This is a genomic window from Streptomyces kanamyceticus, from assembly GCF_008704495.1.
GTDB lineage: Bacteria > Actinomycetota > Actinomycetes > Streptomycetales > Streptomycetaceae > Streptomyces > Streptomyces kanamyceticus.
The window spans coordinates 1780399-1838069 of sequence record NZ_CP023699.1 but is presented as its reverse complement, the minus strand read 5'-3'; the positions used below and the strand labels follow the sequence as shown (position 1 = coordinate 1838069).

General features: G+C 71.8%; 48 protein-coding genes (2 of these 48 only partly in view). 31 read left to right on the top strand and 17 right to left on the bottom strand.

Annotation, left to right across the window (positions count from 1 at the left end; all coding sequences use genetic code 11):
- From CP970_RS07105 to CP970_RS07095, 3 genes are all read right to left on the bottom strand, one after another.
- On the bottom strand, positions 1–1438 hold the 5' portion of the coding sequence (locus CP970_RS07105; protein WP_055544253.1) for an alpha/beta fold hydrolase. 179 nt of this gene lie to the left of the window's left edge; only the first 1438 of its 1617 coding nucleotides appear in the window; the start codon lies at positions 1436–1438; the stop codon falls past the left edge of the window.
- Between the two features lie 116 nt (positions 1439–1554).
- Complete coding sequence (locus CP970_RS07100; RefSeq protein WP_224058301.1) at positions 1555–2691, bottom strand: L,D-transpeptidase; 1137 nt, start codon at positions 2689–2691, stop codon at positions 1555–1557.
- Positions 2692–2876: 185 nt separating this feature from the next.
- Positions 2877–3632, bottom strand: coding sequence for a hypothetical protein (locus CP970_RS07095; RefSeq protein WP_079043192.1), 756 nt, complete (start codon positions 3630–3632; stop codon positions 2877–2879).
- Between the two features lie 104 nt (positions 3633–3736).
- On the opposite strand from CP970_RS07095, the gene ggt reads away from it, so the two are divergent.
- Positions 3737–5566 (top strand): gamma-glutamyltransferase, encoded by a 1830-nt coding sequence (gene ggt, locus CP970_RS07090; RefSeq protein WP_055544250.1) that lies wholly within the window; start codon positions 3737–3739, stop codon positions 5564–5566.
- A 13-nt stretch (positions 5567–5579) separates the two neighbouring features.
- Here the strand turns inward: ggt and CP970_RS07085 are convergent, their stop codons facing one another.
- The gene (locus tag CP970_RS07085; protein WP_055544249.1) at positions 5580–6047 is read right to left on the bottom strand and encodes a hypothetical protein; all 468 of its coding nucleotides are present in this window, start codon (positions 6045–6047) and stop codon (positions 5580–5582) included.
- A 160-nt stretch (positions 6048–6207) separates the two neighbouring features.
- Here CP970_RS07085 and CP970_RS07080 point away from each other — a divergent pair, with 160 nt between their 5' ends.
- Complete coding sequence (locus tag CP970_RS07080; protein WP_055544248.1) at positions 6208–7434, top strand: RNA-guided endonuclease InsQ/TnpB family protein; 1227 nt, start codon at positions 6208–6210, stop codon at positions 7432–7434.
- Between the two features lie 34 nt (positions 7435–7468).
- Here CP970_RS07080 and map read toward each other — a convergent pair whose 3' ends face one another.
- Entirely contained in the window at positions 7469–8236 is a 768-nt protein-coding gene (gene map / locus CP970_RS07075) for a type I methionyl aminopeptidase (RefSeq protein ID WP_055544247.1), read from the bottom strand.
- Positions 8237–8284: 48 nt separating this feature from the next.
- On the opposite strand from map, the gene CP970_RS07070 reads away from it, so the two are divergent.
- The 5 genes from CP970_RS07070 to hydA all read left to right on the top strand — a co-directional run bounded on the left by CP970_RS07070 (position 8285) and on the right by hydA (position 13860).
- The gene (locus CP970_RS07070) at positions 8285–8536 is read left to right on the top strand and encodes a helix-turn-helix domain-containing protein (RefSeq protein ID WP_055544300.1); all 252 of its coding nucleotides are present in this window, start codon (positions 8285–8287) and stop codon (positions 8534–8536) included.
- A gap of 104 nt (positions 8537–8640) precedes the next feature.
- Complete coding sequence (locus tag CP970_RS07065; RefSeq protein WP_055544246.1) at positions 8641–10104, top strand: hypothetical protein; 1464 nt, start codon at positions 8641–8643, stop codon at positions 10102–10104.
- A 192-nt stretch (positions 10105–10296) separates the two neighbouring features.
- On the top strand, positions 10297–11139 hold the full coding sequence (locus CP970_RS07060) for a nitrilase-related carbon-nitrogen hydrolase (RefSeq protein ID WP_055544245.1): 843 nt from the start codon (positions 10297–10299) through the stop codon (positions 11137–11139).
- Complete coding sequence (locus CP970_RS07055) at positions 11136–12419, top strand: aspartate aminotransferase family protein (RefSeq protein ID WP_055544244.1); 1284 nt, start codon at positions 11136–11138, stop codon at positions 12417–12419. Before CP970_RS07060 ends, CP970_RS07055 begins: the two co-directional genes overlap by 4 nt.
- 46 nt (positions 12420–12465) lie before the next feature.
- On the top strand, positions 12466–13860 hold the full coding sequence (gene hydA / locus CP970_RS07050) for a dihydropyrimidinase (RefSeq protein WP_055544243.1): 1395 nt from the start codon (positions 12466–12468) through the stop codon (positions 13858–13860).
- A 72-nt stretch (positions 13861–13932) separates the two neighbouring features.
- Here the strand turns inward: hydA and CP970_RS07045 are convergent, their stop codons facing one another.
- The 9 genes from CP970_RS07045 to CP970_RS07005 all read right to left on the bottom strand — a co-directional run bounded on the left by CP970_RS07045 (position 13933) and on the right by CP970_RS07005 (position 21299).
- On the bottom strand, positions 13933–15447 hold the full coding sequence (locus tag CP970_RS07045) for an AMP-binding protein (RefSeq protein WP_055544242.1): 1515 nt from the start codon (positions 15445–15447) through the stop codon (positions 13933–13935).
- Positions 15444–15869 carry an acyl-CoA thioesterase gene (locus tag CP970_RS07040; RefSeq protein ID WP_055544241.1) on the bottom strand — a complete coding sequence of 142 codons (426 nt, stop codon included), beginning with the start codon at positions 15867–15869 and terminating at the stop codon, positions 15444–15446. Before CP970_RS07040 ends, CP970_RS07045 begins: the two co-directional genes overlap by 4 nt.
- The gene (locus tag CP970_RS07035) at positions 15866–16243 is read right to left on the bottom strand and encodes a holo-ACP synthase (protein WP_240507292.1); all 378 of its coding nucleotides are present in this window, start codon (positions 16241–16243) and stop codon (positions 15866–15868) included. The genes CP970_RS07040 and CP970_RS07035 overlap by 4 nt, the downstream gene beginning before the upstream one ends.
- Entirely contained in the window at positions 16233–17207 is a 975-nt protein-coding gene (locus CP970_RS07030) for a ferritin family protein (RefSeq protein ID WP_055544239.1), read from the bottom strand. The genes CP970_RS07035 and CP970_RS07030 overlap by 11 nt, the downstream gene beginning before the upstream one ends.
- Positions 17208–17237: 30 nt before the next feature.
- Positions 17238–17498: a hypothetical protein gene (locus CP970_RS07025; protein WP_055544238.1), complete on the bottom strand. Its 261-nt coding sequence runs from the start codon at positions 17496–17498 to the stop codon at positions 17238–17240.
- 29 nt (positions 17499–17527) lie between these two features.
- The gene (locus CP970_RS07020; RefSeq protein WP_055544237.1) at positions 17528–18148 is read right to left on the bottom strand and encodes a TIGR03086 family metal-binding protein; all 621 of its coding nucleotides are present in this window, start codon (positions 18146–18148) and stop codon (positions 17528–17530) included.
- 159 nt (positions 18149–18307) lie between these two features.
- Positions 18308–19654 carry an aminotransferase-like domain-containing protein gene (locus CP970_RS07015; protein ID WP_055544236.1) on the bottom strand — a complete coding sequence of 449 codons (1347 nt, stop codon included), beginning with the start codon at positions 19652–19654 and terminating at the stop codon, positions 18308–18310.
- Between the two features lie 4 nt (positions 19655–19658).
- Positions 19659–20609: an alpha/beta hydrolase gene (locus CP970_RS07010; RefSeq protein WP_055544235.1), complete on the bottom strand. Its 951-nt coding sequence runs from the start codon at positions 20607–20609 to the stop codon at positions 19659–19661.
- A 45-nt stretch (positions 20610–20654) separates the two neighbouring features.
- Positions 20655–21299, bottom strand: a complete 645-nt coding sequence (locus tag CP970_RS07005; protein WP_224058300.1) for a TetR/AcrR family transcriptional regulator — start codon at positions 21297–21299, stop codon at positions 20655–20657.
- 165 nt (positions 21300–21464) lie between these two features.
- On the opposite strand from CP970_RS07005, the gene CP970_RS07000 reads away from it, so the two are divergent.
- The gene (locus tag CP970_RS07000) at positions 21465–22544 is read left to right on the top strand and encodes an alpha-hydroxy acid oxidase (protein WP_055544233.1); all 1080 of its coding nucleotides are present in this window, start codon (positions 21465–21467) and stop codon (positions 22542–22544) included.
- A gap of 291 nt (positions 22545–22835) precedes the next feature.
- Positions 22836–24257: an AMP-binding protein gene (locus tag CP970_RS06995; protein ID WP_079043188.1), complete on the top strand. Its 1422-nt coding sequence runs from the start codon at positions 22836–22838 to the stop codon at positions 24255–24257.
- A gap of 15 nt (positions 24258–24272) precedes the next feature.
- On the opposite strand, the gene CP970_RS06990 is transcribed toward CP970_RS06995, so the two are convergent.
- Positions 24273–24941: a 4'-phosphopantetheinyl transferase family protein gene (locus tag CP970_RS06990; RefSeq protein WP_150493075.1), complete on the bottom strand. Its 669-nt coding sequence runs from the start codon at positions 24939–24941 to the stop codon at positions 24273–24275.
- A gap of 18 nt (positions 24942–24959) precedes the next feature.
- On the opposite strand from CP970_RS06990, the gene CP970_RS06985 reads away from it, so the two are divergent.
- The 22 genes from CP970_RS06985 (at position 24960) to CP970_RS06880 (ending at position 54736) form a co-directional block, all read left to right on the top strand.
- Entirely contained in the window at positions 24960–25223 is a 264-nt protein-coding gene (locus CP970_RS06985; RefSeq protein ID WP_055544230.1) for an acyl carrier protein, read from the top strand.
- Positions 25224–25412: 189 nt separating this feature from the next.
- Positions 25413–27059: a class I adenylate-forming enzyme family protein gene (locus CP970_RS06980; protein ID WP_055544229.1), complete on the top strand. Its 1647-nt coding sequence runs from the start codon at positions 25413–25415 to the stop codon at positions 27057–27059.
- Positions 27056–28324, top strand: a complete 1269-nt coding sequence (locus tag CP970_RS06975; protein ID WP_055544228.1) for a beta-ketoacyl-[acyl-carrier-protein] synthase family protein — start codon at positions 27056–27058, stop codon at positions 28322–28324. Before CP970_RS06980 ends, CP970_RS06975 begins: the two co-directional genes overlap by 4 nt.
- A 13-nt stretch (positions 28325–28337) precedes the next feature.
- Entirely contained in the window at positions 28338–29402 is a 1065-nt protein-coding gene (gene hppD, locus CP970_RS06970) for a 4-hydroxyphenylpyruvate dioxygenase (protein WP_055544227.1), read from the top strand.
- 141 nt (positions 29403–29543) lie between these two features.
- Complete coding sequence (locus CP970_RS06965; RefSeq protein WP_055544226.1) at positions 29544–30461, top strand: phytanoyl-CoA dioxygenase family protein; 918 nt, start codon at positions 29544–29546, stop codon at positions 30459–30461.
- A complete protein-coding gene (locus CP970_RS06960; RefSeq protein ID WP_055544299.1) occupies positions 30461–31369 on the top strand; it encodes a prephenate dehydrogenase in 909 nt (302 codons plus the stop codon). The genes CP970_RS06965 and CP970_RS06960 overlap by 1 nt, the downstream gene beginning before the upstream one ends.
- A 64-nt stretch (positions 31370–31433) precedes the next feature.
- Positions 31434–33431, top strand: coding sequence for an FAD/NAD(P)-binding protein (locus tag CP970_RS06955; protein WP_055544225.1), 1998 nt, complete (start codon positions 31434–31436; stop codon positions 33429–33431).
- A complete protein-coding gene (locus tag CP970_RS06950; RefSeq protein WP_055544224.1) occupies positions 33428–34867 on the top strand; it encodes a class-II fumarase/aspartase family protein in 1440 nt (479 codons plus the stop codon). Before CP970_RS06955 ends, CP970_RS06950 begins: the two co-directional genes overlap by 4 nt.
- On the top strand, positions 34864–35709 hold the full coding sequence (locus tag CP970_RS06945; RefSeq protein WP_055544223.1) for an alpha/beta fold hydrolase: 846 nt from the start codon (positions 34864–34866) through the stop codon (positions 35707–35709). Before CP970_RS06950 ends, CP970_RS06945 begins: the two co-directional genes overlap by 4 nt.
- A gap of 167 nt (positions 35710–35876) precedes the next feature.
- A complete protein-coding gene (locus CP970_RS06940) occupies positions 35877–37265 on the top strand; it encodes a DHA2 family efflux MFS transporter permease subunit (protein ID WP_055544222.1) in 1389 nt (462 codons plus the stop codon).
- An 80-nt stretch (positions 37266–37345) separates the two neighbouring features.
- Positions 37346–38320, top strand: coding sequence for an acyl-ACP desaturase (locus CP970_RS06935; RefSeq protein ID WP_055544221.1), 975 nt, complete (start codon positions 37346–37348; stop codon positions 38318–38320).
- 95 nt (positions 38321–38415) lie between these two features.
- Complete coding sequence (locus tag CP970_RS06930) at positions 38416–45732, top strand: amino acid adenylation domain-containing protein (protein WP_079043186.1); 7317 nt, start codon at positions 38416–38418, stop codon at positions 45730–45732.
- Positions 45725–46897, top strand: a complete 1173-nt coding sequence (locus CP970_RS06925) for an FAD-dependent monooxygenase (protein WP_055544219.1) — start codon at positions 45725–45727, stop codon at positions 46895–46897. The genes CP970_RS06930 and CP970_RS06925 overlap by 8 nt, the downstream gene beginning before the upstream one ends.
- Before the next feature lie 32 nt (positions 46898–46929).
- Positions 46930–47352, top strand: a complete 423-nt coding sequence (locus CP970_RS06920) for a nuclear transport factor 2 family protein (protein ID WP_055544218.1) — start codon at positions 46930–46932, stop codon at positions 47350–47352.
- Between the two features lie 3 nt (positions 47353–47355).
- The gene (locus CP970_RS06915; RefSeq protein WP_263406791.1) at positions 47356–48189 is read left to right on the top strand and encodes a 2-amino-3,7-dideoxy-D-threo-hept-6-ulosonate synthase; all 834 of its coding nucleotides are present in this window, start codon (positions 47356–47358) and stop codon (positions 48187–48189) included.
- 85 nt (positions 48190–48274) lie between these two features.
- On the top strand, positions 48275–49393 hold the full coding sequence (locus CP970_RS06910; RefSeq protein WP_055544216.1) for a 3-dehydroquinate synthase II family protein: 1119 nt from the start codon (positions 48275–48277) through the stop codon (positions 49391–49393).
- Positions 49394–49402: 9 nt separating this feature from the next.
- The gene (locus CP970_RS06905; protein WP_055544215.1) at positions 49403–50836 is read left to right on the top strand and encodes a class I adenylate-forming enzyme family protein; all 1434 of its coding nucleotides are present in this window, start codon (positions 49403–49405) and stop codon (positions 50834–50836) included.
- Positions 50833–52131, top strand: a complete 1299-nt coding sequence (gene fabV / locus CP970_RS06900) for an enoyl-ACP reductase FabV (RefSeq protein ID WP_063805998.1) — start codon at positions 50833–50835, stop codon at positions 52129–52131. The genes CP970_RS06905 and fabV overlap by 4 nt, the downstream gene beginning before the upstream one ends.
- Positions 52128–52376 (top strand): hypothetical protein, encoded by a 249-nt coding sequence (locus CP970_RS06895; RefSeq protein WP_055544214.1) that lies wholly within the window; start codon positions 52128–52130, stop codon positions 52374–52376. The genes fabV and CP970_RS06895 overlap by 4 nt, the downstream gene beginning before the upstream one ends.
- Positions 52366–53577, top strand: a complete 1212-nt coding sequence (locus CP970_RS06890; RefSeq protein WP_055544213.1) for a beta-ketoacyl-[acyl-carrier-protein] synthase family protein — start codon at positions 52366–52368, stop codon at positions 53575–53577. The genes CP970_RS06895 and CP970_RS06890 overlap by 11 nt, the downstream gene beginning before the upstream one ends.
- A gap of 11 nt (positions 53578–53588) precedes the next feature.
- Positions 53589–54305: a beta-ketoacyl synthase N-terminal-like domain-containing protein gene (locus CP970_RS06885; RefSeq protein WP_107098823.1), complete on the top strand. Its 717-nt coding sequence runs from the start codon at positions 53589–53591 to the stop codon at positions 54303–54305.
- Complete coding sequence (locus CP970_RS06880; protein ID WP_055544211.1) at positions 54302–54736, top strand: PaaI family thioesterase; 435 nt, start codon at positions 54302–54304, stop codon at positions 54734–54736. The genes CP970_RS06885 and CP970_RS06880 overlap by 4 nt, the downstream gene beginning before the upstream one ends.
- 464 nt (positions 54737–55200) lie before the next feature.
- Here the strand turns inward: CP970_RS06880 and CP970_RS06875 are convergent, their stop codons facing one another.
- Entirely contained in the window at positions 55201–57618 is a 2418-nt protein-coding gene (locus tag CP970_RS06875; RefSeq protein WP_079043184.1) for an acyl-CoA dehydrogenase family protein, read from the bottom strand.
- On the bottom strand, positions 57615–57671 hold the end of the coding sequence (locus CP970_RS44780; protein WP_263406816.1) for an acyl carrier protein. Its footprint extends 168 nt past the window's final position; only the last 57 of its 225 coding nucleotides appear in the window; the start codon falls outside the window, past its right edge; it ends in the stop codon at positions 57615–57617. Before CP970_RS44780 ends, CP970_RS06875 begins: the two co-directional genes overlap by 4 nt.

The following is a 57671-nucleotide window of genomic DNA, read 5'->3' as shown; positions in this document are numbered from 1 at the left end:
CGAACGGCTTGCCGGGTGTCTTGCCGTGGAAGGTGTACGGCGCGTTGCTGACCAGCTTGCCGAGGCCGAGCGGGCCCACGTCGTAGAGGTACGCGACGAGGGTGCCGCTCTCCTTGGTGCTGGAGAGCGTGGTGTGCAGCTTCGCCGTCCCGCGGACCCGCTGGGCCGACGCGTACCTCTCGGACTGCCAGACGCCCGCGTAGCGGCGCGGGAGCAGCGGCACCGAGGCCATCGGCGGGATCTTGAAGAACTGGTCGAGGGCGTTGGAGAGGATGGCGATGCCGCCGTTGGCGCCCGAGTCGACGTTCGCGCGGATCGTGGTGTCGCCCGCCATCTCGATCTTCTTGTGGGTCGGTCCGACCGACTTCCAGTCCGGGTAGCCCTCGTAGCCGCCGGTGGACCGGGACTTGAGCTGGACCGGCTGCTCCTTGTCGATGCCGTTGTCCGCGCCCTTGAGGTAGTGGTCGAACCACCGCTGGGTCGAGGTCCAGGTGTCGTTGGGCAGGCCGAGCAGGCCTGTCGCCTCGGCCGTCGCGTGGTCGCCCGGGCGGAACTCCAGGCGCTTGGGTCCGGTGAGGCGCTCGTAGAACTTCGCGTACTGGTTGGGCGGGAAGAGCGTGTCGCCCCAGGCGTTGCCGAGCATGATGGCCGCGCCGTTCTTGTTGATCTGGTCGAGATAGGTCGCGGGGGAGCGCTTCTTGCCCCACGCGATCATCTCGTCCTCCTTGTCCAGGTTGGACCCGAGGAAGTCCTTGAGGGTCCGCTGGAGTTCGGGTCCTGGACGTCCGGTGAGCGCGCCCGCGCCGCCGAGCAGGGCCGCGGCCTGGAAGTGCTGGGTGCGGCCGCTGTAGATGGAGTCGATCAGGTCGCCCCAGCCGCTCATCGCGGCGACGGCCTTGACCCGCTTGTCGTGGCCCGCGGTCAGCAGGCTGATGCCCGCGCCGTACGAGACGCCCGCCATGCCGACCTTCGACGGGTCGGCGGGGGTGTTCTTCAGGGTCCAGTCGATGACCTTGGAGGCGTCGGCGATGTCCTTGGGGCCCGCGGTCTCGATCTCGCCGCCGGACTGCCAGAAGCCGCGGGAGTTGTAACTGACCACGACGTAGCCGGAGTCGGCGAGCTTCTGGGCCTGGGCGACGTATTCGATCTGGGGCATGGCCCAACTGGTGGGCAGCACGATCGAGGGGAACGTCGTGCCGGGCTTCGCGCCCTTCGGGGTGAAGACGTTGGCCTTGAGGACCGTGCCGCCGTCGCCGGGGATGTCGACGAAGCGTACGTCGGCCGAACGCGCGTCGGCGGCGCTCGCGGCCCGCGGCCCGGCGGCCGGTGCCGCCTGCGCCGCCGGGGCCAGGCCGAAGGCGGCCCCGGCGACGAGGGTGGCCGAGACGGCGCCCACGGTGGTCGTGCGCAGGACGCGGTGCGGGTGCGGGTGGCTCACGGGTCACTTCCTCACTCGTTGAAAGTGCAAAGTGACCCGACGGTAACCGCGAATCTTTACCAGGGGTAACCCGTCGGTAAGTTACGCCCCGGTAACGATCTTTGAGGTGGGTGTGCCTACTTCAGCGCGCTCTTCGCCTGCCAGTCCGACCAGGAGATGTTCCACTCGCCGTAGCCGTTGCCCGGGTCGGGGACGCCCTTCGAGCCGCTCCCGGTGACCTCGAAGGGGTCGCCTATCTGGGCCTGGCGGTAGAGCCAGCCCGCGTCGCCGTCGCTCATGCCCACGCAGCCGGAGCTGTGGTTGGTGTTGCCGAAGTACGAGGCGTTCCACGGGGCCGCGTGCGCGTACATGCCCGACCAGGTCAGGCGCATCGAGTAGTCGACCATCTTGTCGTAGGCGTCGCCGAGGCCCACGGTCTCGGAGCGCATGTTGATCGTGCCCTCCTTCGACATCAGGACCGAGGTGCCGCCCCAGGACGCCTTGTCGCCGCCCGGGGTGCCCGCCGACATCGGCAGCGACTTCAGGGTCTTGCCGTCGCGGGTGAGGGTCGCCGTCTTGCTGTCCAGGTTCACCTTGACGACCTGGCTCTTGCCGATGGTGAAGTTCGTCGCGTAGTCGCGGACGAACCAGTCGTTCCCGCCCGAGTCGATGCCGTTGAGGTCGGCGTCCAGCTTCACCTTCGTACCGGACTTCCAGTACTCCTTGGGGCGCCAGTCGACGCGGTCCTTGCCGTCGTAGTTCTTGATCCAGCCCCAGGACCCCTCGGTGTCGTTCGAGGTCGTCACCTTCAGGTGCTTCTCGACCTCGGCCTTGTTGCGCACCGGGTTGTCGAAGGTGATGGACAGCGGCTGGGCGATGCCGACGGTGGTGTTCTTGCCCGGGGCGAGCGTCACCTTGTTGACCTTGTCGGGCTTGGCCGTCCTGAAGGAGTGCTTCGCGCTGCCGCCCTGGTCGGTGGTCGCCTCGACCTGGTACGCGGTGCCGGGTGCGGCCTTGCGCTCCGAGGTCCAGCTGGTGCCGTTCGCCGAGAGCTTGCCGGGCAGCTTCGCGCCCTTGGCGTCGGCGACCGTGACGTTCTTCAGCTTGCCGTCGGCCAGCTTCACCTCGACCGGGCCGCCCGCCTTCGCCTGCTGTCCCGAGAGGTTCACCGAGATCTTCGGTTTCTCGGCGGCCTTGTCGGCGCCGGAGGAGCCGCTGCCGCCCGAGCAGGCGCTCAGGGCGGCGGCAAGGACAGCGACTCCCGCGGTCGCCACGTGGCGGGTGCGAAGGGGGCGTCGGCGGCTCGAAGAGCTCTGGGGGGTCAAGGAAACGTACCTCCGTGCGAATGTGGACTGCACGGAAAGAGTCCTGAAGCCGCCTTCAGGTTGCACGATGTCCGGAAATTGCCTGCTAGATCACAGAAGGCGCCGGATGGTGTCGGCGCACGGTGAGCGCGGCGTCACTTGGCGCGATGGGACGTGCGCGCAGAGGGGGCGGGCAGCGGGGTCTGCGCCGCGCGCGTCACGTCCGCCACGAGCTCGACGACGTCGGGACCGTACGCCTGGGAGTTGACGACCTTCAGGAGCAGCACGAAGGGGTTGTTGCCGTGCTTGCGGGCGAGCTTCTCGTGGTGGCGGGCCAGATAGCGGGTTGCCGCCTGGCTGGTGACCGCGCGCTGGCCGCAGAAGAGGAAGACCGGTCTCGCCTCCTGGCCCTGGTCGGCGGTGAGCCTGGCGAGGATGACGTACTCGGAAAGGCCCGACTCCAGGCGGTAGCGCTCGCTGCCGATCTGGAAGGCGCCGCGGTCCGGTATCGGCTCCGGCTCGGTGTTCACGCGGACGCCGGGCAGGAGCGAATGCATGTGCGCGGCCATCCGGCGATTCGCCACCGGGCTGCCCACGCAGAACTCGGTGCGCTCGCCGAAGCCCTGCTGCGCCGCGTCGTGGGCGACGATCTGCGCGTGCGACCCGCACTCCCTGATGACCCCGGCCAGCTCGATGAGCGCGAACACGTCGTGGCGCACCACGGTGAGCTCGGGCCCGCCCGCGTCGCGGTTGACCACGAGCAGCGACTCGGAGTTCTCGGGCAGCCCGAAGAAGGCCTGCTTGCGGCGGAGCTTGCGCTTCCACAGGTAGGAGCGGGCTAGCCAGCCAAGGACGGCACTGATGCCGACCGCGATCAGGCCGAGGACGATATTGCGCACGTCTTCAGTCATGGGGGCGCATGCTAGCGGGCTCCCGGACCGGTGTTCGAGGAGGTCCTGACGCGGCGGGGGACTCGAAGTTACGCTGCGCAGACGGCTGTTGACTGGAGGTACGGATGCGTCGCGCTGTCGTACGGAATCTGACGCTATTGGCGGTCGGAGGGGTATTGGTGTCGGTCGGTGCGGCCGCGCCCCCTTCGCCTACGCGCTCAGCGGAACCGGCTCTCGCGTCGGGACCGGCATCGGCACCGGAGAAGGTGCCGGTCGCGGTCGGCCACGGAGGCGCTGTCGCCAGCGTCGACGCGGACGCCTCCGCGGCGGGCATCGAGGTCCTGAGGAAGGGTGGCAACGCCGTGGACGCGGCCGTCGCCACCGCCGCCGCGCTCGGGGTGACCGAGCCCTACTCGGCGGGTGTCGGAGGCGGCGGCTACTTCGTCCACTACGACGCCAAGACCCACAAGGTCAGCACCATCGACGGGCGCGAGACCGCCCCGCGCACCGCCGACTCCGGGCTCTTCCTGGAGAACGGCAAGCCCATCCCGTTCGAGTCCGCGGTCACCAGCGGCCTCGGCGTCGGCACTCCCGGCACGCCCGCCACCTGGCAGTCGGCGCTCGACAAGTGGGGCAGCAAACGGCTCGGCACGCTCCTGAAGCCCGCCGAGCGCCTGGCCCGCGACGGCTTCACGGTCGATCCGACCTTCCGCTCGCAGACCGAGTCGAACCAGAAACGTTTCAAGGACTTCCCCGACACGGCCGAGCTGTTCCTGCCGGGCGGGCAGCTCCCGGTGGTCGGCTCGACGTTCAAGAACCCCGATCTCGCGCGTACGTACGAGGAGCTGGGCCGCAAGGGCGTCGGCGCGCTGTACCGGGGCGGCATCGGCAAGGACGTCGTCCGCACGGTGAACAAGCCCCCGGTCGACCCGGCGTCAGGGCGCGTGGCCCGTCCCGGCGACCTCTCCGCCAAGGACCTCGCGGCGTACGCGGTGAAGCGCCAGAAGCCCACGAAGGCCTCCTACCGGGGCCTCGACGTCTACTCCATGGCGCCCTCGTCCTCCGGCGGCACGACCGTCGGCGAGGCGCTCAACATCCTGGAGCGGACCGACCTCTCGAAGGCGTCCGAGGCCGCGTACCTGCACCGCTACATCGAGGCCAGCCGGATCGCGTTCGCCGACCGCGGGCGCTGGGTGGGCGACCCCGCCTTCGAGGACGTACCGACCAAGCAGCTCCTCTCGCAGCGGTTCGCGGACTCGCGGGAGTGCCTGATCAAGGACGACGCGGTGCTCAAGAGCCCGCTCGCGCCCGGCGACCCGCGCCACCCCAAGCCGTGCGCCGCGGGCGACAAGGCGGCCCCCACGACGTACGAGGGCGAGAACACCACCCATCTGACGGCCGCAGACAAGTGGGGCAACGTCGTCTCGTACACCCTCACCATCGAGTCGACGGGCGGCAGCGGCATCACCGTGCCCGGCCGTGGATTCCTGCTCAACAACGAGCTGACGGACTTCTCCTTCGCGCCCGCGGACCCGGCGGTGCACGACCCGAACCTGCCGGGTCCCGGCAAGCGGCCGCGCTCCTCGATCGCCCCGACGATCGTCCTCAAGCACGGCAAGCCGGTGGTGGCGCTCGGCTCGCCGGGCGGCGCGACCATCATCACCACCGTCCTGCAGACCCTCACGGGCTTGGTCGACCGGGGCCTGCCGCTGGTCGACGCGATCGCCGCGCCGCGCGCCAGCCAGCGCAACGCCGCACAGACCGAGCTCGAACCGGGCCTGTGGAACAGCCCGCTCAGGGGTTCGCTCGAATCCCTCGGGCACTCCTTCAAGCAGAACCCGGAGATCGGCGCCGCCACCGGCGTGCAGCGGCTGCCGAACGGCCAGTGGCTCGCGGCCGCGGAGAAGGTCCGCAGGGGCGGCGGCTCCGCGATGGTGGTGCACCCTGCCAAGTGACCCCGGACAGGCCCTAGGAGGCGGGTGACGTCGCGCAGTTCTGCTCCAGTTCGTTCGCGGCCCAGCGGATCGAGGACTCCGGGTCGTCGTGCAGGTACCGCAGCGCGGGCAGTGCCTCGCGGACCGCGGCGAGCTGGGCGTCGCCGCGGCCGCCGCGCGCCTGGCGGACGTCGGCGAGGTCCGCGATGAGCAGCAGGAGCGTGCTGCGGGACATGTTGTCCGGGTCCGTCATCAGCTCGACGAGGAAGGGGATCGCGGGGACCGCGGCGGTCGACGCCGCGTCCTTGGAGACGAGCAGCCGGTACAGGTCGTGGACCGCGTCCATGGCGGTCTTCTTGTCGTCGGACGTGACCTTGCCGATCAGCTCGGGGATCTGGTGTCCTGGCCCGCGGGCGGTCCACAGGGAGCCCCAGTCGACGCCGTCCAGGCGCAGTTGGGGCTTGCGGTACGGCCAGAGCCCGGCGAGGTCAAAGCGGAGCACACCGATGTGCCGTCCGCCTCGGTGACGCGCAAGGTGGCGTCAGGTCGGCCAATGTGTCCGAGCCCAGGTGTCAGACGCGGACAATCCGTCGCCCCAGCCAGGACGTGGGAGATCCACCGAACTGCCCCATAGGGCCCAACTATCCCGCTACCGTGCCTATATGGCGACACAGCAGCTGCTTACAGGTGATGCCGGGTATACCCGGTACACCTACCGGCTGCGCCTGTCGTCCACCGCGCGGGCAGCCCTGGAGGCGGAGTGGGGCCGTTGTCGATGGGTGTGGAACGAGTGCGTGGCCAGGTCGATGGCTGCCAACGCACACAACCGGGCCCATCCCGAAGCCGTGTTGACGTGTGGCCCGGCGCAGTTGGACCGGATGCTGACGGAGGCGCGGGCGCGCACGCCGTGGCCGGCATCCGGTTCTTCGGTGGCGCAGCAGCAGACCATCCGGGACTTCGGTAGATCCCGCGCGAAGGCGCTGAAGGACACTGAGGAACGTCTCCCGGTGCGACAGCGAGCCGGGATGCCTGCCTTCAGGACGAAGCGCCATGGCGAGCCGACACTCAATTACACGCGGCGTGGCTTTCGGCTCCAGGACAGCCGTCTGCATCTGGCGGGTGGCATCGTGCTGACGGTGGTCTGGTCGCGGGAGCTGCCCGCCGTGCCGTCTTCGGTGCGGATCTACCGGGACGGTCTAGGCCACTGGTACGCGTCGTTCGTCGTGCCCGCGCAGAGCGAACCGCTGCCTGAAACCGGGCGGGTGCTCGGCATTGACTGGGGGGTGCGTGAGACCGCGACCACCACCTCCGATGATCATGACCTGCCCCACCCCGGGCACGGGTGCAAGGTCCAGGCGAAGGTTTCGCGCTACGACCGAATGATGGCCCGCCGTAAACCCGCCAAGGACCAGGCTGCCTCGAAGGGGTACCGGGAGGCCAAGCGGCTGCGGGCCAGGGCCTATAAGCAGGTTGCCCGGCAGCGTCAGGACACCGCCCGCAAGTGGGCCAAGAAGGTCGTCAGGGACCATGACGCGGTCGCGGTGGAGGACTTCAAGCCGAAGTTCTTGGCCAGGTCGAGCATGGCCCGCAAGGCCGTGGACGCCGCCATCGGCGCCACCAAGCAGGCCCTGGTTCACATGGCCCGCAAGCACGGGCGGATCGTGCGTCTGGTTCATCCCGCGTACACCACGATGGACTGCGGACAGTGCGGAGCGAGAGCCAAGCACGCCCTGCCGCTGGGTGAACGCGTCTACACCTGCACCGCGTGCGGAGCTGCCTTTCCCAGGGATAAGAACTCCGCGCGCGTGATGCTCGTCAGGGCGCGTCTGGACCCTGCTGGTGCCGAGGGCATAAGTCCGTCCGGAACTCAGTTCCGGACGGCGGCCTGAGCCAGGAATCCCCTCCCGTCAGGGAGGGGAGCATTCAAAGTGCCGTGAGGATCCTGGGACCTTCCTCGGTGATCGCCACCGTGTGCTCGGCGTGGGCGGCGCGGCTGCCGTCGTTCGTGCACAGGGTCCAGCCGTCCGGCGCGGAGTGGTACCCGTCGCCGCCGCCCGCGATCAGCATCGGCTCGATGGCGAACACCATGCCGGGGCGCAGCGGCATGCCGCGGCCCGGGCGGCCCTCGTTCGGCACGGCGGGGTCCTCGTGCATGCTGCGGCCGACGCCGTGGCCCCCGTAGTCCTCCATGATGCCGAAGCCGCCCTTGCGGCAGACGGTGCCGATGGCGTGCGAGATGTCGCCGATGCGGTTGCCGACGACGGCCGCCTCGATGCCCGCCGCCAGGGACTGCTCCGCCGTCTCGACCAGGCGGACGTCCTCGGGGCGGGGGGTGCCCACGATGAAGCTCATCGCGGAGTCGCCGACCCAGCCGTCCAGCTTCGCGCCGAAGTCGATGGAGACCAGGTCGCCGTCGCGCAGCCGGTAGTCGGTCGGGATGCCGTGCACGATCGCGTCGTTCACCGAGACGCACAGGACGGCGGGGAAGGGCGTCGGGGCGAAGTGCGGCCGGTAGCCGAGGAAGGGGGAGGACGCGCCGGCCTTGCGGAGCACGGCGTGCGCGGCCTCGTCCAGGTCGAGCAGGGAGACGCCGACGGCGGCCGCCTCGCGCGCCGCGGTCAGTCCTTGCGCCACGATGCGGCCCGCTTCACGCATCGCGTCGATCGATTGTGCTGTCTTGAGTTCCACCATGCCAATTACTATACCGGTATTTGAATGGGGGTCCGCTACGATGGGTCCATGGTGCGAAATCCCTTGACCCCTGAGGAGCACGAGCGCGGTGAGCGGCTCGGGCTGCTGCTGCGGGACGCCCGGGGGGCGCGGAGCATGGTGTCGGTGGCGACGGAGGCCGGTGTCTCCGCCGAGACCCTCCGCAAGATCGAGACGGGCCGCGCGCCCACGCCCGCGCTCTTCACCGTGGCCGCGCTCGCGGCCGTGCTCGGACTCTCGCTCGACGAGATCGTCGTGCGGTGCGAGCTCGTGCCCGTGTGACTCTTGTGCGGACCCCGGAAAACTGCGTGTAGTCGTCCCGTAACACGACTGGTGTTATCTTCCGGACCGGAAGACTCCAGGCTCCACGGGGCGGTGCTGGTCGAATGGCAGTGGGACAACTCCCGGATCAGGTCAGGGAGTTCGCGAAATACCTGAGAGAGCTGCTGGCGCGGCTCGATCAGGGCGCGGGCTGGTGCGGCGTGTTCTGGCAACGGGACCCGGACGGCATGCGCGCCTGTCTGGACGGCGCCGAGGTGCCTCCCTGGGACGTGGTGCAGGCGCTGCTCCACGACCTCGCGGCGGACCGGGGCGTGCCCGAGGCCGAGCGCGAGACCGGGCATGCCCGCGTCCTGCACCGCGCGTCCCTCACCGCCTACGACGCACGGCCCGGCGGTCGCGAGCTGCTCGGCGAGCGGCTCGACATGATGCTCAGGGAGCAGCGCTACGCGACCGAACGCCAGGCCGAGCTCACCCGGCAGCTCACCGAGGCGACGGGACCCGACGAGGCGGACCGCGTCAACCTCGACCTGGCATGGGTCCGCGACGACCACGAACGGGCCACCGCGCGCTGCGTGGAGCTCCAGGAGCGCCTGGACCGCCTGGACGCGGCGCGGCGGCCGTCGTGGGTGGACCTGAGCAGGACGGACGGGGTCGGTTTCGGAGATCCGTCCGGCGCTTTCGGCGGGGCCGATGCCGAGGACGACTTCGGGAGCCCGTTCGCCCCGGCCGTCGCCCACGCGGACGTCGAGGAGGCCGGTGACGCGGAGCCCCGGGTGCCCGAGCAGGCGGCCGCGCCGGTGCCCGAGGGGCGCTCCCGCAGGCGCGCCAAGGGGGGTGCCCGGTTCGCGGGGTTCGGCGGCGGCGCGGACGCTGACCCCGAACCCGGCCCCGAGGGGGGTGCGGCGGGGCCGCCCGCGGCTCCCCGTGGTGCCCGGTTCGCGCACACGGGGCCCATCCCGGCGCCGGACCACGAGGGCGTGTTCGACCCCGGGCACGACGGGCGCGGTGGCCACGACGAGCCCGACGGCGGCTTCGCGGACGAGGACGAGCGGATCACGGTCACCACCGTGCGGGAGCTCGTGCGGCTGCGCGGCGAGGGCCGCAGCGGCGAGGCGCACGGCGTGCTCGTCGAGGCCGCGGGCTGGCCCGCGGCGCGGCTGCCCGAGCTCGCCGGTGAGCTGCACCGCGCGGGGCTCGGCGCCGACTGGGCCACCCTGCTCTGGGAGGTCGCGTCGCTGCCGCCGGACCGCCTGGTCGCCGTGGCCGACGCGCTGGCCGGGGCGGGCCGCGCCGACGACTGCAGGAAGCTGCTGCGGCAGGGCGTCGCGCGCCCCGCGCCCGAGATGGCGGAGGCGATGCTCGGGCTGATCGACGCGGGCCGCGAACGGGAGGCCCGCGCGCTCCTGGACTCGTACCTGCGCGTGCGGACGCCCGAGGACGCTGCGCGCTGCGCGCACACCGATCCGAACCGCCTCATACCCCTGCTCCTGGAGACGGCGAAGGCGGTCTCCGACGAACACCACTGGGACCTGGTGCACGCACTGCGCGTCGCGGGGTTCAGCGCCTGACCCGGTCCGTTTCCCCGCGGCCGCGGTCCGCTTCTCGCCCGCTCGGGTGCGAAACGTGATCGACTCAGCCGGTTCACGACGATGGTCTTGCTCAGCCCGTCGGCGGAGGCTTACGTTCTCCTATCTACGCATCAAGTCTACGTGCGTAGAAGCTCTCTGACGTCCTCTCAAGGGCATGTGAAGGAGCAGCTCATGGTCAACGTCGTACGCGCCGCACTGGTCCAGGCGACCTGGACGGGCGACACGGAATCGATGATCGCCAAGCACGAGGAGCACGCCCGCGAGGCGGCCCGTCAGGGTGCGCGGATCATCGGCTTCCAGGAAGTCTTCAACGCCCCCTACTTCTGCCAGGTCCAGGAACCCGAGCACTACCGCTGGGCCGAGCCCGTGCCGGACGGGCCCACCGTGACCAGGATGCGGGAACTCGCCCGCGAGACCGGCATGGTGATCGTCGTCCCCGTCTTCGAGGTCGAGCAGTCCGGCTTCTACTACAACACCGCGGCCGTGATCGACGCCGACGGCTCCTATCTCGGCAAGTACCGCAAGCACCACATCCCGCAGGTCAAGGGCTTCTGGGAGAAGTACTACTTCAAGCCGGGGAACGCGGGCTGGCCGGTCTTCGACACGGCGGTCGGCAAGGTCGGCGTCTACATCTGCTACGACCGCCACTTCCCGGAAGGCTGGCGGCAGTTGGGCCTGAACGGCGCCCAGATCGTCTACAACCCCTCCGCCACCTCGCGCGGCCTCTCCGCCTACCTCTGGCAGCTGGAACAGCCCGCGGCGGCTGTCGCCAACGAGTACTTCATCGCCGCGATCAACCGCGTCGGCCAGGAGGAGTACGGCGACAACGACTTCTACGGAACGTCGTACTTCGTCGACCCGCGCGGCCAGTTCGTCGGCGAGCCCGCCGGAGACAAGGCCGAGGAACTCCTCGTCAGGGACCTCGACTTCGGCCTCATCGAGGAAGTACGACAGCAGTGGGCGTTCTACCGGGACCGCCGACCCGACGCCTACCAGGGGCTGGTGGAGCCGTGACCGATCTGTACGACCGCCACCGGGCGGTGCTGCCCGACTGGCTCGCGCTGTACTACGGCCGTCCGCTCGAACTCACCCACGGCGAGGGCCGCCACGTGTGGGACGCCGAGGGCAACAAGTACCTCGACTTCTTCGGCGGCATCCTCTCCACCATCACCGCGCACGCCCTGCCCGAGGTCACCAAGGCCGTCGCGGACCAGGCGGGGCGGATCATCCACACCTCGACGCTGTACCTCAACCGCCCGATGGTGGACCTGGCCGAACGGATCGCCGCCCTGTCGGGGATCCCCGACGCCCGGGTCTTCTTCACCACCTCGGGTACGGAGGCCAACGACACCGCCCTGATGCTCGCCACCGCGTACCGGGGCTCCAACCAGATCCTGGCGATGCGCAACAGCTACCACGGCCGCTCCTTCACGGCCGTCGGCATCACCGGAAACCGCGCCTGGTCACCGACCAGCCTCTCGCCGCTCCAGACGCTGTACGTGCACGGCGGCGTGCGCGGCCGGGGCCCGTACGCCGCCCTGAGCGACGCCGAGTTCACCGAGGCGTGCGTCGCCGATCTGCGGGACGTGCTCGGGCAGGCGCGCGGGGGAGTCGCGGCCCTGATCGCCGAGCCCATCCAGGGCGTCGGCGGCTTCACCTCGCCGCCCGACGGTCTGTACGCCGCGTTCCGCGAAGTCCTCGACGAGCAGGGCATCCTGTGGATCTCCGACGAGGTGCAGACCGGACTCGGCCGCACCGGCGACCACTTCTGGGGCTGGCAGGCACACGCACAGAACGGCCCGCCGGACATCCTCACCTTCGCCAAGGGCATCGGCAACGGCATGTCGATCGGCGGCGTCGTGGCCCGCGCCGAGCTCATGAACTGCCTCGACGCCAACTCCATCTCGACGTTCGGCGGTTCGCCGGTCACCATGGCGGCGGGCCTCGCCAACCTCACGCACCTCCTGGAACACGACCTCCAGGGCAACGCGCGCCGCGTCGGCGGACTGCTCATCGAGCGGCTGCGGGCGATCTGCGCCCAGCTGCCCGGCGTGCGCGAGGTGCGCGGGCGCGGCCTGATGATCGGCATCGAGCTGGTGCGGCCAGGGACGGACGAGCCGGACCAGGCGGCGGCCGCCGCCGTCCTCGAAGCGGCCCGCGATGGCGGACTGCTCATCGGCAAGGGAGGCGGGCACAACACCAGCGTGCTGCGCGTGGCGCCGCCGCTCTCGCTGACCGTCGCGGAGGCGGAGGAAGGCGCATCCATTCTTGAACAGGCCCTGCGCAGCGCCTAGTTCACCCAGTAGCGCCTGGTTCACACAGAGGAGAGGGAGTGCCCGCATGAGCACCCGCACGCTGATCACCGGCGGTCTCGTCATCACGGCCGCCGAGGAGGTCCACGCCGACGTCCTGATCGAGGACGGCCGCATCGCGGCGCTCGCCTCGGCGGGCACCCAGGAGTGGAGCGCGGACCGGGTCCTGGACGCCACGGGGAAGTACGTGATCCCGGGCGGCGTCGACGCCCACACGCACATGGAATTCCCGTTCGGCGGCACGTTCTCGTCGGACACCTTCGAGACCGGCACCCGGGCGGCGGCCTGGGGCGGCACCACCACGATCATCGACTTCGCGGTGCAGTCGGTGGGGCACTCCCTGCGCGAGGGGCTCGACGCCTATTACGCGAAGGCGGCGGGCAAGTGCGCGATCGACTACGGCTTCCACATGATCGTCTCGGACGTCGACGAGTCGTCGCTCAAGGAGATGGACGGACTCGTGGGGGAGGGCGTGACCTCGTTCAAGCTCTTCACCGCGTACCCCGGGGTCTTCTACAGCGACGACGGGCAGATCCTGCGCGCGATGCAGAAGGGCGCCACCAACGGCGCCCTGATCATGATGCACGCGGAGAACGGCATCGCCATCGACGTCCTGGTGCGGCAGGCGCTCGCGCGCGGCGAGACGGATCCGCGCCACCACGGCGAGGTGCGCAGGGCCCTCCTGGAGGCGGAGGCGACACACCGGGTGATCCAGCTCGCCCGGGTCGCCGAGGCGCCGCTCTACGTCGTGCACGTCTCGGCCGAAGAGGCGCTCGCGGAGCTGGTGGCCGCGCGGGACAAGGGACTTCCGGTCTTCGGCGAGACCTGTCCGCAGTACCTGTTCCTGTCCACGGACAACCTCGCGGAGCCGGACTTCGAGGGCGCCAAGTACGTCTGCTCGACCCCGCTGCGCCCCCGGGAGCACCAGGCGGCGCTCTGGCGCGGGCTGCGCACCAACGACCTCCAGGTGGTCTCCACGGACCACTGCCCGTTCTGCTTCACGGGCCAGAAGGAGCTGGGCCGTGGCGACTTCTCGAAGATCCCGAACGGCATGCCGGGCGTCGAGAACCGCATGGACCTGCTCCACCAGGCCGTGGTGGACGGCCACATCACGCGCCGCCGCTGGATCGAGATCGCCTGCGCGGCCCCGGCCAGGATGTTCGGCATGTACGGCAAGAAGGGCACGATCGCACCGGGCGCGGACGCGGACGTGGTCATCTACGACCCGGCGGCCGAGCAGGTGATGTCCGCCGCGACGCACCACATGAACGTGGACTACTCGGCGTACGAGGGGAGGCGGGTCACCGGGCGGGTCGAGACGGTCCTCTCGCGGGGCGAACTGGTCATCGATCAGCGGGAGTTCACCGGGCGGGCCGGGCACGGGGCGTACGTCTCTCGCGGTATGACTCAGTACCTCGGCTAGGCGCTTGTTCGTAAGCCGCGGGTATTTCGTGGCTGGTCGCGCGGTTCCCCGCGCCCCTTGCGGGGCCCGGAGTCAGACCAGCAGCCCCTGCTCCAGCCGCGCCGCCATGTGATTGCGGGCGGGCTTCCCGCTCGCGGTCCTGGCGATCGCGCTGCGCGGCACCTCGACGACGGATCGCGGGGCGAGTCCGAAGTCGGCCGCCACCCGGTTGGCGATCTCGGTGGTGTCGATCTGCCGGGACCGCTCGGCCACGACGACGAGGGCGAACGACTCGTCGTACGGCAGGGCCACGCACTCGGCGACGCCCGGCACCTGTGTCGCCACCTGCTCGACGTCGGCGGCGAAGACGTTCACGCCGCTGACGCTGATGCGGTCGCTCCTGCGGCCGCTCAGATAGAGCCTGCCGGCGCGCAGGCAGCCCACGTCGCCCGTGTCGAACCACGTGGTGCGGTGGTCGGTGGTCCCGTCGTACCCGTTGAACAGCGTGGCGCCGCGCAGCTGTACGGCGCCGACCCGCTCCTGCGGGCACTCCCTGCCCGACTCGTCGACGATCCGCAGGTCGAGCTCGGGCATGGTGGTGCCCAGGCACGCGGTGGTGACGGGCCCTTCGGTGCGAAAGCTCGTCCCCGGGTCCGTGTAGCGGTGCGAGGTGGCCATCAACGCGGCCTCGGCCAGGCCGTAGCAGAACACCAGTGCCGTCGGGTCGAAGCCCCAGCGGCGGGTCGCGCCCACGAAGGTGTCGACGGACGGCTTGCGGATGGGTTCGGCCCCGCAGAAGACCGTGCGCCAGGCGCCGAAGAGGCTCGGGTCGAGCGCGTCCTGCCCGGCGGCCTCGCCGATCCGCGCCGCCAGATAGCGCAGCATGAAGTCGGGGAAGGCGCTGTGCACCGACTCCGCGTCACGGACCAGGCGCAGGGCGGCGAGCGGCCTGCGCAGGAACGTGCCGGGCTCCTCGACGACCAGGTCGATGCCCTGGACCAGCGAGGTGAGCACCCCGATGAGCCCCATGTCGTGATGGAGCGGCAGGGCGATGAGACCGGCGTGGCCCGGCTTCATGCCCGCGACGTCGCGGATCGCCGCGATGTTGCCGAGGACGGCCCGGTGGCTGAGCGGGATGGGCCGCGGCATGCCGGTGGAGCCGCTCGTGTACTGGATGAAGGCGAGGTCCTCCGGGCCGCCGGGGGCGGGCCCCGGCGCGTCCTGCGGGCGCAGCACGAGCTGGAGTTCGGTGAGGCCGTGACCGGAGACGCGGAAGCCGTGGCGTGCGTCCTGCTGCCGCATCACCGTGGCGAAGTACTGCGTGAGGATCGCCCCGGGGACGTGCGGTTTGACGGAGACCGGGACCGCGCCCAGGTGGATCAGGCCGAGCAGGGCGAGCACTCCCTCCCTGGAGCTGGCGATGCGCAGCATCACCCGGTCCCCGCGGCGTACGCCCTGTTCGGCGAAGCCACCGGCCGCCGCGGCGATCTGCGCGGCGAACTCGGGGTACGTCAGGCGTTCGCGCCGGGCGGAGGTGCCGAAGGTGACGGTGGCCTGCGCCCGGTGGGCCTGCCCCGCGATGGCCTCCTGCAAGGTGGTCGCGATCATCGGTCCCCCTCCGGGAGGTCGAGCAGTGCGGCGAGGTCGGCCCGCCGGATCCGCTTGGTGTCGCGGTCCACGAGCCCGAGCCTGACCCGGCCCCTGGCCACGACGGTGCCGTCGGTCCGCTCGACGTCCTGGGTGAGCGTGAAGCTGTACGCGGAGCGTTCCGCGAGACAGGTGCGGACCACGAGCCTGCCGACCGGGTCCCAGTCGACCGCCTTGAGGTAGTCCAGCTGGAGCTGGAGGACCACGGCGACCGGCGTCCCCTCGCTCAGGTCGCCGCCGAAGGCCCGGCCCCACTCCCAGCGGCCCGTCTCCAACAGCTGGACGTACACGCTGTTGTTGAGGTGCCCGGCCCAGTCGAAGTCGTTGGGGCGCAGGGCGACCTCGCAGGCGTGCGCGAGGCGCGGCAGTGCGGCGGTGGTCATGGGGTGTCCCTTCGGTCGCTCGCGAGTCCGTCGCCGGCGGGCCCGGCGGGTCCGTCGCTCGCGGTCCCGGCGAGGAGCACCACCACCGCGCCCGCCAGGTCCCCGGTGTGGCTGATCGAGAGTTCGACGTCGATCCGGCGTTCCCCGCACCACGCGGCGAGCTCTCCGTGCAGCCGGAACCGGGGCTGGCCCGCGGGCCCGTGCACCACTTCGACCTCGGGAAAGGTGTGCGCGGGCCCGCCGCCCAGGGAGCTGAGCGCCTTCACGAACGCCTCTTTGGCCGCGAAGAGACCGGCCAGGGAGGCGTCCGGCACGGGGCGGGCGCGGCAGTGCGCGCGCTCGCGCTCGGTGAACAGGGCGCCACTAGCGAGCAAGTGCCGCTTCTCGCGCAGCTCCGTCACGGACTGCAGATCGAATCCGGTCGACATCGTTCGTCCGAAGGCTGGCGAAGTAGGCACGCTTGAGGTCCTCGTACGACTGGGTGTGGATGCCGGTCACCTCGCGGACCAGGGCGAACACGCTGGTCAGCTTCTTCATGTGGACCGAGCCCTCGTGCAGCGCGTCGTCGCCGAGGCCGAACTCCTCCTCGGCCGTGCGGGTCCGCTCCCACCAGTTGACGAAGCCCTCGCGCTCGGTCTGCGCGTCGCGGGCCGAGCCGAACGTCTCGCCGCCGTCGGGCCGCACCCAGGTGTACGCCATCGAGAGGACGTCCTTGATGGGGTAGACCCCGGACTCGACGAGGGCCTTGGCGAAGGAGGCGAAGTACTGCCGGTGCTGCACCTCGTCCTTCATGATCGTGTGGAAGACGTCGCGCACCAGGCCGTCCTCGGTGGTGCGGGACTGCCAGCCGTACGAGACGCAGGCCTCGATCTCGACGCAGGCCTGGAGGATGCACACCCGGGCGTAGTTGTCGGTGGGGAAGGCGCCCCGGTGCTCGATCACCTCGTCCTCGTCGATCGGGTCGACCCCGGCCATCTCCATCAGGCGGCCGAAGGCGACCTCGTGGTGCGCCTCCTCCTCCAGCCAGTACCGCGCCGACCAGGCCGCGGCGATGTGCAGGACGTTGGCGCCGAGCGGGTTGGACTCGCGGATCTCGTTGGCGAGCTTGACGCCGTCCACGGCGAGCCGGATGCCGGCGGGCTGGGTGGTGAGTTCGGCGCGCGAGGCGTGCCAGAGCGCGGCCTTGTCGCCCTCGGCGGGCCGGTTCAGCTTGCGGCCGTCGAAGAGGTGGTCGGTGCCCCAGCGGCGCTGCTCGTGGTAGCTCTGCTGGACGCGCAGCACATCGCTGACGGTGGCTCCGGCGCGGAGCTCCTTGACGATGTCGGTCATGATCAGCATGGGTCGGGACGCCTTTCCGTTCAGGAGGAGTCAGGAGGAGGCCGTGGCGAGCTGCTTGCCGAGCGCCGACACGACGTCCTCCGCGGTGTGGTCGAGGGTCATCGTCGGCAGCTCCACGTCGTCGTCGACGCCGACGTCGGCGAGTGCGCCGGCGAACGCGTCGAGCAGGTCGATGGAGTTGATGGCGTCCGGCGACGCGACCAGGACGGCGGAGAGCGGCCGTCCGTCGAAGACCTCCTCCTGCGGCAGACCGAGGCGGCGTGCGACGTGGGTCCTGAGTTCGGCGAGCATGGGTGTCTCCCTGTGGGTCGATCGATGGGTCAGTGCTGCGGTGCGGTCGCGGGCGTCGCGGGAGCGGTCCAGCCGGGCGTGCGCCCGAGCGCCGCGAGGACGAGGTCGAGCGTTCCCGCCTCCCTGACCGGGGTCAGGGAGGGGTCGAACTGCGCCGCGGGGCCGAGCCTGCGGTCGTCGTCGGGGACCCGCAGGGCGAAGACGAGCGCGGCCTCGGCGACGTCGTCGCCGAGGCGCGGGTCGATGCCGAGGGCCCGTGCCACGTCCCAGCCGTGCACGACGTAGTCGAGGAAGTGGAACCCGATCGCGACCGAGGCCGGGAAGGTGGTCGCCGTGCTGATCTCCGGGATGGCGAACTCGCTGGTGAGCACGCCGGGTCGGGCGAAGGCGTCGAGGACTTCGTCGGCGGCGGCGCGGTAGGCCTTCACCGGGTCGTCGCCGAGCTCGGCGGGCCGCCAGGCGGAGAGGTCGGAGCCGCGGCCCGCCGCGGCGGCCGCGAAGCCGCGGTGCTGTCCTGTCATGTGCGCGACCAGTTCGCGCAGGTTCCAGTCCGCGCACGGGGTCGGCGCCGCCCAGTCCGCGGGAGTCGCCTGGTCCAGGATGCGTGCGCTCTCCAGCACTGCCGTCCGGTCGAGCTTCCGGATATCCATGCGGATCCTTTCGGCGAGTGGTTGTCCCGCGGTCGCTCTCGTGGGGAGCGCGGGCAGAAAAACAATAGCACGACCGTACGTTTAGTTAGTGGTGAAAAGAAAGGCCGAGGGGCCCGGTCGGTCAGGACCGGGCCCCTCGGCCTCGTGCGCGTGCGCCCGCTACCCGGCAGCCGCCTCCGCGGCCTGCTCGGTGATGAACGCGGCCAGCCTGCCGATGCCCTCGGTGATCTCCGCCATGCTCAACGCGGAGCAGGAGAGCCGGAGTTGGTGGTCGCCGCCGCCGTCCAGATAGAAGTCGCCCATCGGCGTCCAGAGCACGCCGTAGTTGCGGGCGGAGCGCTCCAGGGCCTTGGTGTCGGCCACGAACGGGACGCGTACGACGAGGAAGAAGCCGCCGTCGGGACGGTTCCACTCGACCCCGAGCTGCTGCCTGCGCTCGGCGGGGAAGTGCCGTTCCAGCTCCGCGAGAAGGGCGTTGAGGTTGCCGCGGTAGTAGTCGATCGCCGCCGCGTTGGCCTCGCGGAGCCGGTAGCCCGACTCGACGAGGAGTCCGCCGATGACGGCCTGGCTGATCGCCGACGTGTTCACCGTCGTCATGCTCTTGATCTTGGAGAGCTGGTCGGCGAGCAGCGTCCGCTCGCCCGTCGGGCCCACCACCTCCTGGTCGGCCACCACATAGCCGACGCGCGCGCCGGGCAGCGCGGTCTTGGAGAACGACCCCAGGTGCAGGACGCGGCGCTCGCGGTCCAGGGCCTTGAGGGTGGGCCGCGCGGATCCCTCGCGCACGAAGAACCCGTACGGATCGTCCTCAAGGACCAGCAGGTCCTCCTGGACGGCGATCTCCAGGAGCCGTTCGCGGGCGGCGACGGTCATGCTCGCGCCGGACGGGTTGGCGAAGTCCGGCACCACGTACAGGGCGCGCGGCCGTCGGCCCTGCGCCCTGAGCTCGCGCACGGCGGCGAGTATCGCGTCGGGGTCCGGGCCCGCGGCGCCCTCCGCGACCGGGCGCACCGCGATGTCGAGCAGCCGCGCGGCGCCGGTCACCCCGACGTAGCAGGGCGAGCTGACGAGCAGGGTGTCCTCGGGCCGCGCGAACAGCGCGCGCAGGGTGAGCAGCATCGCCTCCTGGCAGCCGGTCGTCACGACCACCGACTCCGGGCTCACGTGGATGTCCTCGTCGTTGGCGAGGGTGCGGGCGATGAGGTCGTGGATGACGCCGTTGGTGCGGCCGTACTGGAAGAGCTGGGTGCGCACCTGGTCGCGGGACCAGCCGCGCTCCTGCTCCAAGTGGTCGCTGTAGGACCGCAGGTGGCGCGCGAGGTCCTCGGGCTCGAACGTGCCCTCGGACGGTCGGCCGGGGGCGAAGGAGATGGCGTCGGGGAAGCGGGCGACGACCTCGTTGAGGAAGTTCATCGCGTCGAGGACCGGGTCGGTCAGGGAGCCGTGCAGCTCGCCGAGGTCGAGCGCGCCTGACGTGGTGTTCGCGGGAGTCGTGGTGTCTGCCATGGGATCAATCTTCCGTGGTGGCGCCTGCGAAGGCGGTACGCAGGTAGGTGGCGGCCTCTTCGATGGCTCGGCGGCCCGCGTCCAGGGTCCCCGCCATGGCGAAGAAGCCGTGTGCCACGCCCGGGTAGCGGGTCGCATCGACGCGCACGCCGCTCGCCCGCAGGCGCTCGGCGTACTGCTCGCCCTCGTCGCGCAGCGGGTCGTACTCGGCGGTGATCACCAGGGCCTGGGGCAGGCCCGAGTGGTCGGGTGCCCGCAGCGGCGAGACGAGGGGGTCGGGCCCGTCGTCGGGCGAGGCCAGGTAGTTGTCCCAGTACCACTGCACGGACTTGTCGTTGAAGAGCAGCGGATCGGTGTTCTCGCGGCGCGACGCGGTGTCGGCGAGGTAGTCCGTGTTGGGGTAGACGAGCAGTTGAGCCAGGATGTCCGGGCCCTGGGCGTCGCGCGCCATGAGCGAGACCACCGCGGCGAGGTTGCCGCCCGCGCTGTCGCCGCCGACGGCCACCCGCGCGGGGTCGCCGCCGAACCGGCCCGCGTGCTCGACCGCCCAGCGCACGCCCGCGAGGCAGTCCCGCGGCGCGGCGGGGAACTTGTGCTCGGGTGCGAGGCGGTAGCCGACAGCGACGGTGAGGCATCCCGCGGCATTGGCGAGGCTGCGGCAGATCGCGTCACTGGTCGCGATCGAGCCCAGCGTCCAGCCGCCGCCGAAGAAGTAGACGAGCACCGGCAGCGGGCCCTCGCCCGCGGGCCGGTAGACGCGCACGGGCAGCGGTCCCGCCGGTCCCGGTATCGACTCGTCGGTCACCTCCGCCACCGGCTCGGGAGTGCCCGATTCGGCCTGGATGGCGGCGAGATCGGCTGCCCGCGCCTCCTCCAGGGTCATCGTGTACAGGGGGCGGACCCCCTGCTCCGCGCGCTGGTCGTACAGCGCCTGGAGTTGTGGATCGAATGCCATGGTGCCTCCGGACCAGGGCCGCGGTCCGGCGGACCGCGGTGGGTTTCAAGGTGTGTCGGGCAGCAGGGACGGTTCCGTCGAGACGTCGCGGAGACGGTTCAGGATGCCCTCGGCCGCTCTGGCGTAGCAGGTGAAGTTGGAGTGCAGTACGGATTCGGAGTTGGCCATCTCAAGGAGGGCGACCAGCTCGAAGGCGAGTTGGGGGATGTCGGTGTCGTCGCGTACCTCGCCCGCCTTCCTCGCCTCCTCGATCGTCTGCTCAAGGTATTTGAACCAGCTGCCGTGTGCGCCGGCGACCGTGTCGTGGACCTTGCCCTCGCGTGCGTCGTACTCGGCGGAGACCGAGTAGAAGAAGCAGCCGCCGGGGAAGACCCGCTGCTCGGAGTAGGTGAGCCAGCTGGTGCACAGGCTCCACAACCGGCGTATTCCCGAGGACAGTTCGCGGTTGGGCTGCACGACGTATTCGATATAGATCTTGATGGCGGCGCGTACGGTCGCCAGTTGCAGCTCTTCCTTCGAGCCGAAGAGGGCGAAGACCCCGCTCTTGCTGAGCCGGAGTTCACCTGCCAGACGCCCCAGTGACAGCCCTTCGAGGCCTTCCACCGATGCGATCTCCACGGCGCGCCGCAGAATCAACTGTCGGGTCTGGTTTCCGCGTGCGATCCGCCCATCGGTGCGGGTCGTGGTCACGCACCACCTCCTCATTCTCCCTGCGCGGGGGGTCGGTGTCCCAGCGGCCGAGATGCACACCCTACTAAGTGGACGACCGTGCGGACATTGTGCAAGAGTACAGTTACTGTACGGCCGTGCGTTTAGTTTGGTGCACGGGTTGAGTGAGTACGGGGGAGACGAAGAGTGGCGGCGCTGACGTTGCGCGAGTACCGGGCCGAGGCCGAGGGGCGGCTTCCCGCTCCCGTGTGGGACTTCCTCGAAGGGGGCAGCGGCACCGAGTCGATGCTCTCGGCGGGGCGGGCCGCGCTCGACCGGATCAGGCTCCGCCCGCGATGCCTCGTCGACGTCTCCGGATGCGACCCCGGCGTGACCCTGCTCGGCTCGCGGCTCGCCGCACCGCTGGGCATCGCGCCCATGGCGTACCACCAACTGGCGCACCCCGAGGGTGAGTTGGCGACCGCGCGGGCGGCCGGTGCGGCGGGTGCGCTGCTCACGGTCAGCATGTTCGCGAGCCGTACCCTCGAGGACATCGCCGCGGCGGCGAGCGGGCCCCTTTGGCTTCAGCTGTACTGGCTCAGACGGCGGGAGACGCTCGTCGAGCTGGTGCGGCGGGCGGAGGACGCCGGTTATCAGGCGCTGGTCCTGACCGTCGACGCGCCGCGCGTGGCACACCGGCCGCGGGACGCGCGCAATGGGTTCGCCGTTCCCGCGGGTATCCGCGCGGTGAATGTCGACCCGGCCGTCATGTCCGCTTCCCATGGGGGAGCGGCGGGCGAGTCCGCCATTGCGCGGCATTCGAAGGAGCAATTTGACCCCTCCATTACCTGGAGGGATCTTGCCTGGCTGCGTGAGCGCACTTCTCTGCCGCTCGTATTGAAGGGCGTCCTCGCGCCCGAGGATGCCGAGCTGGCCGTGAAATACGGTGTCGACGCGCTTGTCGTCTCGAATCACGGGGGTCGCCAGCTCGATTTCGCGATCCCGGCGGCCGATGCCCTTCCGGGGATCGTCGAGGCGGTGGACGGACGCTGTCGGCTGATCCTCGACGGGTCGATCCGGCACGGCGCGGATATCGCGAAGGCGCTCTGTCTCGGCGCCGACGCGGTATTCGTGGGGCGCCCCGCGCTATGGGGACTGGCGCACTCCGGAAGCGCGGGCGTAGCCGGCGTGCTCCGGGTGCTGCTCGATGAGTTCGAAGAAGTGATGGCGCTCATGGGGGCGGCACGAGTGGGGGACTTCGGGAATTCAGGAATTGTTCATAATTGAACTGATGGTTTGAACGATTCAATCGATTCCCATTCACCGGATTCACCGAGGTGGATGGGGGTCTCGGTATGCCCAAAAATAGAAATGCAAGCGGTTTCTGGAGTCCTACTTGCAAGTAGTAATTTAATAGAAATCATCCCTTGATTACTCGATGGTAGTAAGTAACGATGGAGGCGTCGCCGAGGGAATAACGGTGGATCTGACACCGAGGGGCTGGGGCGACTACCTACCCGACATGTCCTATGGACAGTGCTGTCACCAAGACGTTCGGGTTGTTCGTTGGGGATTTAGATGGGTGGGATTCCAATGGGGGAAACGGCACCTAAAAGGTGCACCGAGGGCGCCTGGGTCGATGACATATTGCTCCAGGGTGATGGGGGGGATGTCGCCCTGCACTTGGGCGAAGCCGTGAGCCGCGCGCAACTCCGCGAGCTCGTCGCCGCCGAACAGGCCCGCTACCAAGCGGCGGGACTCGTCGCGGGAGGCGTGGTCGCGGTGCGACTGCCGCCCTCGCTCAGCTGTATCGTCGCGATGCTCGCCGGCTGGCGTGCGGGCGCCCAAGTGGCGCTGCTCGACTACCGGTTGACCACCCACGAAGTGGGCAAAGCCGTCGCGCGACTGACACCGCAGCTGGTCGTCGAGCCGGTCACCGACGTCAGCGGAACGCTCCGCGGCTTCTTCGACGTCACCACCCGCGTCACCCCCCTGCGCACCGGCCGCCCGGCCGCCTCGCAGCACATCCTGCTCCAGCTCAGCTCCGGCTCCACGGGCCCCTCCAAGGTCATCGGCAGGACCGTGGGCAGCCTCCTCGCGGAGATCGACCGGTACGGCCAGCTCGACGGCTTCCCCCACCGGGGCGAACGCACCGTCGTGCTCGCCTCGATCGTCCATGTGCTCGGCCTGGTCGGCGGACTCCTGTACGGCCTGGCCAGCGGGACCCAGGTGGTCCTGCCCGCGCGCCAGACGGTCGACGGCATCCTCAAGGCCGTCGCCGCGGGCGACGAGCCGACGACCGTCCTCGGCGTCCCCTCGCAGGCGGCGGTCCTCGCCGCCGCGCAGAACCCGCCCAGGCTGCCCCAGCTGCGCCGCATGATCACCGGCGGCGAGCTCGTCAGGGCTGACGTCTGGGAGCGGTTCACCCACGGCTACGACGCCGAGCTCGGCGTCATGTACGGCATGACCGAGGCCGGTGTCATCGCCGCGGACCTCACCGGGTCCACCCGCCCCGGCCTGACCCCCGCACCCGGCATGCGGGTACGGGTCGAGGAGGGCCAGATCCTGCTCGGACTGCCCGAATCCCCGTACGTCGGCCCCTCCGACCCCACCCGGTTCGTCGACGGCTGGCTGCGCACCAAGGACGCGGGCAGCTTCGACGACGCCACCGGACTCCTCACGGTGCTCGGCAGGCTCGACTCGCAGGTCTCCGTCGGCGGGCTCAAGGTGGACCTCTCGGAAGTCGAGGCGTCCATCAGCGCCCTGCCCGGCATCACGGGGGCCGTGGTCGTCCAGGGCACCGGCATCGAAGCCTTCGTGATGGTCGAGGAACGTGCCGTCTTCGACGGCCTCGCCGACTGTCTGGCCGCCCGCCTCGCCCCCTACAAGCGGCCGCGCACCCTGCACGTGCTGCCCGAACTCCCCCGCACCGCGACCGGCAAGCCCGTGCGCAACGCCGACGTCCTCCGCGCGGCCGCGCGGTCGGCCGCCGGTGTGTGACCGGTTCAGCCGAGTTCAGCCCAGCTCCGTCGGGCACACCTCGCGGACATCGAGACGCACGCCGTCGGCGCACGAGGCACTCCCGGTGCCCCCGTGCAGCGCGACACCGATGACGTGCAGCCCGCCGCCCACCACGACAGCCGCGGACACGACACCCGGATCACCGGGCAGCCGCCGCGGCACCGACGGAGCGTCGTTCCCCGCCGGCCACTGTCCGGGCAGCGGCACCCGGCGGCTCATGCCGCCCTGCCGCAGGCCCTGGCCGAGCGCCTTGCCGACCGACTCCTTCTGCGTCCACAGCCACAAGAACGCCACTGACTGATCGTCCTCGGGCAGAGCCGTGACCCACGCCGCCTCGGCGGGGTCCAGCCACGCCCGGGACATCGCCGCGGCGCGCAGTCGCCGCACCACTTCCACATCCACACCCACGGGGGCAAGGCCGGTCACCGCGACGGCCAGCGCCCCGCGAGCGTGAGCGACGCTGACGTGCAGCGACTTGCCTGCGCCGCCCAGGACCGGGCGGCCACCGGCCTCGTGCTCCAACCAGATCTCGGACGGCGCGACACCCAGCAGACCGGCCGCGGCCCGCACCACCAAGGTGTGCGCCTTGCGCCGCTCGTCGCCGTCCGTGGTGCACCACAGCACCGTCACCGTGTCCGGGGAACCGCCCGGGTGCCTGTCCATGAAGAGGGAGTCAATCAAATGTCCGCTGAGGTTGAGAAGTTCATCATCGAGGCCCTTCAGAACATGAACTACGACGTTTCCGACGTAACCGGCGAGACCCCGCTCGGCCCGGCGGGCCTCGACCTCGAGTCCCTCTCCGTCGCGGAGATAGCCATCCAGGTCGAGGACACCTACGGCGTGAAGTTCGAGGAGGACGAGATGGAGACCGTCGCGCTCCTGACCGTCTCCGGCCTGGTCAAGGAGATCGTCGAGCGCGCGTCCGCCGCCGCGACGGCCGGGTGAGCCCACGAACCGTCCTGGCACGCCGGGCGAACCCTCCCCGCCCCGGTGCCCACGGCAGCGGGCGGGAGGGAGTGTCCCGCGGTCGGTGAGCGAGGCGGGCCGACGCGCCGCACCTCGCCCGCCGCACCCCTCGCTCACCCAGCGTCCGTACGCCAAGAGCACGATCCAGATGAGTGGAGACACCGGGGAATGAATCCCAAGAACGAGCGCGCAGAGCTCGCCGGCGACCAAGGTCTCGGCGTCGGCAACGTGCTGACCACGCTGCTCGAGCGGGGCACCGGCCTCGACGCGCCGAGCATCACCTTCGACACCGAGGTCGACGGGCACCCCGCCTGGCAGGCCCACACGCTGGCCGAGCTGGGGGAGCGGGTCACGGCGCGGGCCGCGGCGCTGCACGCCCTCGGCGTCCGGCCCCGTGACGTGGTCGCCGTCTTCGTGACCGCGGGCGCCGACCAGGTGCTCAGCTACCTCGCACTGACGCGCGTCGGCGCGATCCCCGCCCTGGTCAACGGCCGCGTCCCGGCCGAGCAGGCGGGCGAGTACATCAAGCGGCTGCGAGCCGTCGGCGTCATCGCCGACACCGCGCACTGGGACTCCCTCAAGGACCGGGACATCGCCACGCCGCTCCTGGCGGACCCGGCGGAACTCGGCAAGGGCGACCCGGCCGCCGCCCCCAAGCCCTACCGCCACCACGGCAACGAGCCCGCGGTCATCACCCACTCCTCGGGCACCACGGGCCTGCCCAAGGCCGTGATCCACTCGCACCACAGCCTCTTCGCGGCCATCCGTCACCGGCTCTCGCTGCCCAAGGGCCAGGGCATCGAGCGGATGCTGGGCGCGCTGCCCTCGGCCCACGCGGCCACCGTCATCGCGGTCAACCTCGCGCTGACCAACCGTACGCAACTCGTCGTGCTCTCCCAGCAGTCCGGCGGTCCGGTGCTCGACGCCATCGAGTCCTGGCGGCCGCACGCCGTGCTCGGCTTCGCCACCACCTGGTCGGAGCTCGCGGGCCAGGACCTCGGCGCGCGCGACCTGGACTCCGTGCGCACCTGGTGGAACACCGGGGACTGCGCGCACGAGGCGCACATCCGCAAGCTCATCGCCGTCGGCATGCGGGAGTCCGTCACCAGCGAGGGCCGGGTCCGTACGAAGGGCTCGTTCTTCGTCGACGGCCTCGGCTCGTCGGAGATGGGGCACTCCCAGTTCCACATCACCCACACGCCCGAGACCAGCCGCTACGGCCGCTGCATCGGCAAGCCGCACGCCTTCTCCGACGTGGCGGTCGTCGACGACGACGGCGAGAAGCTCGACAGCGGGCAGGTCGGGCAGCTCGCCATCAGCGCGCCCACCCTGTCGCTCGGTTACTGGAACGACTCGGTGACCACCTACCGCACGCGCAGGGACGGCTACTTCCTCACCGGCGACCTCGTCTTCCGTGACGAGGCCGGGTACTACTACCACGTCGACCGCATGGTCGACTCCGTCGAACTCGCCGACGGCAAGCGGCTCTTCACCATGCTGTGCGAGGAGCAGGTGCTCGCGGACTGCGCCGACGTCCTGGAGTGCACCGTCGTCGCCGTGAAGAAGGACGACCAGGTCGTCACCTCCGTCCTGCTCTTCCTGGACCCCAAGGCCGACCAGGACGCCGACCGCACCGCCGAGGTGCTCGCCGCCCTGGAACCCCACGTGGCCGCCACCGTCGACCGCGTGGTCGTCGTCAGCCCGGACCGCATCCCGCTCGGCGCGACCGGCAAGGTCCGCAAGATCCTGCTGCGCCAGCGCTTCCTCGACGGCGAACTGCTCTCCGCCAAGGGCACCGCGGGGGTGGCGGCATGACGCACTCCACCGCCGGATCCGGCGCCGTCGTCACCGGACTCGGCGCCTTCACCCCGCTCGGCCGCGGCGCCGCGGCCAACTTCGACGCCCTGTGCCACGGCAAGTCGGGCCTGCGCAGGCCGCCCGAGGACCACCTCCTGGCGGGCAGCGTCGACGTCGCGGGCATCGCCCCCGCGATCGAGGCGCGCGAGGTCCTGCCGCCCAGCGAGGGCCGCCTCGTCGACCGCTACGCCCTGATGGCGCTCGCCGCCGCCGACGACGCGCTCGCCGACGCGGGCCTGGTCGTGGGCCGTGACGTCGACCCGCACCGGGTCGCCGTGATCGTCTCCAGCGGCGCGGGCGGCCTCTCGACGTACGAGGCACAGGCGCAGGCCAGGGCCGAGCGCGGCCCGACCGCGGTCAGTCCCTATCTGCTGCCCGGCATGCTGCCGAACATGGCGGCCGCCCGCATCGCCATCAAGTACGGGATACGCGGCTGGAGTTCGGCGATCGCCACCGCCTGCGCCGCCGGTGCTCACGCCGTCGTCGAGGCCGCCAGGCTGATCCGCTACGGCGAGGCCGACGTGGTGGTCTGCGGCGGCGCGGAGGCCCCGCTCAACCCGACGTCCGCCCTCGCGTTCGCGCACGCCAGGGCCCTGGCCCACGGCTGGGGCGAGGACCCCGAGGCGGCCAGCCGCCCCTTCGACCGGCGCCGCAACGGCTTCGTGCTCGCCGAGGGCTCGGGCGTCCTCGTCGTCGAGCGCGTCGACCACGCCGACGCCAGGGGCGCCGCGGGCTACGCCGACCTGCTCGGCTGGGGCGCCACCACCGACGCCCACCGGCCCACCGCGCCGCGCCCCGACGGCGACGGAGCCGCGCACGCCATGCGCGGCGCGCTCGCCACCGCCGGGCTCGCGCCCGAGGACGTCGGCTACATCAACGCGCACGGCACGGCCACCAAGCTCGGCGACGTCGCGGAGACGAAGGCCGTCCGGGCCGTGTTCGGCGAGAACGCCCCCGCCATCAGCAGCACCAAGTCGATGACGGGACACCTCCTGGGCGGATCCGGCGCGGTGGAGGCGGCCTTCAGCGCCCTGGCGATCTCCCGGGGCGTCCTGCCGCCGACCCACAACCTCGACGAGGTGGACCCCAACTGCGACCTCGACCACGTGCGGGGCGAGGCGCGGCAGCAGCGAGTGGAGGCCGCGATCTCCAACTCGTTCGCCTTCGGCGGCCACAACGTCAGCCTGCTGCTCGGCACGGCCAGCAGCCGCAAGAAGCGCTAGAGGAAAGGGAATCGTGAACATCGGAGCTGTAGACCACATCGAGTTCTACGTCGGGGACGCCCAGCAGTCGGCGTTCTTCCTGTGCACGGCGTTCGGGTTCCGCGTGTGCGGTCAGGCGGGCCCCGAGACCGGTCAGGCCGACCGGCGCTCGCTGCTCCTGCGCCAGGGCGGCATCGAGGTCGTGCTCACCTCCGCGCTGACCCCCGAGCACCCCGCGGCCGCCTACGTGGCCCGGCACGGCGACGGCGTCGCCAACATCGCCTTCGAGGTCACCGACGCCGCCAAGGCGTTCGCCCTCGCCGTCGAGCGCGGCGCCCTCGCCGTCGAGCAGCCCCGGACGCACACCAAGGAGGGCACCGAGGTCGTCACCGCCTCCGTGCTCGGCTTCGGCGACGTCGCCCACCGCTTCGTGCAGCGCACCGGCGACCGGGCCGAGTTCCTGCCCGGCGTGATGGACATCTTCGCCGAGGACCCGGACGAGGGCCCGCACCTGCTGAACACCGTGGACCACGCGGCGATCTGCCTGCCCGCGGGCCAGCTGCGCCCCACGGTCGCCTTCTACGAGAAGGTCTTCGGGTTCACCCAGATCTTCGAGGAGTTCATCGAGGTCGGCGAGCAGGCCATGGACTCCAAGGTGGTGCAGAGCCCCTCGGGCAAGGTGACGTTCACCCTCATCGAGCCGGTCACCGACCGCAAGCCGGGCCAGATCGACGGCTTCCTCGCACGGCACGGCGGCGCGGGCGTGCAGCACCTGGCGCTCCTGGCCGACGACATCGTCACCGCGGTGCCCGCCCTGGAGTCGCGCGGCGTGCGGTTCCTGGAGACGCCCGACGCGTACTACGACGAGCTGGAGGAGCGCCTGGGCCGTCCGGACCTGAAGATCGAGGACCTGCGGCGCACCAACGTCCTGGTCGACCAGGACCACTGGGGTCAGGTCTTCCAGATCTTCACCCAGTCCCTGCACGTCAGGAACACCTTCTTCTGGGAGGTCATCGACCGCCACGGCGCCCGGACGTTCGGCAGCGGCAACATCAAGGCCCTCTACGAGGCCGTGGCCCGCGAGAAGGCGACCGCCTGACGGGCCCGGGCCCGTAGCGCGCGCCTTCCCGTTGCCCGCATTCCGCAGTACCCGCAGCACTGCGGCGCAGCACCCTCACCACCCTCAGTACGACCTGCGCCGCAGCATCCGCATCGCAGCACTCGCACCGAAGGAAGACCCGTGACCGTTCACGATGCCACGCTGTTCGAATTGACGGAGGAAGAGCGCGAACTCCTCCCCACCGACGAGGACGTCCTCTTCTACGCCCAGCACGGCTGGTACCTGTCCAAGAAGCTCTTCACCGACGAGGAGATCGACCTCCTGGAGTCGGCGAGCGAGAACTTCTACGCCGGGCACCGCGACCGCACCCTGCCCGTCCGCCCGCCCAAGCTGGCCTACTGGGAGCCGGAGCACGGCCCGGTGCAGCGCCACAACGACTACATCCACTACGAGGACGACACGATCGGCCGCATCCTGCGCAAGCCGCTGCTCGGCGCGGTGGCCGCGCGGATCGCCGAGGCCGAGCGGATACGGGTGTTCCAGTCCACCCTGATCTTCAAGCCGCCGGTGGCCGAGGAGCAGTCGAACATCGTGCCCTGGCACTTCGACCGGCACTACTGGGCCACGTCCACCTCCGAGCGGATGCTGACCGCGTTCATCCCCTTCCACGACTGCGGCGAGGAGATGGGCACGATCACCATGGTGGACGGCAGCCACCTGTGGAAGGAGATGGCGGAGAACGACACGACGTCGCTGCACTTCGCCGAGCGCGACCGCAGCGAACTCGACGAGATGCTCGAGGAGAACGCGAGCTACAACGGCGTCGAGGTCGTCAAGATCCCCGTCCACATCCCCAAGGGCCACGTCAACTTCCACCACTGCCGCACCTACCACGGCAGCGGCGCGAACGTCAGCGACCGCCCGCGCCGCGCCATCTCCTTCCACCTGCAGGACGGCGAGAACCGCTACCGCGACTTCCGCCGCTCGGACGGCACCCAGGTCGCCTACAACCACGACCTGCTGGTGCGCAGGACCGCGGCGGGCACCCCGGACTACAGCGACCCCGAGTACCTGCCCCTGCTGTGGAGCAGCCGCTGATGCGCAGTGCCGCGGTGGTCGGGACCGGCCTGATCGGTACCTCCATCGCCCTGGCCCTGCGGGGTCGGGGCGTGCCCGTCCACCTCATCGACCGCGACCCCGAGGTGGCGCGGACCGCGGCCGATCTCGGGGCCGGTGTGGTCGGGTTCCCGCGCACGCCGGTGGACCTCGCCGTCATCGCCGTACCCCCGCAGCACGTCGCCGCGACGCTGCACGAGTATCAACTGCGGGAACTGGCCGAGGACTTCACCGACGTGGCCAGCGTCAAGGTGCGGCCGCAGGAGGAGGCGGCGGAGCTCGGCTGCGATCTGACCCGCTACCTGGGCGGCCACCCCATGGCGGGCCGGGAGCAGTCGGGGCCGCTCGCGGCGCGGGGCGATCTGTTCCGCGGCAGGCCGTGGGTGCTCACCCCGGCGGCGCAGACCGGTGCGGCGACCGTGCGGCGGGTGCGGGAACTGGCCGGGCTCTGCGGGGCGCGGCCGCTGGTGATGGCCCACGCCGCGCACGACAGGGCGGTGGCCCTCACCTCGCACGCCCCGCACGTGGTGGCGAGCCTGGTGGCCGCCCGGCTCATGGACGGGGACGACTCCCAACTCCAGCTCGCCGGGCAGGGGTTGCGCGATGTGACGCGGATCGCCGGGGGCGACGCGGAGCTGTGGACCGACATCCTCGGCTCGAACGCCACGGCGGTCGCGGAGGTCCTCGCCGAGGTCGCCACCGAGCTCGGCACGCTCGTGGACGCGCTGCGGGACATGGGCGCGGCCTCGCCCGCCGTGCCGCCCGAGCGGTACGGCAGCAGCAGGGCGCACCTCGCCTCCGCCCTGGTGCGCGGGGTGCGGGGGCGCGGCCGGATACCGGGGCTCGCCCCCGGCGGACTGAGCCTGACGGGTGCGGCGGCCGGGAACTGAGGGTCCCTGCGCAGGACCGCGCCGCATGGCCACAACGACTTTCGATTCAGTGGAGAGACTGACTATGACCAGCCGACGGCTCGACGTCTGCCTCATCGGTGCCGGGCCCCGCGGGCTCTCGGTCCTTGAACGGCTGTGTGCGAACGCCGTGTCGGCCCCGGCGGAGACGGTGATCACCGTGCACGTGGTCGACCCGTTTCCGCCCGGTGCCGGACAGGTGTGGCGTAGCGACCAGTCCGCACACCTCCTCATGAACACGGTGGCCTCCCAGGTCACGATGTTCACCGACGAAAGCGTGGAGGTCCAAGGAGAGCTCGCGCCGGGCCCGAGCCTGTACGAATGGGCACGCTTCCTCATCCTCATCGGCCCGATGGACGACCGGCACTACGACGAGCACGTCCTCGCCGAGGCCCGCGCGCTCGGCCCCGACTCCTACCCCTCGCGCGCCTTCTACGGCCACTACCTGGAGTGGGTCTTCCAGCGGGTCGTGAAGACGGCGCCGAACCGGCTGACCACCGTCGTCCACAAGGCCCGTGCGGTGGCCCTGGACGACGAGCCCGGCACGGCCGACGGCGCCGACGGAGCCGAGGGCGGCGCCCAGAGCGTCCTGCTCGACGACGGCACGCTGATCGAGGGGCTCGACGCCGTCGTCCTCGCCCAGGGCCACCTGCCGGTGCGCCGCTCACCGCGCCAGCGCGAACTCGGCGGCTTCGCGCACGCGCACGGCCTCGGCTACGTGGTGCCCGCCAACCCCGCCGACGTGGACCTCTCGCCCGTACAGCCGGGCGAGACGGTCGCCCTGCTCGGGCTCGGCCTGAACTTCTTCGACTACATGGCGCTCCTGACGCTCGGTAGGGGCGGCAGGTTCGAACCGCGCGGCGAAGGGGGCAGGGGCGGCCTCGTCTACCGCGCTTCGGGCCGCGAACCGCGCCTGGTCGCCGGATCCCGGCGGGGCCTTCCCTTCCACTCGCGCGGCGAGAACCAGAAGGGCGCGCACGGCCGCCACGAGCCCGCCGTCCTGACCCCCGACGTGATCAAGGACCTGTGCGAGCGGTCCCGGCGGCACGGCGGCATCGACTTCCGCGGCACGCTGTGGCCGCTGGTCTCCAAGGAGGTCGAGACGGTCTACTACACCGCCCTGCTCACCGGCGAGGGCCGCCCCCTGGACGCCGAACTGCTGCGCACCCGCTACCTGGCGGCCGCTCCCGGCAGTGCGCGGGAGCGGGAGATCCTGGACGCGTACGGCATCGACGCGGCGGACCGCTGGGACTGGGACCGCGTCGCCCGCCCTTACGCGGGGCGGGAGTTCGGCGCGCCGAAGGAGTTCACGGACTGGCTCGTGGACCACCTGCGCGACGACCTCAGGGCGGCCCGCGCGGGCAACGTGGCGGGGCCGCTCAAGTCGGCGCTCGACGTCCTGCGCGATCTGCGCAACGAACTCCGGCTGGTCATCGACCACGGCGGCCTGACCGGCGGTTCGCACCGCGCGGACCTGGACGCCTGGTACACGCCGCTGAACGCGTTCCTCTCCATCGGCCCGCCCGCCCGGCGCATCGAGGAGGCCATCGCCCTGATCGAGGCCGGTGTGCTGCGGGTGCTCGGCCCCGACGTGCGGGCGGCGACGGACGACTCCGCGCGGGCGTTCACCATCGAGTCCGCCGCCGTGCCGGACTCGCTGACCTGGGCGACCACCCTGATCGAGGCCCGCCTCCCGGAGATCGACCTGCGGGTCACCGCCGATCCCCTGCTGCTGCGGCTCCTCCAGGAACGGCAGTGCCGCTCGTACGAGGTGACCGACCCCGACGGCTCCGTGTACGAGACGGGCGGACTCGCCGTCACCGACGCGCCGTTCCACCTGATCGACGCGGCGGGCCGGGCGCATCCGCGGCGCTTCGCCTTCGGCGTGCCCACCGAGTCCGTGCACTGGGCGACCGCGGCGGGCATCAGGCCCGGCGTGAACTCGGTGACGCTGCAGGACTCCGACGCCATCGCCCTCGCCGTACTCGGCCTGGGCGGGGGCGCCCGCCAGGACAGCGAGATGATCGGAGAGCTGACAAGGTGACCAGCACCCTTCCCTCCCTCGACGCCGGGCTGCTCAGCCCGGTCCGCGCGGGTACGCCCGCCGAGGCCGCGACGTCCGACGGCGCCTGGCTGCAGGCGATGCTCGACGCCGAGGCGGCCCTCGTCCGGGCCCAGGCCGCCCTCGGCAACGTGCCCGCGCAGGCGGCCGAGAGCATCACCGCGCTGGCCCGCGCCGAACTCCTGGACCTGCGCGAACTCGCCGTGCTCAGCAGGGGCGCGGCCAACCCGGTGGTCGCCCTGGTGCAGGCGTTCACGCGCCTGGTGGCCGACAAGGACCCGGCGGCCGCCGACTACGTGCACCGCGGCTCCACCAGCCAGGACATCTTCGACACCGCGCTGATGCTGGTCGCCGGGCGCACCCTCGCGATCCTGGCGGCGGACCTGGAGCACATCACGGGCTCGCTGCGGGCGCTTGCCGAGGAGCACGCGGACGCGCTGATGGCGGGGCGCACGCTCGCGCTGCACGCGGTGCCGACGACGTTCGGCCTCAAGGCGGCGGGCTGGCTGACCGCGGTGGGCGCGGCGGCGGACCGGCTGCGGGTGCTGCGGGAGGATGGCCTGGTCGTCCAACTGGGCGGCGCGGCAGGAACGTTGGCGGGCTACGTCGAGTACGAGAAGCTGCACAGCGGCGGGGCGCCCACGGACGGCTACGCGCGGCGGCTGACCGACCGGTTCGCCGCGGAGACGGGCCTGAGCGCCCCGGCGCTGCCCTGGCACAGCAACCGGCTGCCGATCGCCGCCCTCGCCGCCGAACTCGCCCTGACCACCGGGGTGCTGGGGAAGATCGCGGTGGACGTGCAGTCCCTGGCCCGTACGGAGGTCGCCGAGGTGGCCGAGCCCGCCGCGGCAGGCCGGGGCGTCTCGTCGGCGATGCCGCAGAAGCGGAACCCCGCACTGGCCACACTGATCCGCTCGGCGGCTCTCCAAGTGCCCGCCTACGCCAGTGTGTTGACGCAGACCTTGCTGTCGGAGGACGAGCGCTCGGCCGGTGCCTGGCACGCCGAGTGGCAGCCGTTGCGCGAGTGCCTGCGCCTGGCGGGAGGCGCCGCGCACACCGCGCGCGAGCTGGTGGCGGGCCTGGAGGTGCGGCCCGCGCGGATGCGGGAGAACCTGGGCCTCACCGGCGGCCTGATCGTCTCGGAGCGGCTCGCGGCGGTACTCGCGCCCGCTCTCGGAAAGGCCGCGGCGAAGGAGGTCATGAGCCGGGCCGCACGGGAGTCCGCGACCTCGGGCCGCCCGCTGGCGACGGTGCTTGCCGGGGATCCGCGGATCACCGACCGCTTCGACCCGCGAGCCCTCGCGGAGCTCCTGGACCCGGCCGGATACACGGGCGCGGCGGCCGAGCTGACGCACGAGGCCCTGCGGCGGCATCCGGTGCGGGCTGCTGGTTTCGTGCAGGGGGAGCGGGGCGCATGAGCCGCGTGGAGTTGTTCGTCGGTGGGCTGTTGAACGCGGTGGCGCGGCCCGCCCCCGCCCTCGCGGGGCGGCTCGCCTTCGGTCTCTTCTGTCGTCCGGTGCGGCGCGGCAAGGTGCTGCCCGCCGAGCGCGCCGCCCACGAGCGCGCCGTCACCGAGGAGCTGTCCGTCAACGGCAAGCAGGTGCGGGTGTACCGCTGGGGAACCGGCGAGCGCCCCGTCCTGATGCTGCACGGCTGGCAGTCCAGGGCCTCGCGGTACGCCGCCTTCGTGCCGCACCTGGAGGCGCTCGGTCTGACGCCGATCTCCTTCGACGCCCCGGGACACGGGAGTTCGGGCGGCAAGTCCACGACGATCCTTGAGTACCGCGAGATCATCGGCGGGCTCCAGCGGCGCTACGGCGCGTTCCACTCGGTCGTCGCGCACTCCCTCGGTGCCACCAGCATCCTCCTCGCGCTCCGCGGCGACGTGCGGGCCGGGCGCCTGGTCACCGTGGCGGCGGTGAAGGACTTCGGGCACTTCCCCGACGAGTTCGCCCGGATCCTGGGGCTGCGGCGGGGCCTGCGCGAGGACCTGCGCGACCGCATCGAGCACCGGCTCTTCGCCGAAGTCACCGACCCCTGGGCGCTGTTCGACGCCACGCGCGGACCGGAGGAGATCGACGTACCGATGCGGATCATCCATGACACGGACGACGACATGGTGCCGGTGGCACAGGCGCACGCGCTGAAGGAGGCGTACGGGGAACGGGCGGAGCTGGTGATCACCGCGGGGCTCGGACACCGCAAGATCCTCGGCGAGCCGGAGATCGTCGAATCGGCCATGGAGTTCATCGCTCGTTAGTCCGGTCGACCGCGGCCCGAGCCGGTCCTCCCTTTTAAAAGAACGACCGGTCGTTTAGTTTTATCTGGCATCCGATGCCGGCTGCGGTACCGACCACGAAGGGAACACCACCCATGACCACCAGTTCACCTCCCTCGCCAGGAGCGGGTCCGAGGGACGTCGCAGGTGTGGGCGAAGAGCAGGCGCACCAGAGCCCGGCGGGCTCGTCGACGGCTGCCAAGCTCGCGCTGTTCGTCGCGTCCGGGGCCACCTTCCTCGCCGTGCTCGACACCACGGTCGTCAACATCGCCTTCTCCGACCTGCGCGGCGACTTCACCGACGCCTCGCTGTCCCAGCTGACCTGGGTCGTCACGGCGTACACCGTCGTGTTCGCCGCGCTGCTCGCGGTCGCGGGCCGCGTCGCCGACGTGATCGGGCGCAAGCAGCTGTTCCTCTGGTCGACGGTCCTGTTCACCGTCGCCTCGGTGCTGAGCGGTTTCGCCACCGGAGTGCCGATGCTCGTCGGGGCCCGTGCGCTGCAGGGCGTCGGCGCGGCGGGCATGATCCCCTCCGCGCTCGGCCTCGTCCTCCAGCACACCCCGCCCGCCCGCCGTCAGGTCGCCGTCGGCGTCTGGGGCGCGGTCGGCTCCATGGCCGCGGCCGTCGGGCCGAGCCTCGGCGGGCTCCTCGTCGACGTGTGGGGCTGGCGCAGCGTCTTCCTGATCAACCTGCCGATCGGCCTCGCCATCGTGGCGATCTCCGCGCGCCTCGTCGGTGACACGCCGAGCGGCCGCAAGCTGCCCGACCCGGTCGGCACCCTGGCCCTCGCCCTGGGCATCGGCGGCGTCGTGTTCGGCGTGACGCAGGGCACGGAGTGGGGCTGGGGCAGCGGCTCGGTCCTCGCGCTGATCGTCGGCGGCTTCGTGCTCGTCCTCGCCGCGCTGCTGCTCTCCAAGCGGCAGAGCGCGCCCGCCATCGAGCTCGACCTGTGGCGCAACCGCACCTTCGCCGCCACCAACGTCTCCTCGCTGCTCTTCGGCGCGGCCATGTACTCCTACCTGCTCAGCTCGCTCCTCTTCCTCAACGCCATCTGGGGCTACTCCGAGCTGAAGGCGGGCCTCGCGGTCACGCCGGGTGCCTTCAGCGCCGCGCTCGGCGCGATCGTGGTGGGCCGCAGGGTCGGCCCGAGCAAGCAGTGGGCCGCGGTGGCCGGGGGATCCGTGCTCTTCGGCGCCACCTGCGCCGCGATGTACCTGCTGCTGGGCACCGAACGGCAGTACGTCGCCGTCTGGTTGCCCATCGGCATCCTGGGCGGCCTCGGCATCGGCGCCGCGCTGACCGCCATCTCCAACGCCGCCACCGCCGCGCTCGAGCCCCAGCGCTTCGCGTCCGGCACCGGGCTGCTGATGACGACACGTCAGATCGGCGGCGCGCTCGGCATCGCGGCGCTCGCCGCGATCCTCGAACGCCACAACGTCCTCGACGACACCGGGTACTTGCAGGTGTTCCTCGCCTGCGCCATCGGCTCCGTCGCGGCCGCGGCGGCGACTCCCTGGATCCGCTCACGTACGCGGTAGCACCGCAGGTACGGGTGACCGGTCCGGCCGGACCGGTCACCCCGCCCCGCACCTCGACCACCACGCGAAGAGAGAGCGAAATGCCACCCATCGACCGGTCCGACCGAGGCGCCGCGCGCGCGGAGCACTCCCTCCTGGCCGAGCTGCAGCCGGTGGTGGAGGAGAACCTCCACCGTCATCACGGGGTCGCCAAGGAGTGGTTCCCGCACGAGTACGTCCCCTGGAGCGAGGGCCGCGACTTCGAGGGCCCGCTCGGCGGCGCGGCCTGGGAGCCCACCGAGGCGACGCTCCCCGAGGTCGCCCGCACCTCGCTCGTGGTGAACCTGCTGACCGAGGACAACCTGCCCGGCTACCACTTCGCGGTGGCCGAGTTCGGCAAGGACGGGGCCTGGGGCACCTGGGTCAACCGCTGGACGGCGGAGGAGGCCAGGCACGGCACCGCGCTGCGCGACTACCTCCTGGTCACCCGGGCCGTCGACCCGCGCGCCCTGGAGCGGGCCAGGATGGCGCACATGGAGGGGGGCTACGACCGCCCCGACAACTTCAGCGCCGTGCACGCGATCGCGTACGCCGCCTTCCAGGAGCTCGCCACCCGCATCTCGCACCGCAACACCGGTCTGGTCAGTACCGACCCGGTCTGTGACGCCCTGCTCGCGCGGATCGCGGCCGACGAGAACCTCCACATGGTCTTCTACCGCAACCTCGTCGAGGCCGCCTTCGAGCTGTCCCCCGACACCGCCATGGAGGTGGTCAGGGACGTCGTGATCGGGTTCGAGATGCCCGGTTCGACGATCAAGGACTTCGGGCGCAAGTCCGCGGAGATCGCCCTCGCGGGCATCTACGACCTGCGGCTGCACCACGACAACGTGGTCATGCCGATCCTGCGCAAGCTGCGCGTCTTCGAGCGCGACGGGCTCGGCCCCGCGGGCGAGGCGGCCCGCGAGGAGCTCGCGGGATTCCTGTCGAAGCTGGACACCCAGGCCACCTCCTTCACCGACCGGCGTGAGGGCGTCCGGGCGTCCCGAGCCAAGCGGGCGGCCGCCATGGCCTCCTGATCCCCGACCCTGCATCCCCATCCCCGATCCCCCACCCGCTCCGTAACGGCCCTACTCAAGAACAGGACAAGCTCATCAGTACCGACAAAGTTCAGCTGTCGCCGTACCAGCGAGACATCTGGTTCGCGGAATCCCGGGCACCCGGCAGCCCGCAGTTCAACGGTGCCGTCTACGAGCGGTTCACCGGTGCCGTCGACGGGGAGCTCCTGCGCGCGTGCTTCACGCGCGTCTTGGAGCGCCACGACACCTTCCGGCTCCGCTTCGACGACGCCGAAGGGGTGCCGTGCCAGTGGCTCGCCGACACCCTCAGGGACGACGGCGAACCCGTCGTCGACCTCGTCGACCTCTCCGCGGAACCCGATCCGGAGGCGGCCTGCCGGGCCTGGCGCGAGAGGACCATGGCCACCCCCTTCGACCTGCGTGACCGGCGGCTCTTCCGGGCGACGCTGCTGCGCGAGGGCGACGACGCGGTCCAGCTCTTCCTGAAGGGCCACCACCTGCTGCTCGACGGGCGCGGCGCGGAGGTCCTGCACACCGAGCTGATGGAGGACTACGCGCGCCGCGCCCGGGGACAGGAGCCGCGCGACCGCGGCCCCGCGCCGTCCGTGCTGGCCGCCGTCACCGGCCGCGACGCCTACTTCGCCGCCCAGGAGTACGCGGACGACCGCGCCTACCACCGCGGTGAACTGGCCCTGATGGAGCCGAACTTCTTCCCCCGGCGCGTCCAGGACACCGGCTCCTCCTTCGGGCTGCACACCTTCACGCTGCCCGGCGCCGTCGTCGAGAGCATCAAGGAGAGCGGCAGCACCCCCTTCGCGTACGTCGCCGCCGCGCTCGGCACCTGGCTCGCCCGCGTGCACCGGACCACCCAGGCCGTGATCGGCGTACCCCTGCTCAACCGGCGCACCCGGGCCGAGCTGACAGCCGTCGCGCAGTACGCCAACACCCTGCCGCTGCGCATCGAGGTGCCCGAGGGGAAGCCGCTCGCGGGCATCGCCACCGACCTCCAGGAATCGGTGGGCGACCTCCAGCAGCACCAACGGCTGCCGATCGGGGACCTGCTGCGGGAGCTGCCCGCCGACGGGTCCAGGGAGCGCAGGCTCTTCGACGTCACCCTCTCCTATCTGACGCTGCGCAACCCGCTGCCCCTGGACGGCGTGGTGCGCGGCGGCGTGTCGTTCACGGCGCCGCCGCACGAGCAGGAGGCGCTCGCGGTCGCCGTCGTCGGCGCCAGGGGCAGCTCGGACCTGCGGATCGAAGTGCGCTACGCCACCGACGTGTTCGACGACGACCTGACCGTCACCTCGCTCGTGGAACATCTGACGTCGCTGATCGCGCACGGGCTCGACAAGCCCGAACTGCCCGCGGGCGAGCTGTACATGCTCTCCGCGCGCGAGCAGGAGACCCTCCAGCGCTTCGCCCGCGGCCCCCGCGTCCCGTTCGCCGACGACACGACCCTGCACGCCCTGTTCGAGGAACGGGCGGCCCGCTTCCCCGACCGGACCGCGGTGCTCGGCGACGACGAGCAGGAGACCATCCGCTACGCCGAACTCGACGCCCTCGCCAACCAAGTGGCCCGGTCGCTGCGCGCGCGCCGGGTGGGCCGTGACGACCGTGTCGCCGTGCTGATGGAACGCGGCCCGCGGATGCTCGCCGCCGTCCTCGGCGTCCTCAAATCCGGTGGCGCGTACGTCCCCGTCGACCCCGGCTACCCGGCGGCGCGCATCGGCCACATCCTCCAGGACAGCGGCGCCAAGGTCGTCGTCACCGACGCGGAGGCCCCGGACCTGCCCGTACCCGCCGGGACGCCGGTGTGCCCCGTCGACGACCTGATGCAGGGCTCCGCGGCCGCCCTCGAACCCGTGGCGGGCCCCCGCGACCTGGCCTACGTCATCTACACCTCGGGGTCCACGGGCCGCCCCAAGGGCGCGATGGTCGAGCACCGTTCGGTGGTCAACCGCCTCGCCTGGATGCAGCGCGCCCTGCCGATCGGCGAGGACGACGTACTCCTGCAGAAGACCCCCATCTCCTTCGACGTCTCCGTGTGGGAGCTGTTCTGGTGGGCGATCGAGGGCGCGTCCGTGGCGCTGCTGCCGCCCGGCGGCGAGAAGGACCCGCGCCAACTCCTCGACGCCATCGCCCAACACCGCGTCAGCGTCGTACACTTCGTGCCCTCCATGCTCGGTCCCTTCCTGGACCTCCTGGAGGAATCGCCGCGCCACCGTGCGCGGGCGGACTCGCTGCGCCACGTGGTGTGCAGCGGTGAGGCGCTGCCCCCGGGGCGCGTCGACCAGTTCAACCGCGTCTACGCCGGTGTCGCGGGGGCACCGGCGCTGACCAATCTGTACGGGCCGACCGAGGCGACCGTGGACGTCTGCGCCCACACCTGCCCTGCCGACCCGGGACGGCCCGTCACCCGGGTCCCCATCGGACGCCCCATCGACAACACGGAGTTGTACGTCGTGGGCCCCGACGGCACGCCCCAGCCCGTCGGCGTACCGGGCGAGCTGTGCATCGGCGGTGTCGCGCTCGCCCGCGGCTACCTGGAAAGACCCGAGCTGACCCGGGAGAAGTTCGTGCCCGCGCCGTTCGTCGACGGCGGCAGGCTCTACCGCACCGGCGACCTCGCCCGCTGGCTCGCCGACGGCACCCTGGAGTACCTCGGCCGCATCGACGGCCAGGTGAAGATCCGCGGCAACCGCGTCGAACCGGGCGAGGTCCGGGACGCCCTGGTCCGCATACACGGCGTACGGGACGCCGCCGTCGTGGACCGCACGTCCCCGGGGCGCGGCACCTACCTCGTCGGCTACTGGACGGGCGAGGACGACCTCGACCCGAGGTGGCTGCGCGAGCAACTCGCGGCCGAACTGCCCGAGTTCATGATCCCCGCCCATCTGCCGCGCATCGACGCGATACCCCTGACCCCCAACGGCAAGCTGGACCGGCGCGCACTGCCGGACCCGGAAACGAGTCGCGGCGAGCCGGGCGCCCCGCCCCGCACCGAGACCGAACGGGTACTCGTCGGCATCTGGGCCGAGGTGCTCGGCGCGGAGCGGGTCGGCATCCACGACGACTACTACGCGCTCGGCGGCGACTCACTCCTGATGCTGCGCCTGCGCGCCCTCGCCGAGCGGCAGGGCATCCACTTCTCGCTGAACGACCTCGTGTGGCACCCGACGGTCGCGGCCCTCGCCGCGCACGCCGCCACCGGGGCAGCGGGCCCCGCCGCCGAGCTGCCGCCCTTCGGCCTCGTCTCCCGGGTGGACCGGGCCCGCATCACGGACGCCGTCGACGCCTTCCCGCTGACCCGCCTCCAACTCGGCCTCGTCTACCACAGCCTGCAGAGCGAGCACTCCGCCGTCTACCACGACGTGTTCCGCTACCGGCTCGCCATGGCCTGGGACGAGACGCACTTCCGGGCCGCCTTCGCCAGGATCGCCGCCCGGCACCCCGCGCTGCGCTCCTCCTTCGACCTCGGCGGCTTCACCGAGCCGCTGCAGCTCGTGCACGCGGACGCGCCGGGCGGCCTCGACGTGGTCGACCTGCGCGGCCGCCCGGCGCCGGACGCCGAGGACGAGATCCACGCCCACATCGAGCAACGCCGCTACCACCGCTACCGGTTCGAGCACGCGCCGCTGTACCTGTTCCGGGCCCACGTCCGCGACGACGGCGTCGACCTGGTGCTCGGCTTCCACCACGCGCTGCTCGACGGCGGCAGCGTCGCCAACCTCCTCACCGAACTCCTCCAGGACTATCTGCACGCCCTGGGCGCGGACATCGGGCCCGTCACGGACGAGGCGCCGCCCGCCGCCGCCCATCACCTGGGGGGCGAGCGCGCGGCGCTGGCCGACCCGGCGGCGCGCGAGCACTGGAAGACGGTGACGGACGGGGCCGACGCGCTGCGGCTCGACGGCTTCGCGGCCGCCGAACCGCCGCGCGGCGACGACCTGGTCGTCCGGCTCGTCGAACTGCCCGACGACGTCGTGCGCGGCGCCCGCGCGCTGGCCCGGGAGCAGGCGCTGCCGGTCAAGTCCCTGCTGTTCGCCGCGTACGCCCTGACACTGCGACTGCTCTCCGGGGCCGACGACTTCACCACCGGGCTCATCACCCACGGCAGACCCGAGCGCGAGGGCGCGGAGCGGATGGTGGGGCTCTTCCTCAACACCGTGCCCGTGCGCGTCACCAAGACCGAGACCGAGGCCGACGGCAGCTGGCTCGACGTCGTACGGGAACTGTTCCGGCAGGAGCGCGCGGGCCGCCCCCACCAGCGCTACCCGCTGAGCGCGATCCAGGAGGACCACGGCGCCCCGGTGCTGCACACCGCCTTCAACTACGTGCACTTCCACGTGCTCTCCGATGTGCTGCGCCTGCCCGACGTACGTCTTGAGGAGTTCACGGCCTGGGAGGAGACCGACTTCCAGCTCCTGGTCAACGCGTTCACGCACCCGGTCGACGGCTCGGTGACGCTGCGCATCGACGGCGAGGGCCGCGGCATCACGCCCGCACAGGCCGAGCTCTTCGGGGACACCTACACCGAAGTGCTGCGCCGCATCGTCGACGAGCCCGACGAGGCACCGGACTTCGCGTTCTTGGCCGAGGGCGCGGCGCGTACGGAGATGGTCGCGCCCTTCGACGAGGACGTGGTGTGCCTCTTCCGGCGCCAGGCCGACCGCACCCCCGACGCGCCCGCCGTGTCCACCGGTGAACGCGCCTGTTCCTACCGGGAGTTGGCGGAGCACTCCGAGCGCGTGGCGCGGCGGCTCGTCGCCCTCGGTGCTCGCCCCGGCGCCCGCGTCGGCATCGCCATGGACCGCTCGCCGGAGACGATCGCCGCGATCCTCGGCACCGCCATGGCCGGGGCCGCGTGCGTGCCGCTGGACACCGGCTATCCGGCGGCCAGGATCGCCGCGATGGTGGCCGATGCGGAGCCCTTCCGGATCATCGCCCGCGCGGCGGACGCCGGTTCGTTCGGGGAGGGGGCGCCGCTGCTGACGGCGGAGTCGCTGTTCGACGACGAGGCGACGCAGCCGCAGCCGCAGCCGCAGTCGCAGTCGCAGTCGCAGCAGCCACAGTCGCAGCCCCAGCGGCAGCCCCAGCGGCAGCCCCAGTCCCAGCACGAGCCCCAGTCCCAGCCGCACCCGCGCGTTTCCGAAGGTCCGCTCGACCCGGCCAGCACCGCCTACATCCTCTTCACCTCAGGATCCACCGGACGCCCCAAGGGCGTCGTGATGCCGCACCGCTCGCTCGCCAACCTGATCGGCTGGCAGATCCGCGCCACGAGCGCGGCCGCGGGCGGGACCACCGCGCAGTACGCGCCGCTCAGCTTCGACGTCTCCTTCCAGGAGATCTACTCCACGCTCTGCTCGGGCGGCACCCTGCGCCTGGTCGCCGAGGCCGAACGGCGGGACATGCCCGCGCTCCTGAGGATGCTCGACCGCGAGGGCGTGGCACGGATCTTCCTGCCCTACGTCGCCCTGCAGCAGCTCGCGGAGGCGTCGGCCGCGCTCGGTGTCGTGCCTCGCGGGCTGCGGGTGATCTGCTCCTCGGGGGAGCAACTGCGGGTCACCGACGAGATCCGGACGTTGCTCGCCGCGCTGCCCGGAGCCGTCCTGGAGAACCAGTACGGGCCGACCGAGTCCCACGTGGTGTCCACCCACACCCTGGCCGGGGACCCGGCGGCTTTCCCCGCCATCGTCCCGATCGGCGCCCCCATCAGCGGCGCGGACGTGCTGGTCCTCGACCCGAAGGGCCGCCCCGTGCCCACCGGCGTGCAGGGCGAACTGTTCCTCACCGGCGCCGCGCTCGCCGACGGCTACCTCGGCGACCCGGCGCTGACCGAGGAGCGCTTCGTCCCCGTCACGCTGCCCGGCGGGGCCGTCACCGCTTACCGGACGGGGGATCTGGGTCTCGTCCTGCCCGACGGCTCCCTCGCGTACGCGGGCCGGGCCGACACCCAGGTGAAGATCCGCGGCTACCGCGTCGAACCCGCCGAGGCCGAGGTCGCCCTCGTGCGCCTCGCCGCGGGCCCCGCGGGCGGTGGCATCAAGGAGGCGGCCGTGGTCGCCCGCGCGGCGGCGGACGGATCCACCGGACTCGTCGCCTTCCTGGTCGGCGACCCCGAATCCACCGATCTGGTGGCGCTCCGCGGTGAACTGCGCACGCTCCTGCCGGAGTTCATGGTGCCGGACCACTTCGCGTGGCTGCCCGAGCTGCCGCTGACACCGAGCGGTAAGCGGGACGACGGGGCGCTGCGGACCCTGCGGCTCGATCGGCCCGAGGCGTCGGACGGGCAGGCGCCCAGGGACGCGTACGAGCGGACGCTCGCGGAGCTGCTCGGCGGCCTGCTCGGCGTCGGGAGCGTCGGCGTCCACGACGACATCTTCGCGCTCGGTGCCACCTCGCTCACCACCATGCGGCTCGTCGTCCTCATCGAGCAGCGGTACGGCGTCACCATCCCCATCTCCGGGTTCATCGCGGCGCCGACGGTCGCCGCGCTCGCGGAACTCCTGCGGTCCGGCGGCGCCACGCTCTCCTTCGACCCGCTGGTGCCGATCCGCGCCGAGGGCGAGCGCACGCCGCTGTTCCTCGCCCACCCGATGGGCGGCAACGTGCTCTGCTATGTGCCGCTGGCCCGCCATCTCCCCGAAGGGCAGCCGCTGTTCGCCTTCCAGGCGTCCGGCGGGGACCTGGGCACCGAGCCGCTGCGCTCCGTCCCCGACATCGCCGCGAGCTACATCGAGGCGATGCGCAGGGTGCGCCCCCAGGGCCCGTACGTCGTCGGCGGCTGGTCCTTCGGCGGCTTCGTGGCCTTCGAGATGGCACGCCAACTGCGGGCCGCTGGCGACGAGGTGGCCGAGGTGATCCTCCTGGACACGGTCGCCCTGGGCCCCGCGGAGGAACGCCAGGGATACACCGACGAGGCGCTGCTCGGCTGGTTCTTCTGGGAGCTGCTGTTGCTCGGCCGCGGCGGCGACTCGCCGATCGAGGCGATTCCCGCCGAACTCACCACGCTGGATGAGAAGTTCGGCTTCATCGCGAGGACCGCGACCGACGAGGGCATTCTGCCCGCGGACAGCGACGGCTCCCTCGTCGGGCGGCTGTTCCGGGTGTACGAGGCCAACTGGCGTGCCACACAGCACTATCAGCCCGAACCCGGCGCCGATGACATCACCCTGATCCGTGCCTCCGAGCCGCTCCCGCGGGTCCTGCGGGCGATGCACGGCGCGGGCGGCACCCAGCACACCGACCCGGCCAACGGGTGGCACACCATGACCACCGGCCACGTGAAGGTCGTCCACGTACCCGGCGACCATCTCTCGATCATGGAGGAGCCGCACGTGGCCGACGTGGCGGCCGCGGTCGCCGAACTGGCCGAGTCCGGCACCGCAGAGAAGGGAAAGCGACGTGTCTGAGCGCACCAACCCCCGGGCGATCGTGATCGGAGCGGGCATCGGAGGTCTGGCGACCGCCGTGGCCCTGCGCCGCGTGGGCGTGGAGGTGGAGATCTACGAGCGGGCGCCCGAACTGCGCCCCGCGGGCTTCGGCATCTCCGTGATGAGCAACGCGGTGGCCGCGCTGCGCGCCCTGGACATCGACCTCGGCCTGGAGAAGCGCGGCCAGACGATCCTGCACACCGAGATCATGACCGACAAGGGCCGCACGCTCCGCTCGCTGCCCCTGGAGACGGCGGGCGACCGGCTCGGCGCCCCCAGCGTCGCGATGTACCGCGGCGACCTCCAGGCGGCGCTGCTCGACGCGCTCGGCGGACTGCCCGTCTCGCTGGGCGCGGTCGCCACCGGCTACGACACCACGGGCGACGGCGTACGCGTCACGTTCGAGGACGGCAGGGAGGCCACCGGCGACATCCTGATCGGCGCCGACGGCATCAACTCCGCGATCCGGCGGGCCGTCACCGGTGACAAGAGGGGCCCGCGCTACGGGGGCTTCCTGTGCTGGCTCTCCGTCACCCCCTTCACCCACCCGAAGATCACCAAGGGGTTCAACGCCCACTACTGGGGCCTCGGCAGCCGGTTCGGCCTGCACGACGTGGGAAAGGGCCGCGCCTACTGGTGGGGCACCGTGAACATGCCCGCCGACGCCGCCCGCGACTGGGACGGTGACAAGGACCGGATCGTGCGCGCCTACGCGGGCTGGGCGGACGAGGTGCGCGAGGCGATCAGGACCACGCCGGTCGAGGACATCGTCGCCGTACCGGCCCAGGACAGGCCGTTCCTGGAGAACTGGGGCGAAGGGCCCGTGACGCTCCTCGGCGACGCCGCCCACCCCATGCTGCCCAGCCTCGGCCAGGGCGGCAGCACCGCCATCGAGGACGCCGTGGTGCTCGCGCAGTGCCTGGCGTCGCGCAAGGACCCGGTGGCGGCCCTGCGCGCCTACGAGAAGCTGCGGCGCGAGCGCACCAGGGAAATGGTGGAGGTCTCCCGCAAGTTCGGCGGCTTCGAGCAGCTGGAGAACCCCGTGCTGCGCGCCGTACGCGACGTATACCTGCGCCACGCCCCCCAGTCCGTGCTCTTCAAGCCGTTCCAGCGGGCCCTGACGCCGCAACTGCTCGACGAATGACCCCTCGACCTCTTCGACCTACGGGAGCAGCCATGAACCACCCCGATACCGGCGCCGAGGCCAAAAGCGTCGTGCACCGCTACCTCAAGGCCCTGCGCGAACGCGACGCCGCGGCCATCCCGCAGCTCATCGCCGCCGACGCCGTCTACCGCATACCGGGCGACCACCCGGTGGCGGGCACCTGGAAGGGACTCGCGGAGATCGCCGAGAATTTCCTGCTGCCCATGGGGGAGCGCTTCGACCCGACGGCCGACTACGCGGTCGACGTCCTGCACGTCATCGCCGAGGGCGCCGAGGTGTCGGTCGAGTGCGTCACCCGGGCCACGACCCGCGACGGCGCTCCCTACGAGCTGGACATCAGTGCCCAGTTCACCGTCGAGGACGGGCAGATCCGCAGCATGCGGGAGTACTTCGACACCCAGTACTTCGCCCGTACGCTCTTCGGCCAGGGCTGACGGGTGACCGCCGCCCGGACCCGCTTCGGCGGGAAAGAGCTCCGTATGAGCAGGCTCTCGCGAAGAGCCGACGAACGCTATCTGTTCATTCCGCTGGACCACTCCGTCTCCGACGGCCCCGTCGCCGACGCCGTCGAGTTCGACCGGCTCCTGGGCCGGATCGTGGCGGGCGGCGCGGACGCCGTGATCGTGCACAAGGGCCGCGCGCCCAGCATCGACCCGCGCCACCTGCGCTCCTGCGCGCTGATCGTGCACCTCAGCGCGGGCACGGTGCACGCCGCCGACGAGCATGCCAAGGTGCTCGTCGGTGGCGTGGAGGACGCCGTGCGGCTCGGCGCCGACGCGGTCAGCGTGCACGTCAACGTGGGCTCGGAGACCGAGGCGGCGCAGCTCGCCGACCTCGGCCGCATCGCCACCGAGTGCCAGCACTGGAACCTGCCGCTGCTCGCGATGATCTACCCCAGGGGTCCCAGGATCGCCGACGCGTGCGACCCCGCCCTGCTCTCCCACGTGGTGAACATCGCCGTCGACCTGGGCGCCGACCTGGTCAAGACCTCGGCCGCCGCGCCGCTGCACCGGATGGCGGAGGTCGTGGCGAGCTGCCCGGTCCCCGTCCTGGTGGCGGGCGGACCCGAGAACGGCGCGGACCTGAGCGGCTACGCGCGGGCCGTGCTCGACGCCGGATGCGCCGGACTCGCCGTCGGGCGGCGGGTGTTCACCAGCGCGGACCCCGAGCGGCTGGTACGCGAACTCGCCGAGACCGTCCACGCGCCGCGCGACCTCGCGGGCCTGCCGCGGCCCGTCCCCGAGCTGTACGACACGGTCGCCACGGTCTGACGCACGCACCTCACTCATGCCTCTTCACCCACGCCTCTTCACCCATGCCTCTTCACCCATGCCTCTTCCATCCCGAGGAACTCACGTGAAATTCGCCTGGATCGACATCCGTTCCGTCGCGCCCGAGCAGGTCGCCGCCGTCGTCGACGCGGCCGTGCACGCCCGGCTCGACGGCATCGTGGACTCCCACGCCGAGGTGCTCTCCACCCTGCCGCCGACGGTGCGCAAGGTGCTCCTGCCGAAGGGCGCCGCGCCCGAGGACGCGACGGAGGGCGAGGGCCCCGACCTCGTCGCCGTGACCGTCACCGACGAGCAGGAACTCAACGCGCTGCGCCTGCGCTTCCTCGCGGGCGACAAGTCCGCGACCGCGTACGTAGAGGTGACCGACCAGCGCACCCTCGACCTGGCCTGCGGCGCGGCCGCCGACCTGCCGTACACCGTCGTGCGCTTCCGCGACCCGACCAAGATCCCGCTGGAGATCGTCATCGCGGCCGCCGACCGCTCGGAAGGACGGCTGATCTGCGAGGTCGGCTCCGTCGAAGAGGCCGAGATCGTCGTCGGCGTCCTGGAGAAGGGCTCCGAGGGGCTGCTGATGGCGCCGTCCGGTGTCGACGACGTCTTCAAGCTCGCCGAACTCCTCGCCACCAAGACCGAACCCCTCGACCTCACCTCGCTGACCGTCGAGTCGATCGAGCACTCGGGCATGGGCGACCGCGTCTGCGTCGACACCTGCACGCACTTCGAGAAGGACGAGGGCATCCTGGTGGGCTCGTACGCCCATGGCTTCGTCCTCTGCGTCAGCGAGACGCACCCGCTGCCGTACATGCCGACCCGGCCGTTCCGCGTCAACGCCGGTGCCCTGCACTCCTACACCTTCGGCGCCGACAACCGCACCAACTACCTGAGCGAACTCCAGGCGGGGGCGACCGTGCTCGGCGTGGGCGCCGACGGCCGTACGCGGCGCATCGCGGTGGGCCGCGTCAAGCTGGAGTCCCGCCCGCTCCTGACCATCAAGGCGACGTCCCCCGAGGGCGTCGAGGTCAGCCTGACCGTGCAGGACGACTGGCACGTGCGGGTCCTCGGCCCCGGCGCCGCCGTCCTGAACGTCACCGAACTCAAGGCGGGCGATCAGCTGTTGGGCTACACGCCGACCGACAAACGGCACGTCGGCTGGCCGGTCGCCGAGTTCTGCATCGAGAAGTGAGCGGGTCCCGTGGACAACGAACCCGGCAACGAACCCGACATCGAACCCCTTGCCGACGAGCTCGCGCGGGCGCTGGCCGCGCAGCCCGCCGACGCCGTCTGGGCGCGCGCCGGGACCGAGGCCACCTGGCACCGGCTGCGCACTGAAGTCGCTGCGCTGGCACGGGACTTCGCGGCACGCGGCATCGGCCCCGGATCGGCCGTCGCCGTCCGGATGACACCCGGCTTCAGCTATCTGTGGACCGTCATCGCGCTCTGGACGCGCGGCGCACAGGTCATCCTGATCGACCCGCGCTCGACCCGGGCCGAGGTGGACAGGATGCTCGCCCTGTGCGCGCCGGGCCACCTGATCCACTCGGGGGACGCGGGGGCCGTCCGCGTCGAATTCCGGGACACCTGCGAGTCCCGGATCGAGGCCCGCCCCGAGGGCCGCGCGGCGAGCACCGCGCACGCGCTGATCCAGTTCACCTCGGGCTCCACGGGACACCCGAAGGCGATCGGCCGCACGGCGGCGTCCCTGCTCGCCGAACTCGACCGGTTCGCCGCCCTGCCCGAGATGCCGCAGGCCGGTGAACGGGTGCTGCTCGGCAACTCGTTGACGCACTCCTTCGGCCTGCTCGGCGGTGTGCTGCACGCGCTCCGCGCGGGCGCCACGCTGCTGTTCGCGCCGGACGCCAGGCCCCGGACCTTCCTGACCACCCTCGCGGAACAGCGGGCGCACGTGGTCTTCGGCGTGCCCTTCCACTTCGAGCTGCTCACCCGCGTGTCCGACCCGGTCGCGCTGCCCGAGCTGCGCCTCGCCGTATCCGGCGGCGAGGCGCTGCGCGTCGAGGTGTACGAGCGGTTCGCCGATCGGTACGGAATCCGGATCGGCCAGGCGTACGGCATGACCGAGACCGGCATCGCCGCCGTCGACCTGGCGGGCACGCACCGGCCCCCGGTGGTGGGGCTACCGGCCCCGGGCATGGCACTCGAAGTCCGGGCGGGCGAGCTCTACATCCGCACGGACGCCTCCCCGTACGCCTACGAACAGGGCGGCGCGCCGGAGCGGTACGCGGACGGCTGGCTGCGCACGCACGACCGCTGCCGCATCGACGCGAACGGAGTGCTGTCCCTGCACGGCAGGACCGACGCCCTGGTGGTGGTCGGGGGACTCAAGGTCGATCTCAGGGAGGTCGAACTGACCCTGACGGCGCACCCCGACGTCAGCGAGGTGGTGGTGCTCTTCGAGAACGCCATCGAGGCGTTCGTGGGCGTGAAGGACGGCACGACGGCCCGCGACCTCCAGGACTGGTGCCGTGAGCGGCTCAGCCTCTACAAGGTCCCGCGCCGGTTCGAGGTCGCCCCCGCGATCCCGCGCACGAGCAACGGAAAGCTGCTGCGCGACCGCGACGCGCTCCTCGCGCGCATGGGCGCCGCCGTCCCGAGCGGGGCCACGGCATGATCATCGAGCCGATGACGCACGGCTCCCTCTGCGTCAACGCCCATCCGGAGGGCTGCGCCCAGCGGGTGCGCGACGACATCGCGTACGTACGGGAGCGGCCGCTGCCACCCGGCGCCGCGCGGCCCCGCGCGGTCCTCGTCATCGGGGGCTCCGCGGGCCTCGGCCTCGCCACCCGGCTCGTCGCCGCCGTCGGCCTGGGCGCCGCCACGCTGAACGTGTGCCGGGAGAGCCCAGGACTGCCAGGGCGCACCGGCACCCCCGGTTGGTACAACACGGCCGCACTCGAAGGGGAGTTGGCGCGCATCGGGCGCTACGGCCGTACGGTCGTCGGGGACGCGTTCAGCGACGAGGTGAAACACCGCACGGCGCGGGCCGTCCGCGACGACCTCGGGCAGGTGGACCTGGTCGTCCACAGCCTGGCCGCGCCGCGCCGCACCCACCCGGAGACCGGCCGCACGCACCGCTCCGCGATCAAGCCGCTCGGCGCCCCGTTCACGGCGAAGACCTACGACAGCGCCACCGGTGAGGTCGGCAGCGCGACCTTGGAACCCGCGTCCGACGAGGAGATCGGGGACACGGTCGCCGTCATGGGGGGCGACGACTGGCGGCGCTGGATCGACGTGCTCGGCGACGCCGGTGTGCTCGCGCCCGACGTCACCACGCTCGCCTTCAGCTACCAGGGCAACACCGCGCTCGCCCCCACCTACCGGGCGGGCACCCTCGGCAGGGCCAAGGAACACCTGGAGGCCACGGCACACGCGCTGCACGCCCGGCTCGGCCCCACCGGCGGCCGCGCCGTCACCGCCGTGATGCGGGCGATGGTCACCCAGGCGAGCCGGGTCATCCCCGCCCAGACGCTCTACACCCTGATCCTCACGCGGGTGATGCGCGAACGGGGCCTGGAGGAGGGCCCCGTCGCCCAGGCCCACCGGCTGCTCGCCGAGCACCTCTATCCGGGCTGCTCGGCGAGCAGGTCACGGACGGCGGCCGCGTTTCCCGGCGCGGACGAGCACGGGCGGCTGCGCCTCGACGACCGGGAACTGCGCCCCGACGTACAGGCCGAGGTCGACCGCAGGCTCGCGCTGGTCGACACCGAGAACATCGGGCGGCTCGGCGACCCCGACGGCTACCGCGCGCAGTGCCTGGCCCTCAACGGCTTCGGCCTGCCCGGCGTCGACTACGCGGCCCCGACGGACCCGGTCCGCGACCTCGGGGACCCGATCCACGTGGCGCCGACGGCGCCCGACAGAGGCAGGAGAACCGCCGTGCGGCACGAGCACGAGGCGGCCACGTGATCACGACGTACGAGATCCGCAGGCTGCTCACCCAGTACTCCATCGTCCCGCTCGCCCTGGAGGAACTCGGCGAGGACACCCCGCTCACCCTCGACTCGCTGGCCCTGGTCTGGTTCCAGCACGCCATGGACGAGGAGCACGGGCTCAGCGTCGACCCCTACGGCGCCGACCTCGACCTCTTCACCTCGGTACGCGGGATCCACACCTTCCTCTCGGCCGTCCAGGCGGGCACCGATGCCCGCTGAGAGGAGTGCGGCGCCCGCACCGGGCGGCACGGACGTCTGGATCACCGGATACGACACGTTCACCGCCTTCGGCCACGGTGCCGACGCGCTGCGCGAGCACGTGTTCGCCGGGCGGCCCGCCTTCGCCCCGGTCGAGCGCTTCGACACCGAGCCCTTCCGCAACCGGTACGCCGCCGCCCACGGCACGGGACCCGCGCCCGCACCCGCTCTGACCGAGACCGCCATCGACTGCGCGCGCGGGGCCTTGGGCGCGGCGAAGCTCGATCCCGCGACGGTCGACGCGCACCGCGCCGCCGTACTCCTGGGCACCCAGGGCGACTTCACCGGCATCCACCGCTTCTGGCAGGAAACCGCGGCGGGCCGGACCCCTGACCCGGCCGACGCGCACCGCAGCTTCGCGGGCGGGGTGCCCGCGGCGGTCGCCGACGACCTCGGGTTCACCGGGCCCCGGCTCGCCTTCATCAACGCGTGCGTGGCCTCGCCCAGCGCGGTCGCGCACGCCTGCCGGCTCATCGAGGCGGGACGGGTGGACGTCGCCGTGGTCGGCGGCGGCTATCTGGTGGAGGAGGAGCAGTTCGCCAAGTTCGACTCGGGGCGCACCTTCGCCAGGGACGGGCAGGTACGCCCCTTCGCCAGCGGCCGCAGCGGCATGCTGCTCGGCGACGGCGTGGCCGCACTCGTCCTGGAGTCCGGCGCGCACCTGCTCCGGCGCGGCGGTCGCCCGCTGGCCAGGATCGGCGGCTTCGGTGCCGCGGCCGACGCCCACCACGTCGTCAAGCCCCACCCCGAAGGGCTCGGCATGGCACGGGCCGTCGTCCGCGCGCTCGGCAGGGCGCGCCTGGGACCCACCGGGATCCAGTACGTCAACGCTCACGGCACCGGCACCGAACTCAACGACCTGGCCGAGACCGCCGCGCTGCACGCCGCGTTCGGCAGCCACGCGGGGCGGCTCATGGTCAGCTCGACCAAGGGCACGACGGGCCACCTGCTTGAGGCCACGGGCGCGGTCGAACTCGTCGTCGCCGTCATGGCGTTGGAGTCCGGCACGGTGCCGCCCACCGCGGGCTTCGACGCGCCCGACCCCCGGTGCGACCTCGACTGGGTGCCGAACGAGCCGCGCCGGGCCGACCTGCGCCGGGTGCTCTCGCTGAACGCGGCCTTCGGGGGCATGAACACCGCGATCATCCTGGAGCAGCCGTGACCCTTCCCTCTTTGACTCCCTCTCCGACTCCCTCTCCGACCGGACGGCCGACGCTGGCCGTGGCCGCCGCGGCGCGCGTCGGGCCCGGGGCCACCGGCGCCGAACTCCCCGCCGTACCCGGCTTCATCGCCTCCGCCTTCAACCCGCTGGTCAGGGAGACCGTCCGGCGCTGCCTCGGCGAGCCGGGCGCGGACAATCCGCTCGTCGGTCCGCACCCCGACACGACGGCCGTCGTGCTCGCCACCGTCGCCGGGGACGCCACGACGTCCGACCTGGCGAGCCAGAGGCTGGTGAGCGGCCGGGTGCACAACCCGCTCCTCTTCCTCCAGTCGGTCACCACCTCGATCCTGGGCCACCTCACCATCGAGTACGGCCTCACCGGTCCCGTCTCCTGCCTGGCCGCCGACAGCGGCGTCGGCGCGGAGGCGCTGGACGCGGCCGAACTGCTGCTCCTGGACGACGACATCGACCAGGTCCTGCTGATCGCGGCGGAACTCGCGGCGAATCCGCGCACGGGCGCGGCCTTCGCCCACTTGGCGGCGTCGGGCGGCACGGGGCTGCCGCCCGGGGGAGACCTGGCGGTGGCGCTGCTCCTGCGCGAGGCGGAGGCCGGCGGGACCGGCACCGAACTCGCCGAACCTCTGTACCCGCAGGGCGACTTGGGCCACCTGGCCGCCCTCGTCACGCAGGCCGATCGCGCACAGAACGCACTGGGAGCGACCCGATGAAGCAGCCGATGGACCGGATCATGGCCGACCTGCCCCCGGAGCTCGCGGCGGAACAGCTGGTGAACCGCCTGGGCATCAAGATCACCGAGTGGTCCCGCGAGCGGGTGGTCGGGACCATGCCGGTGGCGGGCAACCGCCAGCCGTTCGGCCTGCTGCACGGCGGCGCGAGCGCGGCACTCGCCGAGACCCTCGGCTCCCTCGCCGCCGCGGCCTACGTGGCGCCGGACGGCATGCTGGTCGGCCTCGAACTGAACTGCACGCACCACCGCGCCGCCCGCGACGGCCTGGTCACCGGAGTCTGCGAACCGCTGCACGAGGGCGCACAGATCGGCACGTACCAGGTGACGATCACGAACGACCGGGATCAGCTGGTCTGCTCCGCCCGGCTGACGTGCCTGCTGCGCAAGGGCAGGAACACGGGCGGCCGCTGACGCGCACCGCTCGCCCCTACGACCGTGGTGCGCCCTTGCGCGACGCCGACCGCGCGCGCGGCTGCCCGGAGGTACGCGTCTACTGCCCCAATCGGCTTGTGACAGAAACTGTTGCGCGGAGGCAGGTCGCTCCGCAGGAAGCCTTGCACCAGCTCGCGCCGACACTGATTCGGGTCACGCTCGAAGGGTCCCCGAGGCCAGTGATGCCGCGAGCAAGGTTCGCGCTGCGCTTCGGCATGAACTGGACGTGTGTGCCGAGGGGTGTATTGGGCGGCGATCAACCGTGGATGTGATGTCGGTCGTATCCGGTTGAAGCGGTTGAAGCGGTTGAAGCGGCGAGACGTGTGCAGGCCGGTCACACGGCGCCGCGCAGCTCATGACGGCGACTCGGCCGCCGGGTGGGGACACGGGCCACTGCCGTGCGGCGGGCCCCGGGGCAGGCCCGCCGCACGTCAGTGTGTCTGCTACGGGCGTCGCCCCACGAACAGGCGCAGGCCGAGCGCCGCGTCCTCCCAGGCCACGCGGACCTGACCGAGCCCGGCGTCCCGCAGCGATTCCTCGACATCGGCTTCGGACGGCACCGCGCCGCCCGCGACGGCGAGTTCGAGCCGGACGGCCGCGGCGCCCAGCGGACGCTTGGGCGGCAGCGGGCACGGGACGACGAGCCAGCCGCCCGGCAGGAGCGCGCCCACCGCGTCGGTCACGGCCTGCCGCAGCCCTTCGGCCGTACGGCCACCGGCGGGCAGCCAGGCGAGCGCGAGCCGGTCGTCCGCCGCGAAGCCCGCACGGTCCCCGGCCCGCACCTGGATCCGGTCCGTGGCCGTCCGCTCCGGCGCCCGGCCGCCGCCGCGCCCCACCGGGGGCACCACCACCTGTTCCGGTTCCAGCGCGAGCACCGGCACGGACGGGATGTGCCGGGCGAGTTGGGCGGCGGTGCGGCCGCCGTCGGCGGCCGCGCAGCCCACCCGCGCGCCGGGCGCGTCCAACGTCCAGGGCAGTCCTTCGAGTCGCCCGAGCAGCCCGTCGACGAGCGCGTCGGCGAGCACCGCGGCTTCGCCGCCGCAGCCCGGCACCATCGTGCGCCCCAACCCCCGTGTCCCGGCGCGCAGTCGGGCGCCCGCGATCACGGTGCGCCGCAGCCGCGCCGCGAACGCCGCGGCGCGCGGACCGCCGATGAGGACGCGTTCCAGGCCGGGTTCGACGGCATGGCGCCCGGCCTCGTCCCCGCGCACGAGCGAGGCGTCGGCCAGGATCCGCAGGAGCCCTTCCGTCAGGTCCTCGGAGAGGCCGTCGGCCGCCTCCTTCGCTGTCGCGGGCCGTACGAGTCGGTTCAGGAGCCCGCTCTCGTGCGCGACCGCGCACGCCACGAGCGTCCACGCCCCTTCCGCCACTTCCGCGAGGCGCCCCTCGAACAGGCCCGCGGGCCCCGGCGGCAGCACCGTCGGCGCCTGCCCCGACCGCACGGCGGCGAGCAGCGCGTGGGCGCGGTCGAGCAGTCCCGTCACCGCTGCGAGCTGTTCGGGGGCGATGTCGCCGTCCAGGCCCGCGGCGGTGGTCATCTCGCCCACCGCGTCGGCGAGTCCGCCGGGGGCTGTGTGCCGCCGCTCGACGGCGTGCAGTGCCCACCAGGCGTCCGCGCACCGGGCGACGGACCGCTCGGCGGCGTCCTCGCGGACCCGCCTGCCCTCCAGGCCGACGATCGCGCGTTGCCCGAGCTGGATGAGGAGCGTCTCCTGGGAGCCCTGCCCGGAGACGAGGCCGAGGATGTCGCGCATGAACCGCTCCCAGGGGAACGCGGACATGTACGCCTCGCCGCCCTGCAACCCCATCACGAGCCTGCCCACGCGCAGCGCGCACTCCGCCGCCTGGTGCTTGGCGACGGTCGCGAACTCGTCGAAGTGCGGGTCGCGGCCGGGGGACCGGGTGCCGTCGAGGGCCCGGTGGATGCCCGCGCGTGCGCTCTGCAGCAGCATGCGCATCTCGCCGACCGTGCGCTCCACGTTGGTGTAGTCGAGCACGGGACGGCCACCGCGCCTGCGCGGCGTGAGCGACTCCACGCAGGCGTCGACGACCCCGTCGAGGGCGCCGAGCACCCCGCAGGCGCTCATGGTGCGGCGGATCCGGGCGTAGGTGTTGAGTTCGCTGAGCGCGTCGGCACGCCACACCAGGCGCCACGCGGGCAGCCGCACGTCGTGCAGGACGACCTGGCCGAGCCCCATGGTGTGCAGGCCCATGGTGTCCATGTGCACGGCGCTCACGCCCGGATCGTCCTTCTGCACGGCGAAGGCGAGCATGTCGTTGGACGCCTCGTCGCGCAGGAACAGGATGAACAGGTCGGCGAACCGGGCCCCGGCGAGGAACCGCTTGGCGCCGTTGAGCACCCAGGTGTCGCCCTCCAGGCGCGCGGTGGACCGGTAGTCGTACGGATCCCGGTTCTCATAGGCGCCCTGCACCCCGAAGCGCCGCCCGGACAGCAGGTCGGGGACGTAGGCGTCGATGAGTTCGGGGCTCCCGCTGGAGAGGATCAGCTCGGTGATCTCGACGGTGATGTCGAGCAGCACGGCGAATCCCGGATCGCGCGAGAGCCGGGCGATCTCCTCGACCACCACGCCCCAGGCGAGCTTGTCCCTGCCGTCGCCGCCCGCGTCGACGGGCAGCGAGAAGCGCAGCAGACCGAGGTCGCCCGCCTGCTCGAAGAGACGCTTGTCCAGCGCCCTGCGCTCGTGGTTCAGGAAGTACGAGCCCGGATTGACGTGGTCGAGGACGAAGCCCCCGAACCGGTGCCGCGCCTCAAGCCTGACCCGCTCCACCTCGTCGTCGAGCGTGGCGTGGGCCAGGTCCCCGCGGTTCATGACGTCGGCCGCGTGCGCCCGGGGCGTCATGCCGCGGCCCCGGGAGCGGCGGGATCCGCCTCTGCGCGCAGGGCGCGCACCAG

Coding starts and splice junctions, on each gene's coding strand:
- CP970_RS06935 (WP_055544221.1), top strand. CDS start 37,346: ATGCCACCCATCGACCGGTCCGACCGAGGCGCCGCGCGCGCGGAGCAC.
- CP970_RS06980 (WP_055544229.1), top strand. CDS start 25,413: ATGAATCCCAAGAACGAGCGCGCAGAGCTCGCCGGCGACCAAGGTCTC.
- CP970_RS07065 (WP_055544246.1), top strand. CDS start 8,641: ATGGCAGTGGGACAACTCCCGGATCAGGTCAGGGAGTTCGCGAAATAC.
- CP970_RS07025 (WP_055544238.1), bottom strand. CDS start 17,498: ATGCTCGCCGAACTCAGGACCCACGTCGCACGCCGCCTCGGTCTGCCG.
- CP970_RS06995 (WP_079043188.1), top strand. CDS start 22,836: ATGGGTGGGATTCCAATGGGGGAAACGGCACCTAAAAGGTGCACCGAG.
- CP970_RS07060 (WP_055544245.1), top strand. CDS start 10,297: ATGGTCAACGTCGTACGCGCCGCACTGGTCCAGGCGACCTGGACGGGC.
- CP970_RS06890 (WP_055544213.1), top strand. CDS start 52,366: ATGCCCGCTGAGAGGAGTGCGGCGCCCGCACCGGGCGGCACGGACGTC.
- CP970_RS07095 (WP_079043192.1), bottom strand. CDS start 3,632: ATGACTGAAGACGTGCGCAATATCGTCCTCGGCCTGATCGCGGTCGGC.
- CP970_RS06920 (WP_055544218.1), top strand. CDS start 46,930: ATGAACCACCCCGATACCGGCGCCGAGGCCAAAAGCGTCGTGCACCGC.
- CP970_RS07070 (WP_055544300.1), top strand. CDS start 8,285: ATGGTGCGAAATCCCTTGACCCCTGAGGAGCACGAGCGCGGTGAGCGG.
- CP970_RS06990 (WP_150493075.1), bottom strand. CDS start 24,941: ATGGACAGGCACCCGGGCGGTTCCCCGGACACGGTGACGGTGCTGTGG.
- CP970_RS07010 (WP_055544235.1), bottom strand. CDS start 20,609: ATGGCATTCGATCCACAACTCCAGGCGCTGTACGACCAGCGCGCGGAG.
- CP970_RS07080 (WP_055544248.1), top strand. CDS start 6,208: ATGGCGACACAGCAGCTGCTTACAGGTGATGCCGGGTATACCCGGTAC.
- CP970_RS06975 (WP_055544228.1), top strand. CDS start 27,056: ATGACGCACTCCACCGCCGGATCCGGCGCCGTCGTCACCGGACTCGGC.
- CP970_RS06880 (WP_055544211.1), top strand. CDS start 54,302: ATGAAGCAGCCGATGGACCGGATCATGGCCGACCTGCCCCCGGAGCTC.
- CP970_RS06985 (WP_055544230.1), top strand. CDS start 24,960: ATGTCCGCTGAGGTTGAGAAGTTCATCATCGAGGCCCTTCAGAACATG.
- CP970_RS07020 (WP_055544237.1), bottom strand. CDS start 18,148: ATGGATATCCGGAAGCTCGACCGGACGGCAGTGCTGGAGAGCGCACGC.
- CP970_RS07045 (WP_055544242.1), bottom strand. CDS start 15,447: ATGATCGCGACCACCTTGCAGGAGGCCATCGCGGGGCAGGCCCACCGG.
- CP970_RS06960 (WP_055544299.1), top strand. CDS start 30,461: ATGCGCAGTGCCGCGGTGGTCGGGACCGGCCTGATCGGTACCTCCATC.
- CP970_RS07030 (WP_055544239.1), bottom strand. CDS start 17,207: ATGCTGATCATGACCGACATCGTCAAGGAGCTCCGCGCCGGAGCCACC.
- fabV (WP_063805998.1), top strand. CDS start 50,833: ATGATCATCGAGCCGATGACGCACGGCTCCCTCTGCGTCAACGCCCAT.
- CP970_RS06875 (WP_079043184.1), bottom strand. CDS start 57,618: ATGACGCCCCGGGCGCACGCGGCCGACGTCATGAACCGCGGGGACCTG.
- CP970_RS06955 (WP_055544225.1), top strand. CDS start 31,434: ATGACCAGCCGACGGCTCGACGTCTGCCTCATCGGTGCCGGGCCCCGC.
- CP970_RS07040 (WP_055544241.1), bottom strand. CDS start 15,869: ATGACCACCGCCGCACTGCCGCGCCTCGCGCACGCCTGCGAGGTCGCC.
- map (WP_055544247.1), bottom strand. CDS start 8,236: ATGGTGGAACTCAAGACAGCACAATCGATCGACGCGATGCGTGAAGCG.
- hydA (WP_055544243.1), top strand. CDS start 12,466: ATGAGCACCCGCACGCTGATCACCGGCGGTCTCGTCATCACGGCCGCC.
- ggt (WP_055544250.1), top strand. CDS start 3,737: ATGCGTCGCGCTGTCGTACGGAATCTGACGCTATTGGCGGTCGGAGGG.
- CP970_RS06945 (WP_055544223.1), top strand. CDS start 34,864: ATGAGCCGCGTGGAGTTGTTCGTCGGTGGGCTGTTGAACGCGGTGGCG.
- CP970_RS07015 (WP_055544236.1), bottom strand. CDS start 19,654: ATGGCAGACACCACGACTCCCGCGAACACCACGTCAGGCGCGCTCGAC.